Raw genomic sequence first — 57,671 nt, 5'->3', positions numbered from 1 at the left:
CTTTCCTGGTGTTCGAGGGGGACGAGGCGCGGGCGATGCGGTCGAGCATGATGCCGAGCAGCACGATGGCCGCCCCGGCCGCGAGGCCCTTGCCGTACAACTGGCTCTGGGAGAAGCCGGCGACCACGTCGTAGCCGAGCGCACCGGCTCCGACGAGACCACCGACCACCACCATCGACAGCACGTAGATGAGGCCCTGGTTGGCGGCGAGCGTCAGCGACCGCCGGGCCATCGGCAGCTGCACCTTGGTGATCAGCTGCCAGGTGCTGGACCCGGCGGCGGTGGCGGCCTCGACCGTGGTGGCCGGGATGCCGCGTACGCCGTCCGCGACGATCTTGATGGCGACCGGTGCGGCGAACACCACCGCCGCGACGATCGCGGTGAACCTGGTGGCCGCGAAGAGGGCCACGAACGGCACCAGGTAGACGAACGCCGGCATGGTCTGCCCGGCGTCCAGGACCGGGCGGATGATCCGGTCGACGTGGCGGTTACGGCCCATCCACACGCCGAGGACGATCCCGAGCGCCATCACCAGCAGCGTCGCCACGATCGTCATGGCCAGCGTGGTCATGGCGTCCTGCCACAGGCCGGTGCCGATCAGCAGCGCGAGGCAGGCGGCGGTGACGACCGCGGCGCGGACCCCGCCGATCAGCGCGGCGAGCAGTACGGCCACCGCCGCGACCAGCCACCACGGCGACTCGACCAGCAGCGCCTGGAGCGGGTTCAGCAGGGCGTAGGTGACCAGGTTCTTGACCGTGTCGGTGACGGCGAACAGGTGGTCCTGCGCCCACCCGGTCACCGTGTCGGCGCCGCGGGCGATCGGGCCGCCGATCCGGTACGTGTCCGGGAACTCGGCGGCCCACACGTACGTGTAGGACAGGTAGCAGCAGGCCGCGGCCAGGATCCCGAACAGCGCCACCAGCGGCCGCCGCAGCCGGGAGGCGGCCCCGGTCCGGCGGACCCGGTCCCCGGCGGCCGTGGTGACCCGGTCCAGCACGATGGCCAGCACCACGATCGCCAGGCCGGCGTTGAACGCGGTGCCCACGTCCAGCGTCTGCAGCGCCTTGACCACCGACTTGCCCAGGCCGGGCGCGTCGATCAGGGCCGCGATGGTCACCATCGACAGCGCCGCCATGATCGTCTGGTTGACGCCGAGCACGATGGTGCGCTTGGACAGCGGCAGCAGCACCTTGAACAGCTTCTGCCGGCCGGTGGCGCCCAGCGACTCGGTCGCCTCGACCGCCGACGGGTGCACCGAGCGGATGCCGTGCGCGGTCAGCCGGATGGCCGGCGGCATCGCGTAGATCAGCGTGGCGATCGTCGCCGACGCCGGCCCGATCAGGAACAGCAGGGTGAGCGGGGCCAGGTAGACGAAGGTCGGCATGGTCTGCATGAAGTCGAGCGCCGGCGTGATCAGCCGGTAAAACCGGTCGGACAGTCCCGCCCAGACACCCAGCGGGATGCCGGCGAGCAGCGAGATCGCCACCGCGGCCAGGGTCAGGGCCAGCGTGTCCATGCTCTCGGTCCACAGGCCCTGCAACCCGAGGAAGACGAACCCGCCGGCGGCCAGCAGCGCTACCCGCCCATTCCCGAAGACCCAGGAGACGTACGCGACGAGCGCCACCACGCCCAGCCAGCCCAGCACCGGCACCGGCCGCCCGAACGACGGTTGCGCGATCAGGTCCTGGAGCAACGTGACCAGGGCGTCGATGGCCGCCCGGATCTCGTTGAAGAAGTACAGGAACACCGGACTCGAGTTCCGGTCGGCGCCGACCGTGTCGTTGACGTCGTTGAGCCATCGGTGCAGCGGGGTCAGGTCGGCCGGGGACAGGCCGAGGGTGTGCATGCCGCGCGTCGGGATCCACAGCACCACCCAGGCCAGCAGCACCGCGGCCACCAGCACCGGCCGGCCGATCCGGCGGCCGGCGGACCGTGGCGCGGCGAGGGTCGTGGCGGCCATCAGACGCCGGCCTCCGCGCCGGTGACGACGGTCAGGATCTCCTCGCCGGTGACCACGCCGAGCAGTTCGCCGTCCCGGACCACCCGGACCGGTGCGCTCGCGGCGAGAACCGTCCGGACCGCGTCCCGGACGATCACGTCCGGGCCCAGCTCGGGGCCGTTCAGGTCGTCGTCCGGGCGCGGCTGCCGCATCACCCGGCGCAGCGTGAGCACGTGCGACTTCGGCACGTCCCGGACGAAGTCGCGGACGTAGTCGTCGGCCGGCGCGCCGACCAGCTCGTCGCCGGTGCCGCACTGCACGGCCGCGCCGTCCCGCATGATCAGGATCCGGTCGCCGAGCTTCAGCGCCTCGGACAGGTCGTGGGTGATGAACACCATCGTCTTGCCGACCTCGCGGTGCAGCCGGATGACCTCGTTCTGCATGTCCCGCCGGATCAGCGGGTCGAGCGCCGAGAACGGCTCGTCGAAATAGAGCACGTCCGGGTCGACGGCCAGCGCCCGGGCCAGGCCGACCCGCTGCTGCATGCCGCCGGACAGCTGGTCGGGGTAGCTGTGCTCGTACCCGTCCAGGCCGACCAGCTCGATCACCTCCCGGGCCCGGCGGTCGCGTTCGGCCCGGCCGGCGCCCCGGATCTCCAGCCCGTACGCCACGTTGTCGACGACCTGCCGGTAGGGGAGCAGCCCGAAGTTCTGGAAGACCATCGAGAACTTGTGCCGCCGCAGGTCGCGCAGCCGCTTGCGGCCGGCGTCCAGGATGTCCTCGCCCTCGAACACCACCTTGCCGGCGGTCGGTTCGACGAGCCGGGTCAGGCAGCGGACCAGCGTCGACTTGCCGGACCCGGACAGGCCCATGACCACGAACACCTCACCCGGCGCCACGTCGAACGACACCTCCCGGACCGCGGCCGTGCAGCCGGTCCGGTCGGCGAGCTCGCGCCGGGACAGCGCGGCCAGCTCGGCCGAGCGGGGCACCCGGTCCGCCTTGGGCCCGAACACCTTCCACAGGTCCCGGACCGAGATGACGGCCTCGGTGGTCATCACGAACTCCAATGCTCAGGGACGGAACCAGTGCTGCGGCCGGGGGTCGATGTTCTGCCACACGTGCTTGACCTCGCGGTACTCGTCCAGGCCACGCGGGCCCAGCTCGCGGCCCACACCGGACTGCTTGAACCCGCCCCACTCGGCCTGCGGCACGTACGGGTGGTAGTCGTTGATCCACACGGTGCCGTGCCGCAGCCGCCCGGCGACCCGCTGCGCCCGCCCGGCGTCCCGCGTCCACACCGCCCCGGCGAGCCCGTAGTGGGTGTCGTTGGCGATCCGAACCGCCTCGTCCTCGCCGCGGAACGTCTCCACGGTGAGCACCGGCCCGAACGACTCCTCGGTCACCACGCTCATCCCGGACCGGCAGCCGTCCAGAACCGTGGGCAGGTAGTAGAACCCGCCGGCCAGCCCCGGGTCGTCCGGGCGCCGCCCGCCGCAGCGCAGCTTCGCGCCCTCGGCGAGCCCGGCCGCCACGTACGCCTCCACCTTGGCCAGATGGGCCGCCGAGATCAGCGGCCCGGTCTCGGCGTCCGGGTCGAACGGGCCGCCCAGCCGGATCCGCGCGGCCCGCTCCACGACCGCGTCCACGAACGTGCCGTGCAGCGACTCCTCGACGATCAGCCGTGCCCCGGCCGAGCAGACCTGCCCCGAATGCAGGAAGACCGCGGTGAGCGCGAAGTCCACCGCGGTCTCGACGTCGGCGTCGGCGAACACCACGTTCGGGTTCTTGCCGCCGAGTTCCAGGGCCACCCGCTTCACCGTGGCGGCGGCCGCGGCCATCAGCGCCCGCCCGGTGGCCAGGCTGCCGGTGAACGAGATCAGATCCACCCGGGGGTCCTCGGCGAGCGGCGCGCCCACCTCGGGGCCGGCGCCGAGCACCAGGTTGGCCACCCCGTCCGGCAGCCCGGCCTCGGCCAGCAGGCCGATCAGCCGGATCGCGGTCGACGGGGTGAGTTCGCTGGGTTTGAGCACGAACGTGTTGCCGGCGGCCAGCGCCGGGGCGACCTTCCAGGAGGTCTGGAGCAGCGGATAGTTCCACGGGGTGATCAGCCCGCACACGCCGATCGGTTCGTGCGTGATCCGGCTGATCGCGTCGGTGCGGCCGGTCTCGATCACCCGGCCCGCGTCGGTCGCCGCGACGCCCGCGAAGTACCGGAAGGCCTTCGCCACGTCGGCCATGTCGTACTCGCTCTCGACCAGGCGTTTGCCGGTGTCGAGCGACTCGGCGCGGGCCAGTTCCGCGGCGTCCCGGTCGATCAGGGCGGCGAGGCGGTGGAGCAGGTCGCCCCGTTCGACCGCCGGGGTGCGCGGCCACGGGCCGTCGTCGAACGCCCGCCGGGCCACCGCGATCGCGGCGAGCGTGTCGGCGCGGGTGTGCTCGGGGACCTCCGCGACGAGGCTGCCGTCGGCCGGGTTGCGGATCTCCCGCGTGCCGGTCACCGGGCGCTGTCCTGCCGGAAGAACGGCACCGGCTCGGCGGCCAGCGGAGTGTTGCCGAGGATCAGGTCGGCCGCCTTCTCGGCGACCATCATCACCGGGGCGTAGATGTTGCCGTTCGTGACGTACGGCATGACCGAGGCGTCGACGACCCGCAGCCCGTCGACTCCGTGCACCCGCATGCTCCCCGGATCGACCACCGACATCTCGTCGACACCCATCCTGGCCGTACAGGAGGGGTGCAGCGCGGTCTCGCCCTCCCGCCTCACCCAGTCGAGGATCTCCTCGTCGGACTCGACCGCCGGCCCGGGGGAGATCTCGCCGCCGTTGAACCCGTCCAGCGCCGGCTGGCCGAGGATGGTCCGCGCCACCCGGACCGCCTCCACCCATTCGCGCCGGTCCTGATCGGTGGAGAGGTAGTTGAACCGCAGCGCCGGGTGCTCCCGCGGATCCCGGCTGACGATCTTCACGCTGCCCCGGGCGTCGGAGTACATCGGGCCGACGTGCACCTGGTAGCCGTGGCCACCGGCGGGCGCCGAACCGTCGTAGCGGACCGCGATCGGCAGGAAGTGGAACATCAGGTTCGGGTACGCGACGGTGTCGTTGGAGCGGACGAAGCCGCCCGCCTCGAAGTGGTTGGTCGCGGCCGGGCCACCGCGCAGGAACAGCCACTGCGCGCCGATCCAGGGCCGGTGCCGCCATTTCAGGTAGGGCTGCATCGACACCGGCCGGGTGCAGGCGTACTGGACGTACACCTCGAGGTGGTCCTGGAGGTTCTCGCCGACGCCGGGCAGGTGGTGGACCGGGTCGACGCCGAGGGCGGACAGTTCGGCCGCGTTGCCCACACCGGACAGTTGCAGCAGCTGGGGCGTGTTGATGGCGCCGCCGCAGAGGATCACCTCACCGGCGTACACCCGTCGCGGAGCGCCGCCGCGGCGGGTGGTGAACTCGACGCCCACCGCCCGCTTCCCGTCGAAGATCACCCTGGAGACGTGCGCGCGTGTCCGTACCGTGAGATTGGATCTTGTCTTGGCGGGATGCAGATAGGCGCGAGCCGCGCTGAGACGACGACCCCGGCGGATGTTGCGGTCGAAGAGGGCGAAGCCCTCCTGGCGCTCGCCGTTGACGTCGGCGGTGGCCGGGTATCCGGCCTGGCGGCTCGCCTCCAGCATGGCCTGGAACAGCGGATTCGTTCCGGGGCCGCGTTCCAGCACGAGCGGCCCGTCGTGGCCGCGGAACGGATCGTCCGGGTCGGCGGCCAGGCACGACTCCATCTTCTTGAAGTACGGCAGACAGTGCGCGTAGTCCCAGTCCGCCATGCCCGGGTCGGCGGCCCAGCGTTCGTAGTCCAGCGGGTTGCCGCGCTGGAAGATCATGCCGTTGATGCTGCTGGAGCCGCCGAGGACCTTGCCGCGGGCGTGGTAGATGCGGCGGCCGAACATGTGCGGCTCGGGCTCGGACCGGTATTTCCAGTCGTAGAAGCGGCTGCCGATCGGGAAGGTCAGCGCCGCCGGCATGTGGATGAAGACGTCCCACGGATAGTCCGGGCGTCCCGCCTCCAGCACCAGGACCCGGGTGCCCGGGTCCGCGGAGAGCCGGGCGGCGAGCGCGGAGCCGGCCGAGCCGCCGCCGACGATGACGAAGTCGTACCGGGTCATGGGCGGTCCTCCCCGGACAGCGCGACGAACACCATGCCGTCGGTCACCCGGACCCGGTGGGTGCGGACCGGCTTCTTGGCCGGCGGCGCGTCGACCGCGCCGGTGCGCAGGTCGAACCGGGAGGCGTGCAGCGGGCACTCCACCTCGCAGCCCTCCAGCCAGCCGTCGGCCAGAGAGGCGTCCTGGTGCGTACAGGTGTCGTCGATGGCGAAGACCTCCCCGTCGTCGGTGTGGAAGATCGCCACCGGCGGGTCGGTCTCCCACCGGTACGCCTCTCCCGGCGGGATCGTGCCGAGCGGGCACACGGGCTGGAACATCAGGCCTCCTGAGGTACCGCGCGCACCTGGCGCCGCCATCGGGTGAACGACTTCGGCCGGTTCATGCCGAGCACCGCGACCGGATGCCCGTCGCGCTCGTAGACGGCCAGGACGTCGCGCCGCTCCGGGTCGCCCTCGACGATCCGGACCGTGTCACCCGGCTCCCGGCGGCCAGCGAACTGGATGCGCACGCCGTACTGGTCGGACCAGAAATAGGGCTGCCGGGGCGGTGGCGGGGTGCCGCCGAGCAGGGTGGCCACCGCGGTCGCCGGATGGTCCATGGCGTGCGACCAGTGCTCGGAGCGGACGCCCGCGGCCACCGCGCAGTCGCCGGTCGCCACCACGGTGGGCAGGTTCGTCGCGCCGTACGCGTCGGTCACCACCCCGCCCGCGACGGCCAGCCCGGATCCGTGCAGCCACGCCACGTCGGGCACGGCGCCGATGCCGGCCACCACGACGTCGGCCGGCAGCCGGGTGCCGTCGGCCAGCTCGACCGCCTCGACCCGATCCGAACCGGTCAGCCCGCGCACCGGGACGCCGGTCAGGAGCCGTACGCCGTGGTCGCCGTGCAGGCCCGCGCAGGCCGCGCCCATCTCCGGCCCGAGCGGCCCGGCCAGCGGGGTCTCCAGGGCCTCGACGACGGTGACGTCGCAGCCGAGCGACCGGGCGCTGGAGGCGACCTCGGCGCCGATGAAGCCCGCGCCGACGATCACCACGTGCGGGCGCCGCCGGAGGTCGTCGCGGAGGGCGATGGCGTCGTCCAGCGTGCGCAGGGTCCGGGAACGGCCGAACGTCCGGGCCTGTGCTCCGGTCGCGATGACCACGCCGTCCGCCCGGACCTCCGTGCCGTCGTCGAGATGGACGCTGCGCCCGCGTGGATCCAGCCGGGTCGCCGTGACGCCCAGCCGCCAGTCGATCCCGAGGTCCTCGTGGTCGAGGGCGAGGTCGTTCTCGGTGCAGGCGCCGGTCAGGAAGTCCTTGGACAGTGGCGGGCGGTCATAGGGGTGGCGGCGCTCGGCTCCGATGAGGATGATCTCGCCGGAGAAGGACTGCCGGCGCAGCGCGCGTGCGGCGGCGAGGCCGGACAGGGAGGCCCCGACGATCGCGACTTTCTCCACGCCGGTAATCGCCCCCTGTTGTGGAACACGAAACAGTCAGTGAGATCCGCAACAGCCTGTCGGGGGATTGATCGATAGTCAAGAGTGCGATCAAGACCGGTCGAATCTCGCAACCTGCCGGAAATTCCTGCCTTAATGTTGCGTCATGAGCAACGAGCCCGAGCCGGGTCCCGCCCTCGTGCAGTCCGTGGACCGCGCCCTGAGCATCCTGGAGATCCTGGCGAGGCGGCGCAACGCCGGGGTCACCGAGATCGGCCGGGAGCTCGGCGTGCACAAGTCCACCGCGTTTCGGCTGCTCGCGGTCCTGGAGAGCCGGGGCTTCGTGGAGCAGGCCCAGGAGCGTGGCACCTACCGGCTCGGTCTCGGCGTGGTGCGTCTCGCCGGGACGGTGGCCGCGCAGCTCGACCTGAGCCGGCAGGGCCACGAGGTGTGCGACCGGCTCGCCGCCGACCTGGGCGAGACCGTCAACATCGCCATCCTGGACGGCAACCGCGCCGTCAACATCACCCAGAGCCGCGGCGCCGCCTCGGTGACCAGCTACAACTGGGTCGGCCGGCAGACGCCGCCGCACGCCACGTCCAGCGGCAAGGTGCTGCTGGCGTTCGCGCCGGAAAGCGTCCGGGCGGCCGTCCTCGCCGAGCCGCTCGAACGGTTCACCCCCGCCACCCTCACCGGCGTGCCCGAGTTGACCGCCGAACTGGACGCGGTCCGGTCGGCCGGATGGGCGTCCACGAGCGAGGAGTACGAGGTGGGCCTCAACGCCGTCGCCGCGCCGATCCGGGGCGCCGCGGGTTCGGTGATCGCCGCCCTCAGCGTCTCCGGCCCGGCGTACCGGCTGGACCGGACGGCGTTCCCGGAGATCGCGAAGCGGGTGATCGCCGCGGCCGGCGAGGTGAGCGGGCGGATGGGATTCATGGCTTGACGCGGGCCTGACTGTGCGTTGAAGCTGTTGCGTATTCCAGATCCGGTTGCGCTCCACGAAACGCAGGGATCCCCATGGCCAAGGTTCCTCGGGTAGTCGTCATCGGCGCCGGCGTCGTCGGCAGTGCCCTGGCGGACGAGCTCACCGAGCGCGGCTGGACCGACGTCACCGTGGTCGACCAGGGCCGGCTCTTCACCCCCGGCGGCTCCAGCTCGCACGCCCCGGGCCTGGTCTTCCAGACCAACCCGTCGAAGACCATGACCGAGCTGGCCACCTACACGGTGGAGAAGCTCGGCGGCCTCACCCTCGACGGGCAGTGGTGCTTCCGGCAGGTCGGCGGCCTGGAGGTGGCCACCACCGAGGCCCGCCTGCGCGACCTCGAACGCCGGTACGGACTGGCCACCTCGTGGGGCGTCGAGGCCGCGCTGCTCGACCCGGACGAGTGCGCCGCCGTGCACCCGCTGCTCGACCCGGCCCGGATCCTCGGCGGGTTCCACGTGCCCACGGACGGTCTGGCCAAGGCGGTCCGCGCGGTGGAGGCCCAGGCCCGCCGGGCGATCGAGCGGGGCGCCCGGTTCCTCGGCGAGCACACCGTCACCGGCATCGGGCAGAGCGCCGGCCGGGTCACCGGCGTCGAGACCGATCGGGGTTTCGTCCCGGCCGACATCGTGGTCTGCGCCGCCGGTTTCTGGGGCCCGGAGATCGGCCGGATGGCCGGGCTCACCGTGCCGCTGCTGCCGCTGGCCCACCAGTACGCGACGACCGGCCCGCTGCCCGCGCTGGCCGGCGTGAACGACCCGGTCCTGGAGGCGACCAGGCCCATCCTGCGCCACCAGGACCGGGATCTCTACTTCCGGGAGCACGGCGACCGCCTCGGCATCGGCTCCTACGGCCACCGCCCGATGCCGGTCCACGACTTCCTCTCCCCGGCCGAGGCGCCGGTCATGCCGAGCGTCCTGCCGTTCACCGCCGACGACTTCGCGCCGGCCTGGCGCGACAGCGTCGCCCTGCTGCCGGACCTGGCCGGCGCCCGGGTCGAGGAGGGGATGAACGGCGTCTTCTCGTTCACCGCCGACGGCTTCCCGCTGCTCGGCGAGCACCGGGAACTGGCCGGATTCTGGGTGGCCGAGGCGGTCTGGGTCACCCACTCGGCCGGTGTGGCGCGGGCCGTCGCCCGGTGGCTCGTGGACGGTGATCCCGGCATCGACCTGCACGAGTGCGACCTGCACCGGTTCGAGACGGTGCAGCTGGCGCCCCGCTACATCGAGGAGAGAGCCAAACAGAACTTCATCGAGGTGTACGACATCGTGCACCCGTTGCAGCCGATGGAGTCCCCGCGCCCGCTGCGGACCAGCCCGTTCCACCAACGGCAGCGGGAGCTGGGCGCGGTCTTCCTCGAGGGCGCCGGCTGGGAGCGGCCGCACTGGTACGCGTCGAACGCCCCGGCCGAGACACCGCCACGGGACGAGTGGTCGGCCCGCTACTGGTCACCGATCGTCGCAGGCGAGGCCGCCGCCACCCGGCAACGCGTCGCGATGTACGACATGACGCCGCTCAAGCGCTTCGAGGTGAGCGGACCCGGGGCGCTCGGCTTCCTCCAGCACCTGACGACCAACAACCTGGACAAGCCGGTCGGCTCGGTCACGTACACGTTGATGGTGAATGTCGCCGGTGGCATCCGCAGCGACCTGACCGTGGCACGGCTGGGCGACCAGACGTTCCAGGTCGGTGCGAACGGGCCGCTCGACGAGGACTGGATGCGGCGGCACCTGCCCGATTCTGTTCAGTTGCGGGACGTCACCGGCGGCACCTGCTGCATCGGACTGTGGGGTCCGCGGGCCCGCGCGGTCCTCCAGCCGCTGACCAGCGCCGACTTCTCCAACGCCGGTCTCAAGTACTTCCGGGCGCGGCATGCCTACCTCGGCGAGGTCCCGGTCACCGCGATGCGGCTCTCCTACGTTGGCGAACTCGGCTGGGAGATCTACACCTCGGCCGACCTGGGGCTCAAACTGTGGGACCTGCTCTGGGAAGCGGGGCAGGAGCACGGGATCGTCGCGGCCGGGCGCAGCGCCTTCAACAGCCTCCGCCTGGAGAAGGGCTACCGGGCCTGGGGCACCGACATGACGACCGAAAATGATCCCTACGAGGCGGGCCTCGGTTTCGCCGTCCGGATGGACAAGGGCGACTTCATCGGGCGTTCCGCCCTCGACGGGCGCTCCGCACCGGACCGGCGCCTCACCTGCCTCACCCTCGACGACCCCTCGGCCGTGGTGATGGGCAAAGAGCCGGTGTACGCCGACGGCGCGCCCGCCGGCTACGTCACCAGCGCCTCCTACGGCTACACCATCGGCCGCACCGTCGCGTACGCATGGCTGCCCGCCTCCCTCTCCGTTCCGGGCACCGCGGTGGCCGTCGAGTACTTCGGCGTGCGGCTGCCGGCGACCGTCCGGGCGGAGCCGCTGTTCGACCCGAAGATGGAACGCATCCGCTCGTGAGGAGTGGCCGTGACCGCAAGCCTGATCCCCACCCTGCCCGGCCACTACTACACCGACCCCACGATCTTCGCGCTCGAACAGTCGCGGATCTTCGAGACCATGTGGTTCTGCGCGGCGCGGGCCGCCGACCTGCCGAAACCGGGCAGCTTCCGGACGGTCGACGTCGGCCGGGAGAGCGTCGTCATCGTCCGCGGCCGCGACGGCGCGCTGCGGGCCTTCCTCAACGTCTGCCGGCACCGGGGCGCGAAACTCTGCGCCGAGGACAGCGGTGAGGTGCGGCGGGCCATCCAGTGCCCCTACCACGCCTGGACGTACGGGCTGGACGGCCGGCTCGTCGCGGCGCCCAACCTGACGAAGATGCCGGACATCGACCGTGCCGAGTACGGGCTGGTCACCGTCCACTTGCGGGAGTGGATCGGGTATGTCTGGGTGTGCCTGGCGGACGAGCCGCCGTCGTTCGACGACGACGTGACGGGCGCGGTCACCGAGCGGCTCGGCGCCCTGAGCGCGATCGACGCGTACCAGATCGACCGCCTCGACGTGGGCCGGCGCATCACCTACGACGTCCGGGCCAACTGGAAGCTGATCGTCGAGAACTTCATGGAGTGCTACCACTGCGCCACCATCCACCCGGAGCTGACCGAGGTGCTGCCGGAGTTCGCCGACGGGTACGCCGCCCAGTACTACGTCGGCCACGGGGCCGCGTTCGGCACGGACATCCGGGGCTTCACGGTCGACGGCGGCGAGGGTTTCGCGAAGCTGCCCGGGGTGGCCGACGACCAGGACCGGCGCTACTACGCGATCACCATCAAGCCGCAGGTCTTCGTCAACCTGGTGCCGGACCACATCATCCTGCACCGGATGTACCCGGTCGCCGCCGACCGCACGATCGTCGAGTGCGACTGGCTCTACTCCAGAGAGGTGGTGGCGTCCGGCCGCGACGTGTCCCGTTCGGTGGAGCTGTTCCACCGGGTGAACGTGCAGGACTTCGACGCCTGCGAGCGGTGCCAGCCGGCGATGAGCTCCCGCGCGTACGCCCGGGGTGGGGTTCTGGTCCCGTCCGAGCACCACATCGGCGCCTTCCACGAATGGGTGACCGGCCGCATCGGAGCCGTTGTGATTGACTAGCGCTCATGCTCCGGTACCAGGTGATGCGGTGACCGCCGGTCCGGCTTCGGCCACCCGACCGCACAACCGCAGACAACTCATCGTCGAGGCCGCCGGTCAGGTGTTCAGCGAACGCGGCTACCACGGCGCGTCGATGGAGGAGATCGCCGCCGGGGTGGGCATCAGCGCCGCGGCGCTGTACCGGCACTTCCCGAACAAGTACGCGCTGTTCGCCGAGTGCGCCGAGGTGATGGTGGACCGGCTGGTCGCGGCCCTCTCCCCGGTGTCGCCGGTCGACGGGTCGCTGCGGGACGTGTTCGCCGCGGTCACCCGGGTGACGGTCGCGCACCGCGCCTCCGGTGGCCTGTACCGGTGGGAGGCCCGCTACCTGGAGGCCGCCGACCGCCGTCGGCTGCGGGCCAAGTTCGAGCAGGTGGTGGGCCGGGTCACCGAGCTGGTGGCCGGCGAGTTCCCGCTTCCGGAGGCGCGGCTGCGGGCCGTGGCGGCGCTCGGCGCCATCGGGTCGATCACCATGCACCACACCTCGATCGCCCAGCGCCGGATCGAGGAGCTGCTGCTCGGTTCGGCCCTGCGGGTGGCGGCCACCGACCCGTCGGCCGCCGCCGGCAGCGCCGGGCTGGTCGAGCCGCCCGCCTCGCCGGTGCCGCGGACCAGGCGGGCCGAGATCCTGGCGGCGGCCGTCCCGCTGTTCGCCCGGGACGGGTTCGCCAACGTCACGAACGCGCAGATCGCGCAGGCGGTGGGCCTCGCCCCGTCGGCGATCTACCGGCACTACCCGGGCAAGGTCGACATCCTGGTGGCGGCGTGCCTGCAGGCGGCCGGGCTGCTCGCGCAGGCGGTGGAGCAGAGCCTGGAACACGCGGCCGGCCCGCGGGCGGCGGTGGTGGCGCTGGCCGCGGCGTACGTCGCCTACAAGTTCGAGCACGACGCGCTCAACAGCGTGGCCGAGGCCGAGATCGCCGGCCTGCCGGACCACCTGAAGCGGCCGCTCATCCTCGCCCAGCGCGAGCACATCGCGGTCTGGGAGCAGCAGTTGCGCGCCGCCCGGCCGGAGCTGGACCCGCGTCAGGCCCGCCTGCTGGTGCACGCCGGGTTCGGCGTGGTGGTGGAGGCCGGGCGCGCGCTGCGCTGGGAGAACACGCCCGGCCACCGGGACGCCGTCACCGCGCTGGTGATCGGCGCCCTCATGCTGTGACCGCTCAGGTGCCGGCCCGGTTGGCCGTCGGGATGGTGATCGGCGTGTACGTGGCCGACGTCCCGTTGTTGAGGAACAGCATCGCCACGCCGCGGATGAACTGGTCGAAGAGCGAGTAGGTGGTCGGGATGATCCCCGAGGTCCCCTCCCGGAACGCCACGTACGCCGGCCACCCGACCTCGATGATCGCGCGGGACGCGTAGTCGCGCGGCAGCCGCAGCCAGTCGCCCACCCGGTCACCGAGCAGGTAGCGGGCGAACTCGCGCTGGAAGCCCCGGGTGACGCCCAGGTCCACCTGCGAGGTCAGCCCGAGCAGGATGTCGGCCAGGTCGATGCCCTCCGGGGTGGGCGCGAGCAGCGGCGTCAGAGCGTACTGCGACTGCTGTCTCGCGGCGGCCCAGGTCGCCGGGATGAAGTCGTCGCGCACGCCCAGCAGGTGCAGCGCCACCTGCCACATGTGCAGGAACGCCTCCTCCTCGGCGGCCGACATCCGGATGCCCCACGACTTCAGCTTGCCGTGCACGAAGGTGCCCAGGCTGTGGAAGGTGATCAGGATGTCGCCGTTGCTGATCGGGATGAAGTCCTGGTCGTCGGTGACCGCGCGCCAGTGCGAGGACTGCGGCAGCAGGTGCCGGACGGCGGCGTGGGTGAGGCGGGTCTTGTTCGAGGTGACGACGAAGTGGCCGGTCGGCTTGAAGGCGTCGACGGCGCTCAGGTCGTACCCGTAGGTGAAGGTCTTGGCCGCCCGCGACTTCATCACGGCGCCGCCCTCGGACCAGTAGACGTTGCGCGCCTCCCGCGGGATGACCGTGCTCATGATGCCGCTGCCCAGGCCGTAGAGCAGGAAGAGGTACATGCTCATCCGCTTGTTGAACTGGGCGGCCCGGTCCAGTTTGGTCTGGTCGGCCCAGGACGGCAGCCGGTTGTGCGCCTGGATCCAGGTGGTGAGCGCGGCCGGGATGCCGCTCGGCAGCGGATCGCCGTTACGGACCCACTTCTCGAACGCCGTGTTGACGGCCGGAACCTGACCGTTCTCCAGGAGGTCGGCGAGCAGCGGGTCGGTGGCGTCGTCCCAGACGCCCCACGGGTCGGTGACGGTGTCCGTCGCGGCGATCGAGCCGGACGACGACCAGGCCCAGGCCTTCGAGGGGTCGGCCACGCCCACCAGACCGAGGGCGGCACCGACGGTGAGGACACGTCGTCTACTGAGATTCTGCATTAGCTTACCCCTCCGTACGCGGTGTTACGCGGGCGTTTCAACATTCATCGATGTGTGATTTTCGATTAACATAGCGGCGCGCGGCCCGCTCGGCAAGACGCTCCGTCCGCCGGAGACCTCTAGTGATCAACGTCGATAGACGAATACGGTCATCGATAGATCCCGGAAGGTTCCGACAAGGAGGTCAGAACATGGGTACGCGCAGGCCGCGGATACTCGCCGCGCTCGCCGCCGTGTCCCTCGCCGCCGCCTGTTCCCCGGGCGACGACGGCGGGGATGGCGGCGCCACCGGCTATCCCGAGCAGAACATCACCATCGTCGTGCCGTTCAGCGCCGGCGGCCCCACCGACACCGTCACCCGGATGATCGCCGACCCGATGGCCGCGGCGCTCGGCGGCAAGATCGTCGTACAGAACGTCGAGGGCGCCGGCGGCACGGTCGCCGCCGGCCAGGTCGCCCGGGCCGAGCCGGACGGCTACACCGTCCTCATGCACCACATCGGCATGTCCACCGCGCCCGCCCTCTACAAGGACCTCGGCTACCAGCCGCTCGAGGACTTCGCGACCATCGGGCTGGTCACCGAGGTGCCGATGACCGTCGTGGCCCGGCCCGGCTTCCCGCCCGCCACCCTCGCCGACCTCACCGCCTACGTGAAGGCCAACCAGGACAAGGTCACCCTCGCCAACGCCGGGCGGGGCGCCGCCTCCCACCTGTGCGGGCTGCTCTTCCAGTCGGCGGCCGGGGTCGAACTCCAGGAGGTGCCGTACCAGGGGACCGGGCCGGCGCTCACCGACCTGGTCGGCGGGCAGGTCGACGTCATGTGCGACCAGACCACCAACACCAGCGGCCAGATCACCGCGGGCAAGATCAAGGCGTACGCGGTGACCACCCCGGAACGGGTCGCGAGCCTGCCCGACGTGCCCACCACCACCGAGGCCGGGATGCCGCAACTCCAGGTGAGCGTGTGGCACGGGCTGTACGTGCCGGCCGGGACGCCGCCGGAGATCGTCCAGAAACTGTCCGGGGCGCTCCAGAAGGCACTCGCCGACCAGGCGGTCATCGACCAGATGGCGGAACTCGGCACCGCGCCGGTCACCGCCGCGGACGCCACCCCGGAAGCACACCGCGCCCAGCTCGAGGAACAGATCCAGACCTGGGGCAAGGTCATCGCCGACGCCGGCGTACAGGCCTCGTAGATGCAGCGCCGACGGTCGCTCCCGGACGTGCTCGCCGGGGGAGTCTTCGCCGTGATCGGCGGCGTGTTCGTGGTGGGGTCGCTCGGCTACGACCGGGGGACCCCGCTGCGGATGGGCCCCGGCTACTTCCCGCTGCTGGTCGGCGCGATCGTGGCCGTCCTGGGGCTGGCGATCCTGGTGAAGGGCCTCCTCGCCGGCTCGGACCTGCCGTTCGAGGCCGTCCCGTGGCGGGCCGTCGTGCTCGTCACCGTGGCGGTCGTGTTCTTCGGCGTCTTCGTCCGGGTGCTCGGCTTCGTCCCGACGTCGTTCGTCACCGCGCTGCTCACCGCCTTCGCGAGCCGGCGCGTCCGGCCGCTCACCGCCCTGGCCGTGGCCGCCGGCCTCACCATGGCCGCCACGCTCGTCTTCATCGTCGGGCTCCAGCTGCGGCTCCCGCTGTGGGGCTGGTGATGGAACTCTTCGACAACCTCGTCCTCGGGTTCTCCACCGCCCTGCTCCTCCAGAACGTCCTCTACTGCTTCGTCGGCGTGCTGCTCGGCACCGCCGTCGGCGTGCTGCCCGGCATCGGGCCGACCGCCACGGTCGCCATGCTGCTGCCCATCACCTTCGCGTTCGAGCCGGTCACCGCGCTGATCATGCTGGCCGGCATCTACTACGGCGCCCAGTACGGCGGCTCCACCACCGCCATCCTGATCAACCTGCCCGGCGAGTCGTCGGCCGCGGTCACCGCCCTCGACGGCCACGAGATGGCCCGGCAGGGCCGCGCCGGGCCGGCCCTCGCGGCCGCCGCCATCGGCTCCTTCGTGGCCGGGACGGTCGCCACCGTCGTCCTGGCCGTCGCCGCCCCGCCACTGGCCGCCGTCGCCCTCGCATTCGGCCCGGCCGACTACTTCGCGCTCGTCCTCTTCGGCCTCGTCGTCTCGATCTCCCTGGCCCGCGGCTCGCCGTTGAAAGCCCTCGCGATGGTCGCGCTCGGCATCCTGCTCGGCACGGTCGGCCAGGACATCTACACCGGTACGCCGAGATTCGTCCTCGGCCAGCGCGAACTCTACGGCGGCATCGACTTCGTGTCGGTCGCCGTCGGCATGTTCGGCATCGCCGAGATCCTGCGCAACCTGGAGAACGAACACGACCGCCCGGCCCTGCTCGGCCGGGTGACCCACCTGTGGCCCACCCGGGAGGACCGCCGCCGCATCGTCGGCCCGATCCTGCGCGGCACCGGACTCGGCGCCGCCCTCGGCGTCCTGCCCGGCGGCGGGCACGTGCTGTCGTCGTTCACCTCGTACGCCGTCGAGAAGCGGATCTCGAAACGGCGGGACGAATTCGGCCACGGCGCCATCGAGGGCGTGGCCGGCCCCGAGTCGGCCAACAACGCCGCCGCGCAGACCTCGTTCATCCCGCTGCTCACCCTGGGACTGCCCGCCCACCCGGTGATGGCGCTGATGGTCGGCGCGTTCATCGTGCACGGCATCACCCCCGGCCCCAACGTGATCAACGACGAGCCGGAGCTGGTCTGGGGCCTGATCGCGTCCATGTGGATCGGCAACGTGCTGCTCGTCCTGCTGAACCTGCCGCTGATCGGCATGTGGGTGCGGCTGCTGCGCATTCCGTACCAGGTGCTCTTCCCGATGATCGTGCTGTTCGCGGTGATCGGCACCTACTCGCTGGGCTTCAACGCGTACGACGTCTACGCGATCGCCTTCTTCGGCCTGCTCGGCTACGTCCTGATCAAGTGCGGCTGCGAACCGGCCCCCCTGCTGCTCGGCTTCGTCCTGGGCCCGCTGCTGGAGGAGAACCTGCGCCGCGCCCTGATCATCTCCCGCGGCGACCCCACCGTCTTCCTGACCCGCCCGATCTCCGCCGGGCTCCTGCTCCTGACCGCCACGGCCCTGATCGTGGTCGCCCTCCCCGCCATCCGCCGCCGCCGCGAAACCGTCTTCACCGAGGACGACTGACCGGGTCTCACCCCACGTTGATCCACCCGGCGAGGGGTGAGGAGAAGTCTTTCGATACAGTCGCCTCCCGGGTGAGGGAGAGGCTGATCGAGGACCATGGCTGAGGACGGGACGGGCTCCGAGCCTTCGGACGAGGCCGGCGCGGCCACCCCGGAGCCGGTGCCGACCGACACCACCCCGGACGACCCCTCGACCGGCGACACCGACAAGACCGAGCACGCGCCCCTCGCCCAGTGGGCGAGCCGGGCCGGTGCACGCTCCCAGCCGGCCGGGCAGCCGGAGCTCCAGGCGCCGGCCGACCCGTGGCCGGAGCCGATCCAGGGCCTGGGCGCGCCCGCCGACCAGGCGGCGGTCGATCACCTGGAGACGCTCAGCTACGTCCCGCCGCCCCTCCTGCCGGCGACCGCGGCCACCGCCCCGGAGAAGAACTTCTCGCGCGGCGTGATCGCCATCCTGGCGGTCACCGCGTTCGTCCTCCTGGTCGGCGCGGCCGGGCTGGCCGGGGCGGTGCTGGCGGATTCCGAGAAGCGCCGGGAGAACCCCACCGCGTCCGGCTCGTCCGCGGCCGGCGCCGCGGCACGCCCGTCCTCCTCGACCGGGGACGTCCGGCCCAGCCCGTCGACCGCCGTCACGGAGAGCGCGGAGCCGATCCCGTCCGGCCCGGTCGCGCAGGGCATCGCACCGGCGACCATCTTCGACATGGACGAGATGTGCCGGGGCGAGACCTACTGGCCGATGCTGCCGGCGCGGTCCGCCAAGAAGCCGCACCCGGTGCTGATCTACGGCGACACGGGCGGCGGCATCCGCCTGCCGTACACCATGTTCTACACCTGGTTCATGAAGCCGGAGTCGACCAAGACCACCTGGGCGCCGGAGGACCCGACGACGATCGCGCTGATGGCCTGCGTGGACCGGGTCTCCTCCGGCGCGAAGGTCCGCACCTGCAGCTACACCGGGCCGAACACGGGCAAGGCGGTGCTGCACCGGGCAACCTACCGAGTGCACGTCTACGAGACGGCCACCGGCAAGAAGCTCCTGGACACCAAGATCGAGGCGAAGGACACCTCCTGCCCGTACGTGGGCGACATCCCCGACGACCGCAAGATCCACATGGAGCTGGACGAGTCCACCCTGGTCTCCACCCTCCGCAAATTCGTCGAGAAGTAGCCACCGAAAACGGACCGTCGCCGGGCCTCGGGTCAGCCGGCGGCGGTCGTTCGGGTGGACCTGGTGGGTGTGCCCGAGAGCCACAGCCCGAGGAGCGCGCCGACCACGCAGACACCAGCCGTGGCCAGGAAGATCTCCCGGTACTCGGTCTGGAGGGCGGCTTTGACGGCCGCCTCGTAGACGGCGAGCCGGGCACGGTGTTCGGCCGGGTCGACGCCGAACGGCAGCGGGGTGTCGAGCGTCGCGGTCAACGTCTGGAAGCGGTGCAGCCCCCACGCGGTCAGGGTGGCGACACCGAGCAGCATGCCGACCATCCGGGCCACGACCGCGGCCGCGGAGGCCACGCCGTGCCGGTCCGGCGGGGTGACACGCAGCACGGCCGCGGCGAGCGGCGCGATCACCAGGCCGAGACCGAACCCGGCGACGACGAGGTCGGTGTCCGGGCGGGGCAGGACGCCGGCGTAGCGCACGGCGAGCACATCGGACGGCCAGTGCGCGATCAGCGCGTACCCGAAAGCCGCCGTGAGCAGCCCGGCCAGGGTGACCAGCCGCTCGCCGAGGCGAGCGAGAAGCACGCCGCCGAGCAGGGCCCCGACGGGCAGGGCGATCAGGAACCGGGTGAGCAGCAACGTGCCGCCGAAGGCGTCCTTGCCGAGCAGCGTCTGCGCGATCAACTGGACGTCGACGAGGGTCACCATCAGGGCGGCGCCGGCGCAGAAACTCGCGCCGAGCGCGGCGAGAAACGGCGCCATGCGCACGCCCGTGGGATCGAACAGCTTCGTTCGGGTCCGGCTTTCCCACCAGACGAAGATCAGGAGTACGGCCACCGCCGCGCCGAGCGCGACGGGACCCCAGGCCGGCAGCACCGAGTGCCGCGGATCCGGGTTGTAGAGGCCGCCGACGAGCAGGGCCAGCCCGGCGGCGAGCAGGATGCCGCCGACCACGTCGACGCCGGGCCGCTCCCGGCCGGCGATGGTCTCCCGGGGCAGCGCGATCAGCACCGCCACGATGGCCAGGACCGCGAGCGGGATGTTGATCCAGAAGATGCCCCGCCAGCCGATCAGCGCCGCGACCGCGCCACCGTAGATCGGGCCGAGCACACTGCCCAGCTCCTGTGCGGCGCCGACCGTGCCGAGAGCCACCGCGCGACGGCGCCGCTCCGTCCAGAGATCACCGGCGAGAGCCATCGTCACCGGCAGCAGCGCGCCACCGGCCAGCCCCTGGAGGACGCGGCCGGCCACCAGCCAGTACAGCGACTCGCCGGACCCGGCGGTGACCGCCGACCCCACCGCGAATCCGGCCAGGCACGCGACGATGACGACGCGGCGGCCGAACCGGTCGGAGACCGAGCCGAGCAGCGGCATTCCGGCCACGTACCCGAGCAGGTAGCCGGTCACGATCGGCGTGGCACGCTCCAGCCGGTTGAGCGGGATGTGCAGGTCGCCGAGGATGTCGGTGAGGACGGTCACCACGACGTACGCGTCGAGGGCCCCCAACAGCACGGCGGCGCCACCGACGCCGATCGCCATCCCGCGCCGCGCCACCGGCACGGTGGCCGTGGCGTCAGGGCGCACTGATCACCGCCGGCACGTCGTACTCCTCGAAGGTCACCGTGACCGAGCCGCCGGGCAGCGTGAAGGACGCCTTGAGCAGGCGCTTGTCGTCGGCGGCGATCCACAGTTTCGTCGGGATGGTGCCGGTGAGCCCGGGAATGAGCCCGGCCAGCCCGGTGCCGGTCGTGTTGGCGGCGACCCGCCAGGCGTCCCGTCCGTCGACCGCCTCCGCGGCCTCGGTCTCCGGGCTGGTCACGGATTCGAGCATGGTGACGACGCCGCGCTCGGGGTCGAGAATGGCCGACGGGTCGTAGACGGTGGCCGCCAGCGTGAGCGGCAGCGTCTGGTAGCCGCCGGTCGGCCCCTTCAGGTAGAGCTTGTCGCCGACGATCACGAACTCCAGCTCGACGGTCGAGCCGGACTCGTCGATCTGAGCCGTGCCCTTCGCGTTGCCCTCCCTGGTCAGCGTGCCCTCGGCCCGTCGCAGGCGGAGCCCGGCGATCTCCCCGTCGGCGACGATCAGGAACCGCGTGGTCTTGACCTCACGCATCGCCGTGGCGCACTCCTGCACGAGCGTGGCGCCGTTCGGCAGGGTCGCCGTGTCCTCGTTCTTGTCGCGTGTGCAGGCGACCAGCGAAAACAGGACGACGGCCAGGGCAAGCAGGGGACGGAGTCGCACCATGGACCGAATGCTAGACCGCCCGGCGGTCACGATGTGGTATCTCCTTTCACGCCACCGCCCGGCTTCCACATCTACCGGCGCCTTCTCGCATCCTCCTCGTTCCAGACGGAGATGATGCCTTCCCCGTACCTGTCGGCGGCCAGGGCTCGCGCCTCAGGGCCCGAACGCGCGGAGACTTTGAAACGGATCTCCGGCCGGCCTTCGATCCGCACTGTTCCCACGTATTCCCGCGGCTCATCCTCCGTCTGGTGGTTCGGAAGCGAGTACAGCAGGGAGTCGCGCCAGGCGCCGTTGGCGTAGACGTGGTTGCGGATGCGGCCGTCGGGGGTGAAACCGAGGCGGGCGAGGAGGCGCTGCGAGGTGTGGTTGTCGGGGCCGCAGGCGGCTCGGACGCGACGCAGATTGAGGGTCGTGAAGCCGAAGTCGATCATGAGGGTTGCGGCTTCGGTGGCGTAACCCTTGCCCCAATCCTCATGGCGGATGGCGTAGCCGAGTTCGCCGCTGCGGTCGCGGCCCAGCCCCATGCGGGCGAAGCCGACGAGCGTGCCGGTGCCGTCGGTGATGGCCAGGTAATAGTCGGGCCGGGGTTCGGTTCGCGCGCGGGCGATGTCCTGACCAAGCCGTAGGGCTTGGGTGTCGCGGTCGCGGACGTCGAAGCTGAGCGTGCGGACGACCTCCTCGTCCCCGACGACGGCCATCGAGGCGTCGAGGTCGTCCGCGCGGAATTCACGCAGGGTGAGCCGTGGGCCGGTGAGGGTGACGGGATACACGGCTCGACCCTAGGCGGTGGTGGCCCCGGCTGCCGCCCCGCCGGAGTGCGAACATTTCTCGTCACGTTCGCTCATGGATTGACACTGGGGATATCGAACAGGTTGGATTCTTTATCGATCCCGTGTGCTTCGGTCCTCGAGGAGTCCCCGCCGATGTCCGTACGTGCCCTCCCTCCGCTGCGGCGGCTGCTCGCCGCCGCCGCGACGCTCGTGGTGACCACCGCCGGCCTCGTCGCCGTCACCGGTCCGGCGGCGGCTGTCGACCCGCCCGAACCGCTGCCCGCGGTCGGCGCCGGCACGACGTTCCTGGACGGGAACGCCTTCGTCGGTGGTTTCGACGATCCCGCCTGGTACCGGGCGAACATCCCGTTCCTGGAGGTGCCCGACCGCCAGATCCAGGACGTCTACTACTACCGGTGGAAGACGTGGAAGGAACACCTGGTCTACACCGGGCCGCAGTTCGGCTGGATCTCCAGCGAGTTCCTCGATCCGGTGTCCTACGGCGCCCCGTACGGGGGGATCTCCGCCGCCGCCGGGCATCACATCAACGAGGGCCGCTGGGTTCGTAGCGACCGGTACCTCGACGACTACATCAACTATTGGCTGACCGGCCCCGGCGCGGGCCCCAAACCGGCCGTCGAGGCGGTCAACCCGAACACCACCGACTGGGGCCACGAGTACAGCTTCTGGGCCGCCAGCGCGGTGTGGAACCGGTACCTGATCAACGGCGACCGGGCGTTCGTCACCGCCCAGCAGGCGGCCCTGCAACGGTTCTACGACCGGTGGAACGTGCAGTACAACGCCGCCCTCGGGCTGTACTGGCAGGTCCCGGTCTGGGACGCCAGCGAACTGTCCGCGGCGTCCTACCAGTCACCCGACCCCTACCACGGCGGCGCCGGCTACCGGCCCAGCATCAACGCCTACCAGTACGGTGACGCGCGCGCCATCGCCGCCATCGCCGCCCTCAACGGCGACACCGCGACCGCCGGCACCTACCAGGCGCGAGCCGCCGCGCTGAAGACGGCGATGGACAACCGGCTGTGGGATCCGCAGCGCGACTTCTACTACCACGTGATGCGCGACCAGAACCCCGGCCTCAGCAGACTGGACACCCGCGAGCACATCGGCTTCGTACCCTGGATGTTCGGCATGCCGGACGCCAACCGCTCGGTGGCCTGGGCGCAGGTGACCGACCCGCAGGGCTTCTACTCCGCCTACGGCCCGACCACAGCGGAACGGCGCAGCCCGCAGTTCATGCGTGACGCGCTCAGCGGCTGCTGCCGCTGGAACGGCCCGTCCTGGCCGTACGCCACCGCGCAGGTCCTGTCCGGCCTGGCCAACCTGCTCCAGGACTATCCGGCCCAGCCCTACGCCGACAGCGCCGACTACGTCGACCTGCTGCACAGGTACGCCCTCACCCAGTACCGCGACGGTGTGCCCTACGTGGCCGAGGCCCACCACCCGGACGAGAACCGGTGGATCTACGACGGGCGGGGGCACAGCGAGGACTACAACCATTCGACGTACGTCGACAACGTCATCTCCGGACTGATCGGCGTGGACGGGCGCGCCGACAACGCGGTCACCATCAAGCCGCTGGCCCCGGCGAGCTGGGACTACTTCCTGCTGGAGAACGCGCCGTACCACGGTCACAACCTCACCGTGCTGTGGGACCGCACCGGGACCCGGTACGGCCGCGGCGCCGGGCTGCGGGTCTTCGTCGACGGCGCCCAGGTCGCCGCCCAGGCGGGCCTGAACCCGCTGACCGTCACCGTCGGCGACCCGGTCACCCCGCCCGCCGCCGAGGGCCGGGTCAACATCGCCGCCAACGGCCAGCGGCACGGCAACGGCGCGCCACAACCGTTCGCCTCGTACACCTTCCAGGTCGACAACGCCTGGCGGATCATCGACGGCAACATCTTCGAACACACCGTGCCGCAGAACACCCGCTGGACCTCGTACAGCTCGCCGAACGCCACCGACCACGCCGGGGTGGACTTCGGCCGGCCGGTCACCGTCGACGACGTACGGCTGTACTTCTACGACGACGGCGGAGGGGTGCGGGTGCCGGCGAGCTATGACCTGCAGTACTTCACCGGCGCCGAGTGGCGCACCGTACCGGGACAGAACCGCAGCCCCGGCGGGGCGTTGCCGGCGGCGAACGGGCTCACCCGGATCACCTTCCCGGCCGTCGCCGCGACCCGGCTGCGGGTCGTCGCGCCCAATCGCGGGGGCGGTGTCGGCTGGGGCATCAGCGAGTTCCAGGTGTGGAGCCGGCCCACCTTCAAGATCTTCAATCGGCACAGCGGCAAACTCCTCGCCGTCCACAACGCCTCGACGGCCAACAGCGCACCGGTCCAGCAGTACAGCGACACCGGCACCATGGACCACCGCTGGGAACTCGTCGACAACGGCGACGGCTACTTCCGGATCAGGAACCTGAACAGCGGCAAGGTGCTCGGCGTCGCCGGCATGTCCACGGCCGACAGCGCCCAGGTCGTGCAGTACGACGACAACGGCACCGCCGACCACCTGTGGCTGCCGGTGGACGCCGGCGACGGGAACTACAGACTGGTCAACCGGCACAGCGGCAAACTGCTGGCGGTCGACCGGATGTCCACCGCCGACAGTGCCGATGTCCAGCAGTTCCGCGACAACGGCACCCACGATCAGCAGTGGCAGCTACGCCCGAGCGTCGGACGGTGACCTCAGTGGGGCAGGGTCACCGTGAAGGTGGTGCCGCCGGTGGGCGCCGGCTGGGCGGTGATCGTGCCGTCGTGCGCGTCGACGATGGCCTTGGTGACGGCGAGGCCGAGGCCGGTGCCCTTGATCTTGCGATCGGTCGCGGTGGTGGCGCGGAAGAAGCGGGTGAAGAGCTTCGGATACTGCTCGGCGGGGATGCCGATGCCGGTGTCGGTGATGTCGATGGTGACGGTGGTGTCGTCGGCGTGCGCGGTCACCGTGGCGGTGCCGCCGCCGGGCGTGTACTTGATGGCGTTGGAGAGCAGGTTGTCGACGACCTGCCGGAGCCGGGGACCGTCGCCGGGCACCAGCGGTAGAGGACCGATGTCGGCGGTGAGGGTGACCGACCGGGTTTCGGCGTTCGGCTGGTGATCGTGTACGGCCTGGCGCAGCAGCTGGTCCAGGCGCAGTGGCTTGCGGTCGATGGTGGTTCGCCCGCTGTCGAAGCGGGCCAGGTCCAGCAGGTCCTCGACGAGGTGGTTGAGGTGGTCGCTGGTCCGTGCGATGACGGCGAGCTCGGGTTGGTCGGCCAGGCCGGGTTCCTCGCGCAGCGCTTCGGTGTGGGCGACGATGATGGCGATGGGGTTGCGCAGCTCGTGGCTGACGACGGCGACCAGTTCGTCCTTCATCCGGTCGAGTTCCTGGAGGCGGCGTACCTGCTGCTGTTCCTGGGTGAGCAGCCGTTCCCGCTGGTCGGCGAGTTCCCGGCGTTCGGTGACGTTCGTGCTGGTGCCGTCGACGTAGAGGCGGCCGTTCTCGCGGCGCGGGACGGCGCGGAACCACACCCAGCGGGTGACGCCGTCGAAACCGGCTATCCGGCATTCGCATTCGGCCGGCTCGCCCGTCGACCCCTGCTCGTAGAACAGCTCGAAGATCTCACGGTCGTCCGGATGCACGAGCGCCCGGATGGTGGTCGCCATGTCCGCGTCGGTGGGCAGGGTGCCGCCGTAGACGCCCTTGCCGCCGACGCTGGAGTATCGTGAGCGGACCTCGCCGGACGAGGTGATCTCGACGGTCCAGAAGGAGTCGTTGACCTGCTCGACGACCCGGTTGAAGTCGCTGCGGGCGGCGGCCAGCGCGAGGGTGAGGTCCTCGGCGCGGCGCCGTTCCACGAAACGGCCGATCTGTCCGGCGACGTCGTGCAGCATGGCGAGGATCTCGTCGTCGCGGTCGACCTCGGCGTCGATGAAGAACACGAGCGCACCGGCCACCCCGTGACCACAGTGCACCGGCACACCGATTCCCGTCCGCAGCCCGGCCCGGTGCCCGGCCCGCACCCGGCCCCGGTGTGGGAAGGCGAGGTCGCGGATCAGGTCGGTGCTCCAGATCTCGATGCCGCGTTCCCAGACCGAACCACCCAAGGCATGGCCGCAGGTGAGGGCCTCGGTGCCTTCGTTGCGGAATTCCGTCAGGTCGGTGCCGGGCCGGCTCCAGCAACTGCGCCGGACGAGCAGGTTCCGACTCTCGTCGATCTCCCAGTACTCGGCGCAGGCCCACCGCAGTTCCGCGGCGACGGCCTCGGCGGCCGCGGACGCCGCCTCCTGCGCCGAGGTGGCCTCGGAAAGCGCGCTCGCGACGGCGTACCGGCAACGGCGCAGCAGGTCGGCGCGACGCGTCTCGGTGATCTCGTGCAACGCCACCACGGCGCCGAGGCACCGCCCGTCCGCGGTCTCGACCGGCCGGGAGTTGCTGAGGAAGTGGCGCGGCGGCCGGCCCGGGACGACGATCGCCACCTCCTGGCGCCGCACGATCTCACCCCGGAAGGCGCGGGCCAGACCGGCATCCTCCGGCCGCATCGGGGTGTGCCCGTCCGGTTCGAACAGATGGTAGGTCCGCGACCACGACTCCGGCCTGATCGGCCGCATGTCCTGACCGTGGATCTCCCGCATGGCCGAGTTGAACTGGGTCAGGACGCCTTCGCTGTCGCAGGCCGCCACCCCGACGTCCAGGCTGTTCAGCATCGCCTGCAGGAAAGCCCGTTCGTTCTCCAGTTCGGCCCGCGCCACGGTCCGTTCGGTGATGTCGTGCATGAACATGCTGAACACCGGCGGGCCGTGCTCGTCGTCCATGTACAGGGATGTCTCGACCGGGATCTCCCGGCCCTGCCGGTCCAGCAACGCCAGTTCCAGCCAATGCCCGGCAAGATCGGAGGTTCCGGTACGCCGGGCCTCGGCCAGCCTCCGCTCGTGCTTGACCCGGAATCTCGGCGGCACGAGCAGATCGGTGGTGCGCTTGCCCAGGGCTTCGGCGGCGGACCAGCCGAACAGGTGCTCGGAGGACCTGTTCCACCCGACGATCCGCCCGGCGGCATCCATCGACAGGTAGGCCTCGATCGCGCCGTCCAGCATCCTCCGCAGCCGTGCCTCGGACTGCCGTGCGGCGTCGTACGAGCTGCGCAGCGCGATCTCCGACTCGGCGGTCTCAGCCAGATCGAGCAGGTTCTGCAGCTCGTCGTCGGTCCACTGCCTCGGCACGATGTCGGCCACGAAGAACACGCCGGGTGACGCCCCGTCCGGCCCCCGGAGCGGATATCCGGCGTAGGCGACGGTCTCGTGCTCCCGGACCGCCGGGTCACGGCTCAGCCGCGGGTCGGCGTCGCAGCGGGCGACGATCAGCGGGTTGCCCTCGCTGACCACGTACCGGTTGCACGGATGCGACTCGTGCGGATCCGTGCCGGGCCGGGACATCCCCGCGACCGGAGCACGCAACTGCCGCGTGGCCATCCGGACCAGCCGGTCCAACGCCGGTGCCGGTTCCACCTCCTGGGCGCGCACCCTCACCTATAGGGGATCGGCGGGATCGCGCTCTTGCTGAGGGCATGCGACGCCATCCGAAACATCGGACGATTCTCCGGGTGAACGAAAGCGGATCGCGGTGGGACAGACAGGAGGACAGCCCTACGAAAAGGAGTGAACGCCGTCATGCGCATCTCGTCATCTCGCCACCGGTTCGGTACGGCCGTGTTGCTCGCACTCACCCTACTGGCGGCCGGTCTCTCGGGCGCCGCACCGGCGGCCGCCGGGCCGCCGTCCACCGCGACCCGCGCCGCCACCTGCCAGGGCGCGGTGGTCCACTCCGTCGACGCCGCACAGCCCGGCACGCTGCCGTCCCTGTGCATCGCGGTCGGCGGGGTCGTACGCGTCGTCAACACCGGACCCGGGTCGCTGCTCGCGGAGCCCGCCACCATGACCGACTGCTTCTACGCGGCGGGCACCTACCAGTGCCGCCTCATCCGCACCGGCACCGTACGCCTCTCGCTGGCCCCGGGCGCCCGGGAGCTGCTCGTCCGGGTGCCCGCGGCGGTACCCGGACAGCCGTCGACGGCCTGCTCGCCGGCGGGCAGCGTGGTCGATCTCGACACCAACGACGAGCTGCGCTGGTGGTCGCCGTGCCTGCGGGCCGGCGCGACGCTGCGGGTGGTCAACCTCGGGCCCGGCCTGCTGTCGGCCACCCCCGCCGGCGCCGTGAACTGCCACTACGAGGCCGGCATCCACGCCTGCCAGTTCCGCCGGCCGGCCAGCGTCGTCCTCACCGCCACCGTGGACGCGACGACACGCTCCGTGACGGCGGTCGCGGTCCGGTAGCCGTATACCGATCGGCGTCTATGGTCGAGCCGTGACGGGTGAGATTGTGCCATCATGACCGGCCTGCGGCAGATCGGCGGCTACCGCATCGAACGGTTGCTCGGCGCCGGGTCGTTCGCCACCGTGTGGCTCGGCCACGACCCGGCGCTGGACGCCCACGTGGCGATCAAGGTGCTGGCCGACAACTGGGCCCATGACCTGCGGGTCCGGGAACGCTTCCAGCAGGAGGCCCGGCTGCTGTGGCGGCTCGCCGACGACCGGGTGGTACGGGTGTACGCCGTCGGCGAACTCCCGGACGGGCGCCCGTACTCGGTCATGGAATTCGCCGAGGGCGGCAGCCTGCGTGACCGGCTCGACCAGGGTGACCTGCCGCCCACCGTGGCCCTGCGGATCCTGCGGGAGATCGCCGCGGGCGTCGCGGTGCTGCACCGGCACCGGATCGTGCACCGCGATCTCACACCCGGCAACATCCTGTTCCAGACCGCGCCACCCGGGCCGGATCGGGTCCTGATCGCCGACCTCGGCCTGGCGAAGGCGCTCGCCGCCGCGTCGGGACTGACCGCGCGCGCCGGCACCCCCGGCTACATGGCGCCGGAACAGGACGACCCCCTGGCCGCGGTCGGCACCAGTGCCGACGTCTACGGGCTGGGACGACTCGGCGCCCGGCTGCTGAGCGCACCGCGGAGCGGCGGGCGGCCACGGCTGCGCCCGGGCGTACCCGCCGGGGTCGCCACGCTCCTGCACCGGGCGACGGCGCGTGACCCGCGGGACCGGCCTCCGGACGCCGCCGCGTTCGCCGCGGCGCTCGACCGGGCCGTCGGCAACGGCTCCGGTGGCGCGTTCACACGGTTCGGGCGCGCGACGGCCGTCATCGGGGCCGTCGTCGTCCTGGCCGGCGTCCCGTCCGACGCCGCCCTCCCCGAGGGCGCACACACGGCCCGTGACGGTACGGGGCGGCTGACGGTCGTGCTGCCCGCCGGATGGCGCGCCGCCGGATCCGGCTGGGCCGGCCGCCCCGACGGGGACGGCCGGCTGGAACCCGCGCTGGTGATCTCCCCGGATCCGGGCCGCTGGCGTACCGACCCGGGCGTGCCCGGCGCGTTCGTCGGGCTGTCCCGCAGCGCCGGGAAACGCACGACGGCGGCCGGTTTCGTCGCGGAGCACCCCCACGCACGCTGCGCCGCGGCGCCGGTCCGGCACACCCGCCGGCCCGGTGCCGAGTGGGTGGTGGCGCGCTTCACGTGCGGCGGCCCCAAGCCGGTGATCATCGAGGCGGCCCGGCCGGACGCCCGCACGGCGGCCCTGCTGTACGTGCAGCTCGCCCCGGTACCGGAAACGAGCGACCAGGAGGTCGACGCGCTGCTCGCCGGCGTCGGCACCGGCTAGCGCACCACCACCGTGATGTCGTAGGTCCGGCCGCCCTGGGGGATCCTCACGACGACGGTGCCCGGACGCACGAAACGCACCTCGACGACGCCGGCCTCGTAATGCTGCGCGACCAGCTCCGGCGCGTCGGTGGTGACCTCGCCCGGCCCGATGTTCTCGATACGCAGCACCGCACCGGCCGCCAGGCACATCGCGGGAACCAGAGCCAGCTCGTCCGCGGCCACGTCGATGGTGCGGACGACCGCGCCGGCACAGGCCGGCGACGCGGGCGGCCGGGTGGACGTCCGGCTCGGGCTCGGGCTCGGCGTGACGACCGGCGGGCGGCGCGACGTCGGCGACGTGGCCGCCGGCGACGGCCGGGACGGCGGCACGCTCGGGGCACTGCTCGCCGGCTCGGCGGCCGCCGATCGTACCGGCGCCGTTGCGGTGGCGGCCTCCGTCGGAAGTGGCGAGACCGGCGACTCGGCTCCGCATCCCGCCACGGCCAGCGACGCGGCGAGCACACCGGCCGTCAGCCGGCCGCGCATCCGGGCTCCCCGGGCGGCGCCAGCCGCACCCGCAGCTGTGCACGCCCATGGTGGATGCGGGATCGCACGGTGCCCTCCGGCACCGCGACCAGCGCGGCGATGTCGGCGTAGCTGAGGTCGAGCAGATCCCGCAGGACGACCGCCTCGGCGAGATCGGGCCGTAGCCGCTCCAGCGCGTCGAGCAGATCCAGGCGGGTCCCCGCCACCACGCTGGTCCGGCGAGGGTCGGGACGCTCGGGCAGCGGCACCCCGCCCGATTCGGCCAGGAAACGGCCACGCAGCCTCTGGTACGTCGACCGGGCCCGGTTGGCGGTCAGACGATAGAGCCAGGTACGGAACGACGAGCGGCCCTCGAAGCCGCCGATCGACCTGGTGAGCGCGAACAGCGCGTCCTGGCAGGCGTCCTCGGCGTCTTCACGGTTCGGCAGGAACCGCGCACATATCCGGAGCATGTCCGGTCGTACCACGCTCAGCAGGGCATGCAGAGCGGTGGCGTCACCGGCGGCGGCCGCCTGTGCCAGCTCTTCGACCTCGGCGACTCGGCTGTCCACCACCTCAGCCTAGACACGCCCCACCACCACGAGATCCACTGCGGACACCGCCGCCGGATGCACGCCGCCGTCCCGCCTCGGTGAACAGGACGTCACCGTCGCACGGTGCAGGAGGCCACGGCGGTCGCGCTCGGGTCGCTCTCCGACCTGGCCTCGACCGCCACCGCCGGCACACCCTTGACGTAGACCTCGACCGAGGCGGACTGACGGCCCGCCACCCCGACGACTGCCCGGGGCAGCACCGCCCCCGGCGCCGAGATGCGGAAGACGTCGGCGTCCCGGCTGGTGTTGCGGATCGGAATCGTGCACCGGGCCCAGCCGGACGGCCCGGGGCGAGCGGTGGCCGAGGAGGCCCGCACCCCGCGGGTGGACGGTCCGGCGCCGTCGAGTGAGCGCACCGCGACCTCGTACGAGAGCACGCCGTGCCGGTCCCGCTGCCGGTCGAGCACGTAGAAGTGCAGCCGGTTGGCCGTGTCCGTGTACTCGAACAGGCTGCCCGAGCCGGTGCCGGCGTGGAACAGCGCGTCGGAGAGCTGCCGGTAGTCGCCGATGGTCATCTTCTGCGGCGTGCCGTCCGGCAGCACGAAGTCGACCTTGTCGATGTCCTGCGGGTTGGCGTCGATGGTCCAGATGAACGGCGCGGCGTCGGCGTTCTTCGTCTTGGCCAGCAGCACGCCGGAGTCCGGGGTGAACGAGTCGAAGCCCATCCGGTCGACCACTTCGAGCGTGTAGTTGTGGTACCCGCCGCCGTCGCAGTACGGATCCGTCGCGGCGTTGCAGGAGGGGCTGCGATCGCCGCCGTCCAGGGTCACGTTGATGCCGGCCAGCCGGCGCCCGCCGGGGTCGACCGCGCGCGCCGTCACCCGCGTCACCACGAGGCCGGACTGGGCGAGCGCGTCGCGGGACAGCTTCAGCACCGCGGCGTCGTCGACGATGCCGAGCTTCATCTTGTTGCGCAGCATGTGCTGTGCGCCCATCGAGGAGCCCGCGGTTCCCGGGATCAGCCACCGGCTGTGCGGTCCGCCGGGGCCGTTGAACGTGCCGCGGCTGAGCATCTCCCACGGCCCGCTGTAATCGCGGCGCGCCGGTACGGAGTAGGGGTTGTTGTAGTTGTCGCCGATGCCGAGGATGTGGCTGAACTCGTGCGCGTACGTCGACATGCCCGAGCTCTCCGCCTGCAGGGAGCTGCCCTGGGTGGCGTTCGGCCAGATGTTCGCGGAGGCCTGCCAGGACGTCCACTCGACGTAGCGGGTCGCGTTCCAGTTCGGCAGTGACTCGTCCGGCGGGCCGAACTCCTCGCTGACGTCCTCCTTGGTGGTGAACTTCATCGGGCCGAACTCCTGCCAGGTGGCCGACTCGTCCTGGCCCGCCGAGAGGAAGAACACGAAATCGTACGAGGCCGCCTCCTGCTCGCCGACCGCGGCGATCCAGGCGGCGCGCGCGTCGGCCCGCAGGTCACGCCCGCACACGTCGTCGCCCGGACAGCCCAGGCCACGCTGCATGGAGTTCTCGATGCCGTACTCGTGACTGGCGTGCGGCATCTGGTAGACCCCGAACGCGCTCAGGTCGATGCCGAAGCGCCCGTTCGAGTCCTCCATCCAGTACTCGTGGATGGTGTGCCCGCGGTTGAGCGCCCCCGGTTTGTTCAGGAAGTCCCGATAGAACGCCGGCACCGCGGAACGGTCCAGATTCTGTACGCCGGACGGGTTCCCGTAGATCGTCGAGTTCGCCGGCTGAGTGACCACGAACGGCTGGTTCGGGTAGTCGAGGAGCACCAGGGCCCCGTTGAAGGTGCGTTCCGAGCCGCGCACCGCCGGATTCGCCCAGTCGGTGCCCGGCACGGCCCGGTAGTCGTCCCAGGTCATCGTGTCCGGCAGCTCGTACCGCTGGGGGTCGATCGGCTGGGGCGCGCCGGCCGGGCCGCCCAGAGTGACCGCCTCGTCGACCTGCCACGGCTGTGTCTGCGGCCAGTGGCGCATGCGCCACGGCGTGTCCGGATCCACGGGCGGGGGCGTGGCCACGGCCGGTGCGGCGTTGACGGCGCCGGCCACCACCAGCGCCGCCACGGACATCGCCGAGAACAACCGTCGCCCCGTCGTCATGGCGTCATCCTGGCAAATTTATAGACACCACTCAATGGGTTGATTCGGCACTCCGACGCGCTAGCGTCAGGACCGGCACAGATGATGTTCGATGTTTGGAGGTCGGATGAGTTTACGCGGACGGGCAATGGCCGCCGCCGGCGCGCTGATCACGGTAGCCACTCTCGCGATAGCCGGCCCGGCGACCGCCGCCGCTGCCTCGCCACCGGGCGTCACCCACCAGGAGAACCCCCGCGTGCCGGAGGGTGCGGTGTGGACCGAAGCCTACTTCCCATCAGCCGACAGCAGCGGCGTCGAGCTCCACGCCGACGTACTGCGCCCGGCGAACCTGCCGCCGCACGCCAGGACACCGGTGATTCTCGCCGTCAGCTCGTACTTCAGTCACGCCGGCCAGACCGGGCCGGAGGGGTGGACCCAGACCGGCCCGTCCAACCGGTTCGCCGACTTCACCAGCGGCACCGGCCTCTTCGCCCGCGGCTACACCTACGTCATGGTCGACCTGCGTGGCTTCGGCGGGAGCACCGGCTGCCTCGACTGGGCCGGCCCGGGTGAGCAGGCCGACGTGAAGGCGGCGATCCGGTGGGCGGCGACTCAACCGTGGTCGACCGGCAAAGTGGGGATGTACGGCAAGTCGTACGACGCCGTCACCGGGCTCATCGGCAACAATCTGCGCCTCCCGGCACTGAAAGCCGTCGTGGCCCAGGAACCGGTGTGGAACATGTACAACTACCTGTTCAGCAACGGGGTTCCCCGGCCCAACGTGACCGGCACCCCGAACGCCTACAACGGCATCGCCACGATGGCGCCGCTCCCCGACGACACCGACCGCTACCGGGCCAACGCTCAGTACGAGCAGAGCCACCCCGAGTGCCTCGCCGACAACCTCACGAACAACAACAATCCCGACCTGGACTCGTCCTACTGGCGCGCCCGCAACCTCGCCGCCCAGGCCAGGGGCACGAACACCCCGCTCTTCGTCACGCAGGGCTTCATCGAGAACAACACCAAGCCCGAGGACATGCAGGAATTCCTCGACAACCACCACGGCGTCGAGCGGGGCTGGGTGGGACAGTGGGAGCACGTCCGCGGCAACGAGACGAACAATCAGGGCCAGCTGCTCATGGGCCGCGCCGGATTCTTCGACGAGGTCATGCGCTTCTACGACCGCTACCTGAAGGGCATCCACCCGGCGGTGAACGACCCGGCCTACGCCGTCGAGGACAACACCGGCGCGTGGCGCGCCCAGCCGACCTGGCCGGCGCCGTCGTCATCGACCACGGCGCCGCTGTCCAACGGAACGTACGTCGACGACGGCATCGCCTCCACACTGGCCGCGCCCGGCGGTCAGGGGTGGGACATGGAGCACTACACGGATCCTGCTCCGCCCGCCGCCAAGGGCCTCGCGCCGGCGGCCGACACACACAGCTATTTCACCTGGTCCACGCCGGTCGAGTCCCGGCTGCGGATCACCGCGACCCCACAGATCACCCTGCATGCGAGCGCTTCGGGAAACGTCATGGTACGGCTGTGGGACGTCGCCCCGGACGGGACCGCGGTGATGTTCGACGAGAACGTGGCGCTGATCGAACGAGCGGGCCGGGTGGCGTTCGACCTGAAGTCCACCGACTGGACTCTCGAGACGGGCCACCAGCTGGGTGTGCAGATCGGGACGATCGGTAGCGGAAACTGGCGCGACACCCCGAGCGGCAACACGATCGAGATCACCCGCGCACGGCTGCATCTCGCGTTGCAGAACCCGCGCTTCGACGTGCCGACCCAGGGCGACCGGTCACCGTTCCTCGACACCTACCTGCGGCAATACACCCGTACGCTCACCGACGTCGGCGAGGGAACCTTCCCGCTCGCCCCGCGCCACCGGTCCTGACGAGCCGCCCCGGGGGGGGGGGGGGCCCCCCCCCCCCCCCCCCCCCCCCCCGGGCCGCCCCCCCCCCCCCCCGGGGGGGGGGCCCGGCCCCCCGGGCCCCCCCACACCAGCCGGCAAAAGCTCCCGACCTGGTAGTCGACCCCTGCTCAGCCTGGTCGACGAAGGGCGACCCGACGGGCATCACCGGCCTGGCCTACCGCGACGCCACCGGCAACCTGATCAGGACCGGCAAGGCGAAGCAGTGCGATCTCAACAACTTCCCGGGCTTCGCCCTCAGGTGGGACAGGTTCAACGCCCTGGAGATCACCCGGGGCTGCATCTATGCGTGTCGGAACAAGCACTGACTACTACCTGGTTGAGGACCAATCTGGCGCTCTCTATCGCAATGGCTCACGACGTTGGTCGAGGTGCGGTCGGGGGTGCCGGAACGGGCGCCCCCGACCATCAGCCTCAGCTCGCGGTGCACGTGACCGTGGCGCCGCCGCCGGTTCCGGTGCCCTGGAAACCGAAGGTGGTGCTCTGGCCGGGTGACAGCCGGCCGTTGTAGCTGGCGTTCGTGACGGTGCCGGTGCCGGTGGCGACGGCGTTCCACAGCGAACTGATCGACGCCCCGCCCGGCAGGCCCAGGGCGACCCGCCAGCCGTTCACCGCGGCGGTCCCGGCGGTCACGGTCACCGAGGCGACGAAGCCGCCGTTCCACTGGTCCTGCACCGAGTACGTCGCGGAGCAGGCCGACGGCGGCGGGGTCGTCGGTGTGCCGCCGTCGAGGGTCAGGTTCTTCTGCCGAACCTGCCATTGTGTGCCGCACAGGCCACAGTTCGAGCCGACGAAACTGCCGCCCGCGGTGGTGTCGCCCTTGAGCCGCCATTTGAGGTAGAGGACCGCCACCCGGGCGAACTCGCCGCCGTTGACCTGGTCGTAGGTCCCGCCGTGGCCGACGTTCAGGTTGCCCATGAAGGCGGGTAACCCGGCCGGGAGTTTGGTCCAATCGTCCATCGCATTCGGGTACGCGATGTCGCCGGGCCCGCCGATGAAGTACGCGATCGGCTTGGTCAGCCTCCGGAGCTGGTAGTCGTCGGCGTCGTTGAGCAGGCCGCTGCTGAAGATGGTGGTCGTGGTGACTCGCGGGTCGCCGGAGACGGCGTACGCCTCCAGCCCGCCGCAGGAGAAGCCGCCGGCGGCGATCCGGGTCGTGTCGAGCCTGTCGTAGTACTTGCCGTCCGGCCGGGAGTTCTCCGCGACGGCCCAGTCGACGGACTGGGTGAGCTGCTGGGCCGTCGTGGAGCCAGAGCCGTTCGGGGCGCCGTTGGCGATTGCCAGGAAGCCGTGCGAGGCGATCTCGCGTAGGAAGTTCTGCTGCGACAGGCCGTTGCCCGAGCAGCCGCCGTTGCCCCAGACGAAGACGGGCAGCCGCTCAGCCGGCAGGTTCTGCGGGCGGTAGATGGTGTGGTTGGGCAGGCCGGCCGAGGTCTCGTAGTCGGCCGGGTACGGGCCCGATCCACCGACGGCGGCCTGGGCCGGGGCACCCCCGAATGCCAGGACGGCGGCGGTGACCGCGACGACGGCCGTGATCAGGGAATTGCGGACGCGGCGAGCCATCAGCGTTGCCTGGTCAGCAGGGCCGGCCGCCAGGGCAGCTGGTCGTAGGGGACGTTCACGCTGGGGTTCTTGCCCTGGTAGAGCAGCTGCAGGTTGCACGGGTCGACGGTCTTGGTCTGGTCCGGATTGCTGCGGACCAGGTCGCCGTGGCTGATGTCGTTGGTCCAAGTGGCGCCGGCGTTGGCCTTGCCCGCGAACGGGTTGCTCTCGGTGGCGGCGTTCGAGGTCCACGTTCCGCCGAGGCTGGTGGCGGTGAACGAGCGGAAGTAGCGTCCCTGGCTGCCGATCGCCTCGACCAGCATCAGGTACTGGTTCTGGCCGGCGACCTTGTAGACCTCGACCCCCTCGAACAGGTTCTCCCGGGTGTCGCTCATGATCTGGGTGTACGAGGAGCCGAAGCTGCCCGGGAAGTTGCCGATCGGCATGCTCTGCCGGTAGATCCTGCCGTTGTCACCGGCGAAGAACAGGTACATGTTCTGGCCGTCACCGATCACCGTCTGATCGATCACGCCGTACGGGGCGTCGGCGATGGAGGCGGTCGAAAGGGTCTGCGGCGCGGACCAGCCGTTGGCGTTGGTGGGGTCGCTCGAGGTCTTGTAGCTGAACGAGGTCGGACCCCACTGGTACGCCAGGATCCAGACGTTCTTCGGCGCGAAGTAGAACAGGGTGGGCGCCACGGTGCCCTGGCTCATCGCGTTTTGCCCGGTCGATGCCATGTCGGACCAGTTCGTGAACGGGCTGAAGTTCATGGAGCCGTACCCGGAACTGGAGACGTTCTAGGCGTAGACCAGGTGCTTGCCGTTGTGGACGACGTTGGTGAAGTCCTTCAGCGACAGCCACCCCGACCTGGGTTCGGCCAGCGGGCCCGTCGACGACCAGCGGTAGGACGAGGGCAGCGTGCACGAGGTCGGCGGCGGGGGTGAGGACGACGGCGGGGTGGACGGTGGTGTCGAGGGCGTGGTGCCGCCGGTGCAGGGGACGCCGTTGAGGGCGAAGCTCGCCGGTGCGGGGTTGCTGCCGTTCCACGATCCGTTGAAGCCGAACGAGACGGTGCCGTTGGTCGCGACGGCGCCGTTGTAGCTCACGTTCTTCGCCGTCACGGCCGATCCGCTCTGCGTCAGGGTGGTGTTCCACGCCTGCGTGACCGTTTGCCCGGCACCGTATAACCAGGTCAGAGTCCAGCTGGACAGCGGATCACCCAGGTTGGTGACGGTCACGTCGGCATTGAACCCGCCCTGCCACTGCGACGACACGGTGTATTCCACCGCGCAGCCGGTCGCCGCGGCATCGGCCGGCATGGCCACGACGACCGCCGACGAGGTCAGCAGGGCGGCACCGGCCGACACCAGGCCGGCCCGGGCTCTTCTCGACATCATCATGGTTCTCTCCTGGCGGGGATGGCGGAGGATGCGTGCACATCGGGCAATGCGTTTTAACGTGAACAGTTGTTTTCGGCAGGTTACGGGAGCGCTCCCACGGCTTCAATGGGTTAGCGTGGAAGAAAAAGGGCGCCGAAAAGTGTTACGCGGCGGACTTCATCGAAGTCGGGAGTCGTCGGTCAGTTTGTCGGCGCTCCGCCGGGAGTGCCCCTGGGTCATGATCCAGAGCGCCGCATCCCTGTTCCGTGACCGGCGATGAACGGCGTAACAGATTCCTGGGATTTGATATCGGCGCTTGATAAATGTTATGCAGGCGGATTCCGTCCAGTCGGCGGCGTTGATTCCTTGAAACTGATGGGAGCGCTCCCGTAACCTGCGGTCAGCGGCTGCTCAATCCCCAAACGATAACCACCTGTTCGAAGCCGTCCAGGTGTACAAGGCGTCCGGCCAGAACCAGTACCTCATGATCGTCGAGGCCATCGGCGCCGACGGCCGCTACCTCCGGTCGTTCACCTCCGACAGCCTCGGCGGCGACGGGACACCGCAGGCCGACACCGAGAGCAACCCGTTCGCGGGCAAGGCCAACAGCGGCGCCACCTGGACCAACGACATCAGCCACGGCGAACTCATCCGCACCAGCGCCGACCAGACCATGACCATTGACCCCTGCAACCTGCAGCTGCCCTACCGTCCCGGCCTGCTCACCCTCCGCCGATAGACCCGGAAAGGTTCCGTCCGCCATGCGCATCCCCAGGAACGGGCGCTTCGCCCTGCTCTCCGGCGCCCTTGCCGCCGTCCTCGTCGCCGCCGGCATCGCCATCACCGGCTCCGCCGAGGCGGCCACCACCCTCGGCGCCTCCGCCGCACAGACCGGCCGCTACTTCGGCGTCGCCACCAGCGCGTTCCGGCTCTCCGACACGAACTACATGACGATCCTCAACCGCGAGTTCAACTCGATCGTCGCCGAGAACGACATGAAGTGGGACGCCACCGAACCGCAGCAGGGCCGCTTCAACTACACCAACGGCGATCGGCTGGTCAGCCACGCCCAGAGCCGGGGCATGACCGTACGCGGCCACACCCTGCTCTGGCACGCCCAGCAGCCCTCCTGGGCGCAGGGGCTGTCCGGCAGCGCCCTGCGCAACGCCGCGATCAACCACGTCACCCAGGTCGCCACCCACTTCCGCGGGAAGATTCACTCCTGGGACGTGGTGAACGAGGCGTTCGCCGACGGTGGCAGCGGCGGCCGCCGTGACTCCAACCTGCAGCGCACCGGCAACGACTGGATCGAGGCCGCCTTCCGCGCCGCACGGACCGCCGACCCGGGCGCCAAGCTCTGTTACAACGACTACAACACCGACGGCATCAACGCGAAGTCCACCGGCATCTACAACATGGTCCGTGACTTCAAGTCCCGCGGTGTGCCGATCGACTGCGTCGGACTGCAGTCCCACCTGGGCACCACGCTGGACTCCACCTACCAGCAGAACATCCAGCGGTTCGCCGACCTCGGCGTCGACGTCCAGATCACCGAACTCGACGTCCAGCAGGGCGGCAACCAGGCCAACATCTACGCCTCGGTCACTCGAGCCTGCATGGCCGTGGCCCGATGCACCGGCATCACCGTCTGGGGCCTGCGCGACCCTGAATCCTGGCGTACCGGCGCGAACCCGTTGCTGTTCGACGGCAACGGCAACAAGAAGGCCGCGTACACCGCCGTCCTCAACGCCCTGAACGCGGGCGGCCCGACGACACCCGGCTCACCCTCGCCCTCCGCCTCCTCGCAGCCGCCGGCTCCCGGTGGTTGCAGCGCCGGCGTGACGCTCAACTCGTGGAACGGCGGCTACACCGCCACCATCCGGGTGACCGCCGGATCCGGGGCGCTCAACGGCTGGACCGTCGGCGTCATCATCCCGTCTGGCGGTGCGGTGACCAGCGCCTGGAACGCCAAGAACACCGGCACCACCGGCCAGGTGACCTTCCGCAACGTCAGCTACAACGGCCAGGTCCCGGCCGGCGGCTACACCGAGTTCGGCTTCCAGGGAACCGGCACCGGGCCCACCGCCACCCCCTCCTGTACCGCCTGAGGAATCGAGACCGGCCGCCGCGCTTGCGGCGGCCGGTACCTCGTCGCCACCCTGATCCTTACCGCTCTGCCGACGAGCGCCTCGACAGCGCGGTTCGCTGTCGTCAATAGCTGGAGCGGCGGCTACGAGGGCCGGCACACCGTCATCAACGACAGCTGAAACGGCACGCTCGCCGCCGGTGCGCTGGCGACCTTCCGCGGTTCGGCTCGGATTCACAAGTCCGATCCGGCTGCGCAGTGGCTCCGCCCCGTTCAGGGCCATGACAAGGGTCTCGGCCTCGGCCAGGTCTTCGGCGGCGAGTTCACCGTTGCGAGCAGCGGTCCAGGAGTCGTCCATCTCGGCGGTGATGTCCGGGGCGAACGTCAGCTCAAGCTCGACCTGCACGGTGTCCGCGAGGTCCAGATCGAGGTCGTCGAGCTCGAGAGCCCGGGCTCGGGGCGGAACGGTTCTTCGGGGCCTGGCAAAATCGCGGCACAGGTGGTCCTGAGCTGGTCCTGGTGCTGCGTTACCGCGAGGTGACGTACGGGCTTTCACGCGCTCCTGGGTGCGCTCGGCCATCATGAGACCGCCGCCCGCTACGAGGTGCGTTTCGGGGAGGACGCCGAGAGCACGGCGAACCACATCCGGGAGGCCGTCGCCACCGGGGCGCGGGTCTACGTCCTGTGGCCGTGCTCCTCCCCGGACGCCGCCGCGGTCGCGGAGGAGTCGAAGCGGATCCGGGCGCTTGCCGACGCTCCGAGCGTCACTCATCTGGCCGGGGGAGTGCACGCCACGGCGGAGCCGGTGCAGACGCTTGACGCGGGCTGGGACATGGCGGCGATCGGCGAGGGCGAGTCGACCCTGCTGAACCTGGTGGGTCCCGGAACGGGATGTCGTGCCGCCCGGTGCTCGATCGGACGACACGAAGCTCGACCTGGTGAGGACCTCGAAACCACCGTTAAGGTCGCGCTTTGCGGTCTGAGCCTGGTCGGCTCACCGATCGACGCGATCGGGTCAGCGTCCCGGGCGTCCGACCGTCTGCCTGGCCGACGGTCAGACAGATGCTCGAGACACGCCGGCCCACGACGTCATCAACGAGTGACCGGGTCGGCCCAGGTCGCCCGTAGGAGGCCGACCAGACCGATGCTCGCGGATCGCTGCGCCGCCGACAGGCGCGACTCGGCGGCCCGCATGTCATCGGCGAGAGCAGCGGCGGTGGCGGCCGTCTGCCGAGCCTCTTCCTCGGCCCGTGCCGCGGCGGCCGCGGCCTGCTCGTAGCGTCGCTGGGACTCGAGCACCCGCGATTCCCACCCGAGCGGCACCGCGGCGGGGGTCTGCGTGGATTCCACCGTGGTGTGAGCGTGCCGCCAGATCAGGTTGAGTTCGCCAACGGACAGCTGTCCACGCTGGTATGCGTTCAGAGCCGCGCGCTGCACGAGCTGACGAGGTCGGCCGGCCGTTTCGGCCTGCCTGAGCACCTGCCGGTGGCGCAGCTCCGCGATGTCGCGTGTCGTGGCTGCCCACAGGGCCCGGTCATGTGCCTGGTCGGCCTCGTCCAGCGCCCGCTGCGCTGCCGCGGTGGCCAACTCGACGTCGGCAGCCACCACGTCCACCTCATCGGTGATGAACACCGACCCGCCGTGTTCCGCCTGGCTGTCGATGAGTTCGCGTTGACGGCGGGCAGCGATCCCCAGCAGTACCACAGCCAGCAGCAAGGCGGCCTGAACCGAGCTGAAGATGAACATGGCAATCGTCGGCACCGCTGTCCCTTTCCGCCGTCTCGCGAATGGTTTCATGCTCCGCTCTACCGCGTTGCTGCCCTCGAACGGCGTATGGCGAAACATGCCCCATGGGACAGCGGGAAACACCTCGGATGGCCGTCTCGATGCGCACCGCGTCCGCCGAGTGTCGCCGCCTGGCTGCTGATCGCCGGCCACTGCACCCGGCGGCGAGGCCGAGTGGCGGTTCGGGGAGAGCGTCGAGGAGACGGCCCGTCACATCCGTGAGGCGGGCGACGTCCGTACCCTCGTGCTCTGGTCGTTCTATTCGCCAGATGCCGCCGCTCTCGCGGAGGAGCTGAGCCAGATCCGGGCGTTGGCGGATGGCCCGAACGTGACGCATCTGGCCGGGGAGTGCACGCCACCGCGGAGCCGGTGCAGACGCTGGACGCGGGCTGGGACATGGCGGTGATCGGCGAGGGCGAGTCGACCCTGGTCAGCCTGGTCGACGCGAAGGGTGACCCGACTGGGATCACCGGTTTGGCCTACCGCGACGCGACCGGCAATGTGAAGAGGACTGGCAAAGCCAAGCAGCGCGACCTCAACGACTTCCCGGGCTTCGCCCTCAAGTGGGACAAGTTCAACGCCCTCGAAATCACGAGCGGCTGCATCTATGCGTGCCGATTTTGCCAAACGCCCTTTATGTTCTCGGCGAAGTTCCGCCACCGGAGCGTGGAGAACGTTCGGTGGCATGTCGACCAGATGCGGGCTCGTGGGCTGCGGGACGTCCGGTTCATCACGCCGACCGCGCTGAGTTACGGCAGTCAGACGGACGAGCCGAATCTCGACGCGGTGGAGGAGTTGCTGGCGTCGTGCCGGGAGGGGATCGGGCCGAACGGGCGGGTCTTCTTCGGGTCGTTCCCGAGTGAGATCCGGCCGGAGCACGTCAGCCGGGAGGCCCTGCGGCTGGTGAAGAAGTACTGCGACAACAACAACATCATCGTGGGCGCCCAGTCCGGGTCCGACCGGGTTCTCGACGCGGCCAAGCGGGGGCACGGCGTCGAGGAGGTGAAGCGGGCCGCCCGGCTCGGGATCGAGGAGGGCTTCCGGATCAACGTCGACATGATCTTCGGGATGCCGGGGGAGAGCCGGGACGACGTCGACGACTCGCTGGCCCTGGCACGCGAGCTGGCCGACCTCGGCGCCCGGATTCACGCGCACACCTTCATGCCGCTGCCCGGCACCCCGTGGCGGGACGCCCCGCCCGGCGACGTCGACCCGGAGACGATCCGTGAGGTGGACCGGCTGTCGCGGCGCGGTGCCCTCTACGGCCACTGGCAGAAGCAGCGCGACCACGCGGCCCGGCTGGCGGCCGCCGCGGAGGCGTATCCCCGTCCGGGCCGCAGCCGCACGATCCTCCCCACCGTGAGCACCGCGCCGGCCCCGGCGAAACCCACCGACGGCTGCGCGACCTGCTGAAACCCGCCGCTCAGAAGAGCGGGATCAGCGGAAGCGAGGAAGAGGGGGCGATAAAGAGGGAGCGAGGAAGAGCGGGCTCAGAGGGAGCGAGCCAGCTCGGCGACGCCGGCCAGGTGGGCGGCCTTCATCGACGCCCACCCGGCGGGGTCGCTTCCGGCCAGGACCGACCCGCCCAGCACGACGAAGTCGGACGACGACGCCCGCGCGCCGATCCGGTCGTCGACCATGGTGGTCCGCATGGCCTGGTGGACGCCGGATTTCTCCAGCTCGGCGACGGTGTGGCCGGCGGTGCAGAGCACGACGGCCCGCCGGGCCACCCGCCCCCACCCGGGCTTGTAGGCCCACCCGACCGTCCACACCCGGTCGAACCAGCCTTTCAGCATGGCCGGGCAGTCCGCCCACCACACCGGGTAGACGAACGCCCACACCTCGGCCGCGTCGAGCAGCTTGTGCTCCGCGGCCACGTCGGAGGGCACGGGAGCGGAGGCCGGCCGCGCGTACTCGGTGGCGCTCAGGACCGGCTGGAAACCGGACCCATAGAGATCCGAGACGGTGTACGACGAAAGCCCGCCGACGAACGCGTCCAGCACCTCCCGGGTGAAGCTTCCCGGGTCGGGATGGGCGTAGACGACATGAACCGGGCTCACGCCGTGGATTCTGACAGGACGGCCGGCTCCGGCCGGGGTTCGGGGGTGCCGCCGTCGGCCCGGCTGGACCAGACGGCCGCGTTGACGGCGGCCCAGGCGACGCCGAGGATCACCGCGGCCACGGTCACGCTGGTGTCGCTCCAGTTCAGGTAGACCCACGAGCCGGCGCAGACCAGGGTGTACCCGGTCGCCAGCGTCCAGACGGCGACCCGCCATTTCCACGGCAGCCCGCGCACGACCAGCCAGGCGAGCAGCCCGGCCGCGGCCGCCACCTGCGCGGTCTGCCCGGCCGGCATGCTGTGGACCGCGATCAGCTGGGCGTCCAGGGGCAGTGATCCGTCGAGTTCGCCGGCCGGCGGGAACGGGATGTCGCCGGTGGTCCGCCGGCCCGGGTCGGCGGTGGCCGCGAGCACGACGGCGAGGACGACGGCCGGCAGGATCGGGCCGAGCACCTCCGGGAAGAAGGCTCGCAGGTCGAATCCGCGCCAGCACCACCGGACCAGGGCGATGACCAGGGCCAGGATCACCAGGATCTCGGGGACCAGGGAGGTGGCGATCTGGAGGGCGGCGAAGTAGCCGTCGGAGGTCCACTGGGTCCGGGCCCAGGCGGCCACCGTCTCGTCGACCGCGGCCAGCCCGCTGAACCGGACCACCGGCGGGATCACCGCGATCAGCAGGAACGCGAGTGCGACGAGCAGGACGAGGCTCACCACCGTGGCGGTGCCGGCCGGCAGTGGTTTCGGACGGAAACGGCGCGCGATCGCGCGTACCGGATCGGGGTGTCGTCCGAACCAGCGGCCCGCCAGCGTCAGACCGAGAACGAGCACCGTCAGGGCGGCCAGCGCGCCCGCGGCGCGCCCGGCGCGCGCCGCGAGCACATCGTAGGAGGCTCCGGCCGCGTAGCTCGCGCCGACCATCCACAGGGCCCAGAGAATCGCCGCCGGCGTGTGCCAGGCCATGAAGACCTTGCGGGGTACGCCGTTGCGCGCGGCCAGGCGCGGCATCAGGGTGCGTGCCCCCACCACCCATTGGCCGAGGAAGACGGCCCGCCCGCCGTGCCGGTGGAAGAGTTTCTCGGCGCGGTCCCAGGCGCGCTGTTTCCCACCCGCCGGTGCGGTTCCGGCCCGCCAGTAGGCGATGTTGCCGCCGATCACCGCGGCCGCGACCGCGGTGGCTAGGGCCGGGACGACCGGTACGACGCCGGCGTTGGCGAGCAGGCCCATCGCGACGAGGGCGGTGGCGGCCGGCAGCACCAGCCCGGCGAGCAGTGCCGTCTCGGCGGTGACCAGTACGCCGACGACGAGACAGACGAGTGCCCACGGCAAGCCGCCGAGCAGGTCGTTGAGCCACCGCATCGATCGAATCCCCCAGGTTTGGCCGGCAATGTGGACGCTATGGCAAAGACCGTAGCGGGGGATCGGTGATGGTCCTTAGGGCTTCACCGATATCTCTTGCGGGGTGGGATGCGGCGAACTAATCCGTTCAGCTGATTCCCACCGATCTATCAAGCGAGAACCGTCGATGTCATGACACAGGTTGTGCCCAAGTGGCGTGCAGTTTTACTCGATTTTCTGGAGCGGGCCGGCTGGTCCGCCGGACAGGTGTTCATCGCGACGTTGCTGGCCGGCGGCATCAGCTCGGTCACCGAGCTGCCATGGAAGTACTCGGTGACCATCGCGATCGGCGCGTTCGTCTCCTCGGTGATCCTCACCGGGGTGCAGTACCTGTCGAAGATGACCAATCTGGCCTTCTGGCCCGACCTGCTGGTCCGGCTCGCGAAGACGTTCCTGTCGTCGCTGGCCGGCTCGATGACGGCGGGCGTCTTCGACGTCACCGCCTTCGACTGGGAGGCCGCGCTGAACGTGGCGTTCCTGGCCACCGTGGCGTCGCTGGCGAAGGGCCTGCTGGCCCGGGAGCCGGCCGCGCCGAACGGGCAGGTCCCGCCCGGCGCCAGCCCGTCCACGCTGCCGACCGGCACCTACCGGGAGGCCGTCGACCACGCTCCGGCGCCGCCGACCATCGCGGCCACCGACCCGCCCGAGGGTGCCGCGTCAGTACCCGATGGGAAGTCCGGCGTAGTTCTCGGCGAGGCCGGTGGCTCCGGCCCGGCTGCCGGCGACCCAGCGTAGCTGCGAGAGCTGCAACTCGGCGTCGAAGGGGTCGCCCGAGGTGTGCAGCATCGTCGTCATCCACCAGGAGAAGTGGGTGCACCGCCAGACCCGGCGCTGCGCGTCGTCCGAGTAGCGGTCGGCAAGCGCCGGGTTCTTCTCCCGCAGCGACGCGATGAGCGCCCGGCTGAGCAGCGCCACGTCGGCGATCGCCAGGTTGAGGCCCTTGGCGCCGGTCGGCGGGACGATGTGCGCGGCGTCGCCGGCCAGGAACAGGTTGCCGTGCCGCATCGGCGTCTGCACGTAGCTGCGCATCGGCAGGACGCCCTTGTCGGTGATCGGGCCGGGGTTGAGCTTCCAGCCGTTCTGCCCGTGCCCGAGCCGGGTGGACAGTTCCGCCCAGATCCGGTCGTCGGACCAGGACCGCGGGTCGGTGCCGTTGGGGACCTGGAGGTAGAGGCGGCTCACCGTGGCCGACCGCATCGAGTGCAGGGCGAAACCGTTCGGGTGCCAGGCGTAGATCAGCTCGTCGGTGGAGGGGGCCACGTCGGCGAGGATGCCGAACCAGGAGTAGGGGTAGACGCGCTCGAAGACCCGGGGTGAGGGGACCGCCTGCCGGCTGGGCCCGAACGAGCCGTCGCAGCCGGCGATGACAGCGCAGTCCAGGCGCTGGGGCGAACCGGACTCATCGGTGAATGTCACGTATGGCCGGTCCGAGGTGACGTCATGCGGCTCCACGGAGGAGACCTCGTAGTGGATCTCCTGGTCATCGGCCCGGCGGGCGGCGATCAGGTCCTTCTGCACCTCGGTCTGCCCGTAGACCCACACGCTGCGGCCGGTCAGGTCGACGAAGTCCAGGTGGTGCCGCTCGCCCGGCCACTGGAGGTAGATGCCCCGGTGCTGGTCGCCCTCGGCCCGCAGCCGGGCCCCGAGCCCCACCGACTCCAGCAGCTCCACGCTGGAGTGCTCCAGGATGCCGGCCCGGATCCGGGCCGCCACGTACTCCTCGGAGCGGGTCTCGAGGACGACCGATTCGACCCCGCCCTGGGCGAGGAGGTGGGAGAGCAGAAGTCCGGCCGGGCCGGCGCCGATGATGGCGACCTGGGTACGCATGCCCCCAGCGTTCAGTCCCGAACCGCCGGGACACAAGACCCTATTTCCACTGGATGGAAGGATCGCCGGTGAGGGTCCGGCCGATGCCGTGCGCCGCCACCTGGAGGGCGGAGACCAGGCGGGGCAGCTGCCGGCGCAGGTCGGGCACCACCATGCCGAGGGCCGCCACCACGGTGTCGCCGCTGCGCACCGGCACCGCCACCGAACAGGCGCCCAGGCTCATCTCCTCGCCGGTGGTGGAGTAGCCCTCGGCACGGACCCGGCGCAGCTGTTCCAGCAGGCGGGCGGGCTGGGTGACGGTGTACGCGGTGATCCGGGTGAGGTTCTGGAGCACCTCCATGCGGACCTCTTCCGGGGCGTAGGCGAGCAGCACCTTCCCGACCCCGGTGGCGTGCATCGGCAGGCGGGAGCCGACCCGGCTCACCACCGGCACCGAGACGTGCCCGGCCAGGCGTTCCACGTACAGGACCTGGAGACCGTCGCGGACGGCCAGGTGCACGGTGGCGAGGGTGGTTCCGTACAGATCATGCAAAAACGGGGACGCGGCCTGGCGCAGGCCGCTCTGCACCGGCGCGAGCAGCCCGAGCTGCCAGATCCGGCGGCCGATCACGTAGTCGCCGTTCGGCTCGCGGGCCAGCGCACCCCACCGCTGCAACTCGCCGACCAGGCGATGCGCGGTGGCCAGCGGTAGCCCGGCACGGCGCGCCAGCTCGGTCAGGGAGAGGCTGCGGTGCTCGCCGTCGAAGGCCCCGAGGATGGCCAGAGCGCGGGACGTGACAGTGGCCCCCACGGATGCTCCTTCCGCTCAGTGGAAGAAGAGTATCGCCGCGGGCCGGGTTTCCGCCTAGCGTCCGGAGCGTGAACATGGAGTCGTCACAAGCTGACATCAACAGGGAGATCGAGGCGGCGGCCCAGCAGCCGGGCGGACCCCAGCCGAAGATCGACTACGCTCCGTACCGGAGCAGCATCCTCCGGCACCCCCGGCAGCCGGCGCACCTGATCGACCCGGAGGCGGTCGAGCTGTGGGCGCCGGTCTTCGGCCACCGCGACGTCGCCGACGACGAGGCCGACCTGACCATCCAGCACGCCGGCACCCCACTGGGCGAGCGGATCGTGGTCACCGGCCGGGTCCTCGACGGCGACGGCCGCCCGGTCGCCGGTCAGCTCGTCGAGGTGTGGCAGGCCAACGCCGCGGGTCGCTACCGGCACCAGCGCGACCAGCACCCGGCGCCGCACGACCCGAACTTCACCGGGGTGGGCCGGATGCTGACCGGGCCGGACGGGACCTACCGGTTCCAGACCATCAAGCCGGGACCGTACCCGTGGCGCAACCACGTCAACGCGTGGCGGCCCGCCCACATCCACTTCTCGATCTTCGGCACCGACTTCACCCAGCGCCTGGTCACCCAGATGTACTTCCCCGGCGACCCGCTGTTCCCGCTCGACCCGATCTACCAGTCGATCACCGACCCCAAGGCGCGGGAGCTGCTGATCGCCCAGTACGACCACGACGTGACCACCCCGGAGTGGAGCACCGGATACCGCTGGGACATCGTGCTCACCGGCACCCACCGCACTCCGCTGGAGTCCGACACCGAGGAAGAAGTCAAATGAGCGCCGTTCCCGGCCAGACCGTCGGCCCCTTCTTCCACCTGGGGCTGGAGTTCGACGGCATGAACGAACTGGTCCCCCCGTCCCATCCGCGGGCGCTGCGGCTGCACGGCCACGTCTACGACGGCGCCGGCGACCTGGTCCCGGACGCGGTCATCGAGATCTGGCAGGCCGACCCGCAGGGCCACATCCCGCGCCAGCCCGGCTCGCTGCGCCGCGACGGCTGGACCTTCACCGGCTGGGGCCGCGCCGCCACCGGGCCGGACGGGCACTACCAGTTCGCCACCCTGGAACCGGGCGCCACCGAGCCCGGCAAGGCGCCGTTCTTCGCCGTCACGGTCTTCGCTCGCGGCCTGCTCGACCGCCTGTTCACCCGGGCCTACCTGCCGGACGACCCGGACGTGCTGGCCAACGACACCCTCCTCGAATCGGTCGCGCCGGACCGCCGCGCCACGCTCATCGCGCGCCGCGACCCGGACGGCGCCGTCTTCGACATCCGCCTGCAGGGCGAGGGCGAGACGGTCTTCCTCACCTACCCGCGCCTTCGCGACGCATGGGCCTGACGCACGGTTCGTGCCGCGCGTTCCGGGCACTCGGTGGCGAGGAGCAAACCTTGAGGGGTACGCGGTGAGCGATCTGTTGTGGCCCGGAGACGAGCGGGCCGGCGACATCTTCACGGACACGGCCGTGTGTGCGGCCATGGTCCGTGTCGAGGCCGCCTGGCTGGCCGCGCTCGTGCTGCACGGCGTCGCCTCCCCGGACGCCCACGACGACCTGGACGGGCTGATCGGCCCGGACGACACGGCGGCGGTGGCGGCCGGCGCCGAGTCCGGCGGCAATCCGCTCATCCCGCTGCTCGAACTGCTCCGCGAACGGCTCGGAGCCCGCAACCCGGCCGCCGCGTCCTGGCTGCACCGGGGCCTCACCAGCCAGGACGTGGTGGACACCGGGCTGGTGCTGTGCCTGCGCGACGCCGCCGACCGGATCGGCGACGACCTGGCCGCCCAGGCCGCGGTCCTGTCCCGGCTGGCCGGCGAGCACCGGGACACCCCGATGGCCGGCCGGACGCTGACGCAGCATGCCGTACCGATCACCTTCGGTCTCAAAGCCGCCGGCTGGCTGACCGGCGTGCTCGACGCCCGGGACCGCCTGACCGCCGCCTCGGACCTGCCGTTGCAGGTCGGTGGCGCGGTCGGCAGCCTGGCCGCGCCGGTCGCCCTGGCCGGTTCCCCGCTGGTGGTCGCCGACCTGATCGAGACCACCGCGGAAACCCTCGGCCTGCCGGTCCGCGACCCCTGGCACACCGCCCGGGCCCCGCTCACCGGCCTCGCCGACGCGCTGGTGACCTGCACCGACGCGTGGGGGCGGATCGCCAACGACGTGCTCGCCGGTGCCCGGCCGGAGATCCACGAACTGTCCGAGGGCACGGTCGCCGGGCGCGGTGGCTCGTCGGCCATGCCGAACAAGCAGAATCCGGTGCTGTCCGTCCTGGTCAAACGGGCCGCGCTGGCCGCGCCGCCGCTGGCCGCGACGGTGCACGCGGGCGCGGCCGCCGCCGTCGACGAGCGGCCGGACGGCGGCTGGCACGTCGAATGGGCCACCCTGCGCACGCTGGCCCGCCGCACCGTGACGGCCGGCTCGCAGACCGCCGAGCTGCTGGCCGGGCTCCAGGTGGAGACCGCCTGGATGACCGCGAACCTGGCCGCCGCCCGGCCCGGCATCGACGCCGAACAGCGGTCGATCAACCCGGGCGCGGCCTCCGGCGAGCCCTACCCGGGCGCCACCGGCCGGATCATCGACGCCGCGGTCGCGCGCGCGTCCGCCGTACCCCTGAACAAGCGCGGAGAGGGACCAGATTGCTGACCGCGACCATTTTCACCGACGCGCCCGGCAGGCCGTTGCTGCTGCTCGGGCCGTCGGTGGGAACCACCGCCGAGACGCTGTGGGCCCGCTGCGCCGGGCGGCTCTACGGCCACTACCACGTGGTCGGCTGGGACCTGCCCGGCCATGGCCGCAGCGCCCCGGCGACCGGGCCCTACACGATCGCCGACCTGGCCCGGGAGGTGCTGGCGCTGGCCGAGCGGATCCGGCCGGGGGAGGCGTTCGGCTACGCCGGCGACTCGATCGGCGGCGCGGTCGGGCTGCAACTGCTGCTCGACGCGCCCGAGCGGGTGACCGCGGCCGCGCTGCTCTGCACCGGCGCCAAGATCGGCGACGCGCCGCTGTGGCACGACCGGGCGAAACTGGTCCGGGCCGAGGGCATCGAGTCGGTGGTCGCCGGCTCGCGGGAGCGCTGGTTCGCGCCCGGGTTCGCCGACGGCGAACCGCTCATCGAGGCGCTGCGGGCCACCCACGCCGACAGTTACGCGCGGGCGTGCGAGGCGCTGGCCGAGTTCGACGTCCGTGACCGGCTCGCCGAGATCGCGGCCCCGGTGCTGGCGGTGGCCGGCGGGCACGACAAGCCGACCCCGGTCGACAGCCTGGCCGCCATCGCCGGCGGCGTCCTGCACGGCCGCCTGGTGGTCCTCGACGACGTCGCCCACCTGGCCCCCGCCGAGGCGCCCGAGGTCGTCGCCACCCTGCTCGACCAGCACTTCGACGAACTGCGCGCCGCCGGCGTCACGGTCCGGCGGGAGGTGCTCGGGCCGGCGCACGTGGACCGGGCCACCGCCGGGACCACCGCGTTCACCCGCGACTTCCAGGACATGATCACCCGGTACGCGTGGGCCGAGATCTGGACCCGCCCCGGCCTGCACCGGCGGGACCGTTCGCTGATCACCCTGACCGCCCTGATCGCTCTCGGACACCATGAGGAGCTGGCCATGCACGTACGGGCGGCCCGCACCAACGGCCTGTCCGACGACGAGATCAAGGAACTGATCCTGCAGACCGCGATCTACTGTGGCGTTCCCGCCGCCAACACCGCCTTCCGGATCGCCCAGCGCGTCCTGACCGAGCTCGACGAGGAGCAGCACCAGTGACCGATTCGTTCGTCTACGCCGCCACCCGTACCCCGTTCGGCCGCTACTCCGGCGCCCTCGCCGACGTGCGCCCCGACGACCTGGCCGCCACCGCCCTGACCGGCCTGCTCGCCAAGGCGCCCGGCCTGGACCCCGGCCGCATCGACGACGTGTACTGGGGCAACGCCAACGGCGCCGGCGAGGACAACCGCAACGTCGGCCGGATGGCGGTGCTGCTGGCCGGCCTGCCCACCAGCGTCCCGGCGTCGACGGTGAACCGGCTCTGCGGCTCCAGCCTGGACGCCGCGATCATCGGCTCCCGGGCGATCGCCTCCGGGGACGCCGAGATCGTGGTGATCGGCGGCGTCGAGTCGATGACCCGGGCCCCGTGGGTGCTGCCGAAGCCGTCCCGCGCCTTCCCGGCCGGCCACCTGGAGGCGGTCTCCACCACGCTCGGCTGGCGCCTGGTCAACCCGAGGATGCCGGCCGAGTGGACGATCTCGCTGGGCGAGTGCAACGAGCAGCTGGGGGAGAAGTACGGCATCTCCCGCGAGCGGCAGGACGCGTTCGCGGCCCGCTCCCACGTCCTGGCGGCCAAGGCCTGGGCGGAGGGCTTCTACCAGGACCTGACGGTGCCGGTCGGCGACCTCGTGAAGGACGAGGGCATCCGGGCCGACAGCAGCCCCGAGAAGCTCGCGAGCCTCAAGCCGTCGTTCCGGACCGACGGGACCATCACCGCCGGGAACGCGTCACCGCTCAACGACGGCGCCGGGGCCGTGCTGCTCGGCACCGCGGCCGCCGCCTTCCACATCGGCTTCGACCCGATCGCCCGGATCGCCGGCCGCGGCGCGTACGCCCTCGACCCGCAGGACTTCGGGTTCGCCCCGGTCCAGGCCGCCGAGAAGGCACTGCGGCAGGCCGGCATCGGCTGGTCCGACGTCGGTGCGGTCGAGCTCAACGAGGCGTTCGCCGTCCAGTCGCTGGCCTGCGTCGACGCTTGGGGTATCGACCCGGAGATCGTCAACACCCGCGGCGGCGCCATCGCCATCGGCCACCCGCTCGGCGCGTCCGGCGCCCGTATCCTCGGCACCCTCGCCCACGTGCTGCGTGAACGCGACCAGCGCTGGGGCGTCGCGGCCATCTGCATCGGCGTGGGCCAGGCCCTCGCCGTCGTCCTGGAGAACTGCAACCGGTGAAGACTCAGGTGACCGACGCGCTCACCGCGGTCCAGGAGATCAACGACTCCGACACGGTCCTCGTCGGCGGGTTCGGCATGGCCGGGATGCCGGTCGAGCTGATCGACGCGCTGATCGAGCACGGCGCCGGCGACCTCACCATCGTCAGCAACAACGCCGGGAACGGCGACACCGGCCTCGCCGCGCTGATCGCCGCGGGACGCGTACGGAAAATGGTCTGCTCCTTCCCGCGGCAAGCGGACTCCTGGCACTTCGACAGCATGTACCGGGCCGGGAAGATCGAGCTGGAGCTGGTTCCGCAGGGCAACCTGGCCGAGCGGATGCGCGCGGCCGGCGCCGGGATCGGCGCCTTCTACTGCCCGACCGGCGTCGGCACCCCGATCGCCGAGGGCCGGGAGACCCGGGTCATCGACGGCCGCGAGTACGTGCTGGAGTACCCGATCCACGGCGACGTCGCCCTGATCCGCGCGCACGTCGCCGACCGGCTCGGCAACCTGGTCTACCGCAAGACGGCCCGCAACTTCGGCCCGGTGATGGCGACCGCCGCGAAACTGACCATCGCCCAGGTGTCGCGGATCGTCGAGATCGGCGAACTCGACCCGGAGCACATCGTGACCCCCTCCATCTACGTGAACCGTCTCGTGGAGGTGGCCCCTTGAAGATCGATGAGCTCGCCCAGGTCATCGCGGCGGACATCCCCGAGGGCGCCTACGTCAACCTCGGCATCGGCCAGCCCACGTCGATCGCCCGCTATTTGAAACCGGACAGCGGCGTCGTCCTGCACACCGAGAACGGCATGCTCGGCATGGGCGAGGTGGTGCCCGCCGAGGAGGCCGACGTGGACCTCACCAACGCGGGCAAGCAGCCGGTCGCCGAACTGCCCGGCGCCGCCTACTTCCACCACGCCGACAGCTTCGCCATGATGCGCGGCGGCCACCTCGACGTCTGCGTGATGGGCGCCTTCCAGGTGTCCGCCGACGGCGACCTGGCCAACTGGCACACCGGCGCGCCGGACGCCATCCCGGCGGTCGGCGGCGCCATGGACCTCGCGGTCGGCGCCAAGGAGGTCTGGGTGATGATGACCCTCTTCACCAGGACCGGAGCGCCGAAACTGGTCCCGGCCTGCACGTATCCGCTCACCGGCAAGGCCTGCGTCACCCGCGTCTACACCGACGTCGCCACCTTCCTGATCACCCCCGGCGGCGTCCGTGTCCGCGAAACCCACGGTCTCACCGTCGAGGAGCTGGCCACCCGCCTCGACGTGCCCCTGCTGGCGCCCTGAGCCCCACCGGCGGGCGGCGGCTCACCGTCGCGCCCCGCCCGCCGGTAGGTCGACGAGGACGCCGGGACCCCGCCGAAGATCCCGCCGGGCTGCTCCGCTCACGCTCTTCAAAATCATGATCTCGTACGACAGAGCCGCGATCCGCTGCCCACTCCCGCCTGTGCCGCGCCCGCCGGGCTGAGATCGGTGGTCACTCACAGCAGCGAGAACATGGTCTCGACACGAGCCTTGAGGAGCGGATCGATCCGGCCCGACACCCGGATGTCGACGACGCTGCCGCCCGGCTCCCGGGACAGCTCCACCTCCAGTGGTGGGCTGCCCGTCAACGGGTACCGCAGCGGGGAGCCGGCGGCCAGCGCCGCCTCGTCGAGGTGGTCGAAGTCGTACCCGATGAGGCGGCTCAGCTCCGCCAGGAACCGCACCAGGTTCTCCTCGGAGACCCAGTCCTCGACCGTGTCGTCCCGGTGCCGCCGCAGCGCGTGCTCGACGGCGGCCTCCGGAGTGCCGGTGTGGTGGATGCCCGGCACGGGTGTGCCGTCCGCCCCGTGGATCCGCCAGCCGCCGAGCGCGATCACCGGCAGGTCGCCGCGGCGCATGCCGAGGGCGATCTCGCTCAGCGTGCCCCACGAGCCGCCGACGCTGATCAGGGCGTCCGCGCTCCGGACGAGGATCGCGTTGCGGGCCTGCCCCATCCCGGTGACCACGGTCGCCGACAGGTCCGGCGAGGCCCCGGCCCGGCTGTCTCCGGACCACACCCCGACGACCAGCCCGCCCCGGGACCGCGCCCCGGCCGCGACGGCGGCCATCACCCCGGCCCCGCCCCCGCAGAGGACCACCGCCCCCGCCTCGGCGAGCAGCTCCCCGACCCGCCGTGCCTGATCCGCCTCGCCGGGCGTGCACTCCGCCGGCCCGCACACCGCCACCTGAGGTGTCATCGCGCCTCCCGAACACTATCGGGCGCGATGGTATCGCTGGGGCCGTACGGGCGGCCGTTCCACCAGCGTGGCCGCGAGATGGTGCTCGGGCCGCTGAGCCCTGGCCGAGGTCGGTGACATGCTCGGCCTCGCGCCCGCCGAGGCGTTCGACGCCGCCCTGGTGACCGGTGGCCTGCCGCTGATCGGTGCCGCGTGACGCCCGGACGCCGATCTCGGGGACTTCCTCGCCGCCGAGCTCCCGGTCTCCACCCGGCCCACGAAGGAGCGGCGTTACCGGGTCACCGACCCGTACCTGCGGTTCTGGCCGACCTTCGTGCGGCCGTACCTGCCGGAGATCGAGCGGCTCCGCGGGGACATCACCCTCGAACGGGTTCGGACCGGCTGGGCGAGCTGGCGAGGGCGGGCGGTCGAGCCGCTGCTGCGGGAGTCGCTGGCCCGGCTGCTGCCGGCCGGACTCCTGCCCTCGGTGCCCGTGGTCGGGGCCTACGGGACCAGGTCGAACAGCGTGGGAATCGACGTCGTCGGCGCCGACCGGGAGCCGCTCGCCCGGGAACCGCACTTCCTCGGGTCGGTCAAGTGGCTGGAACGGTCCGCCTTCGACGAGGACGATCTGCTCGCGTTGCAGCGGCACCGGGCCGCCGTCACCGACGAACCGGTGCCGCTGCTGGCGATCAGCCGCGGTGGGGTGACCGCGGCGGGGTTGCATGCCGCCTTCGGGCCGGAGGAACTGCTGACGGCCTGGCGGCGGTGACGGGAGCGGGTGGGGCGCCCGCGCTTCCCGTCGTGGAGTCACAGCACGTACGTGGACGGAGCCGAACCACGCGGGTGTTGCCTGCCTCCGTTTCTGGGGGACGGGGGGACGGTCAGATCATTGGGAGCGCTCCCATTGACGGCACTGTAACAAAGATGAATGCCGATGCATAGGGTCAGGTGGTGGCCGCGCAGGTGAGCGTCGGCGTGACCGCCGTGCCCGAGCCGAGGAAGCCGAACGTCGTGCTTCCGCCGGCGGCCAGGTTGCCGTTGTACGACGCGTTCGTCGCCACGGCCGTGCTGCCGTTGGTGGTCAGGCTCGCGCTCCAGACCTGCTGGATCGGTGACGTGCCCGGGTAGGTCAGCGTCACGGTCCAGCCCTTCACCGCGGAGCCGCCCGCGGTCACCTTGACCTCACCCTGGTAGCCGCCCGACCACTGCGACGTCACCGTGTGGGTGGCGGCGCACGAGCCGGTCACCGGCGGGTTCGAGGTGCTCGGCGACACCGACGGCGAGACCGACGGGGACACCGAGGCCGACGGCGACGTCGACGGCGAGCTGGACGGCGACGTCGACGGCGAACTGGTGGCGCCGCCGAAGTTCACGTCACTGCAGAAGTAGTACGACTGGTCCGAGTGGCTGGCCTGCCAGATGGTGTAGAGCATGGCCCGCCCGGACCGCCCGGACACGCTGGCCGGGATGTCGATCTGGACGCCGTTGGTCAGCTGGTGCGTCCACTGTGCCGCCGGTGTGTTCGGCACCGTGGTGAGCAGTTGCAGATCGGACCACTTGAGGGCGGTGGTCACCGGATTGAAGCCGGCTCTGGTCACGTAGACCCGGATGTAGTCGGCGCCGTGCCGCGCCCCGTCGAACAGCTTGACCGTGAACGAGTTGCCGATCGACGTGGCCTTCCAGTCGCCGATCGCGTCCATGGCGTTGTACCGGCCGCTCTCGGTGTGCCCGGCGCTGCACAGCTGGCCGTCCGGGATGGCGGTCTCGTGCTGGCCGGCGACACCCTCCCGGTAGAGGCCGTTCCAGTTCCACATGGCGTTCGGGTTGGCCTGCCAGGCCTGCCAGCACATCGGATCCTGGGTGGCCATGGCCGGGTTCTGGAAGTCCGAACCCCATCGCTCGAAACAGCCGTAGTTGCGCGACGCCGGGCCGGTGACGTTGCCGTGCGCGGCGGCGGGGCCGGTCTGCACGGCGAGGGCCGCGAGCGAGGCGGCCAGGGCCGCCACCACGGCACTGATCAAAAACCTTATGCGTACGGATGTAAGCATGTGAACTCAGCACTCCTGAGCTCGGGACTGTCACGCGTCGGCGCGACAGGTCTGCCTGCGGGGGAATCGCGGAAGCTGCCCATGCGTCCGCGCCGCGTGGCTCCGGCGGCGTGCTGTGGCCACAGCCTCGCCCAGTGATCGAGATAAGTCAATGAGAAATTCGGGTGCCGGCGGTTCCGGCCGTGCCTACGGTGAGGGGATGTCCGTACCCGCCGCGCACGCCTCCGGGCTTCTCCTGCTGCTGTCCCACCCGGCCCGGTTGCGGGCCTTCGCCGAACTGGTCCGGCACGGCCGGGACGGCTGCACCATCGCCGAGATGTCCATCCACCTGGATCTGCCGAAACCGGAGGTGGGCGAGCTGCTCGGCCGGCTGGTCGGCGCGGGCGTCGCCACCGGCACCGGCGACGGCATCTACCGCGCCGTGGCCGACGTGTTGCGCGAGGCCGCCCAGGCGCTCGACCGGGCCCAGCCGATCGCCCCGCTCCTGCGGGAGTACCCACAGCTCAAACCGTTCTTCTCGCACGGCCGGCTGACCAGCCTGCCGCCCACCCTGAGCGACCGCTACCAGCAGGCGGCCGAGTTGTTCGCCCGCTTCCTCGCCGTCGACGGCGTCCTGACCGAGTCCGAGGTGAACCACCGCATCGCGGCGGCCGCCGACGACGTTGCCGCGGTCCGCCGCATGCTGGTCGAGTCGGGCTGGCTGGAACGCGACCGGGCCGGCACCTCCTACGGTTCCGGCCGCATCCTCCCCGCCCTCAACAACGCCTGACCCGTCCCCACCACAGTCCCCCCGAAGCAGCTCCCCAAGATCCAGCTGGCTCCCAGTGCTGTCTCAGAGGGTGTTCCGTGAGCTTTTGACTGTTTTGCTGCTGGGGCGGGGTTAGGTGCCCTGATGGGTAGGGCTGGCGGTTGAGACTGGCGCAAGGCTGAAGGTGCCGGGTGGGCCTTCGGTCAGCACG

At 71.2% G+C, this 57,671-nt stretch carries 46 protein-coding genes and 2 pseudogenes (1 of these 48 running past the window's edge); 25 read left to right on the top strand and 23 right to left on the bottom strand.

Going from position 1 to position 57,671, the window contains the following annotated elements; genetic code table 11:
• The 6 genes in view from J5X75_RS26945 to J5X75_RS26920 are tightly spaced (at most 15 nt apart) and all read right to left on the bottom strand, a layout consistent with a single transcriptional unit that may run on beyond the window.
• Positions 1–1,960: the 5' portion of an ABC transporter permease gene (locus J5X75_RS26945; RefSeq protein ID WP_208470301.1), read on the bottom strand. 8 nt of this gene lie to the left of the window's left edge; the window shows 1,960 of its 1,968 coding nt (coding positions 1–1,960); its start codon is at positions 1,958–1,960; its stop codon lies off the left edge, out of view.
• Entirely contained in the window at positions 1,960–2,997 is a 1,038-nt protein-coding gene (locus tag J5X75_RS26940) for a quaternary amine ABC transporter ATP-binding protein (RefSeq protein ID WP_208470300.1), read from the bottom strand. Before J5X75_RS26940 ends, J5X75_RS26945 begins: the two co-directional genes overlap by 1 nt.
• A gap of 15 nt (positions 2,998–3,012) precedes the next feature.
• On the bottom strand, positions 3,013–4,440 hold the full coding sequence (locus J5X75_RS26935; RefSeq protein WP_208470299.1) for an aldehyde dehydrogenase family protein: 1,428 nt from the start codon (positions 4,438–4,440) through the stop codon (positions 3,013–3,015).
• Entirely contained in the window at positions 4,437–6,095 is a 1,659-nt protein-coding gene (gene betA / locus J5X75_RS26930) for a choline dehydrogenase (protein ID WP_208470298.1), read from the bottom strand. Before betA ends, J5X75_RS26935 begins: the two co-directional genes overlap by 4 nt.
• The gene (locus tag J5X75_RS26925; protein ID WP_208470297.1) at positions 6,092–6,412 is read right to left on the bottom strand and encodes a bifunctional 3-phenylpropionate/cinnamic acid dioxygenase ferredoxin subunit; all 321 of its coding nucleotides are present in this window, start codon (positions 6,410–6,412) and stop codon (positions 6,092–6,094) included. Before J5X75_RS26925 ends, betA begins: the two co-directional genes overlap by 4 nt.
• Positions 6,412–7,530, bottom strand: coding sequence for an NAD(P)/FAD-dependent oxidoreductase (locus tag J5X75_RS26920; protein ID WP_208470296.1), 1,119 nt, complete (start codon positions 7,528–7,530; stop codon positions 6,412–6,414). Before J5X75_RS26920 ends, J5X75_RS26925 begins: the two co-directional genes overlap by 1 nt.
• Positions 7,531–7,675: 145 nt before the next feature.
• Between J5X75_RS26920 and J5X75_RS26915 the strand changes: the two genes are divergently transcribed.
• From J5X75_RS26915 to J5X75_RS26900, 4 genes are all read left to right on the top strand, one after another.
• On the top strand, positions 7,676–8,452 hold the full coding sequence (locus J5X75_RS26915) for an IclR family transcriptional regulator (protein WP_208470295.1): 777 nt from the start codon (positions 7,676–7,678) through the stop codon (positions 8,450–8,452).
• 74 nt (positions 8,453–8,526) lie between these two features.
• Complete coding sequence (locus J5X75_RS26910; RefSeq protein WP_208470294.1) at positions 8,527–10,947, top strand: GcvT family protein; 2,421 nt, start codon at positions 8,527–8,529, stop codon at positions 10,945–10,947.
• Positions 10,948–10,956: 9 nt separating this feature from the next.
• Entirely contained in the window at positions 10,957–12,075 is a 1,119-nt protein-coding gene (locus tag J5X75_RS26905) for an aromatic ring-hydroxylating oxygenase subunit alpha (protein WP_307798276.1), read from the top strand.
• A gap of 28 nt (positions 12,076–12,103) precedes the next feature.
• A complete protein-coding gene (locus J5X75_RS26900; RefSeq protein WP_208470292.1) occupies positions 12,104–13,270 on the top strand; it encodes a TetR/AcrR family transcriptional regulator in 1,167 nt (388 codons plus the stop codon).
• 4 nt (positions 13,271–13,274) lie between these two features.
• Here J5X75_RS26900 and J5X75_RS26895 read toward each other — a convergent pair whose 3' ends face one another.
• Entirely contained in the window at positions 13,275–14,489 is a 1,215-nt protein-coding gene (locus tag J5X75_RS26895) for an oxygenase MpaB family protein (RefSeq protein WP_208470291.1), read from the bottom strand.
• 191 nt (positions 14,490–14,680) lie between these two features.
• On the opposite strand from J5X75_RS26895, the gene J5X75_RS26890 reads away from it, so the two are divergent.
• From J5X75_RS26890 to J5X75_RS26875, 4 genes are all read left to right on the top strand, one after another.
• Positions 14,681–15,685: a tripartite tricarboxylate transporter substrate-binding protein gene (locus J5X75_RS26890; RefSeq protein ID WP_208470290.1), complete on the top strand. Its 1,005-nt coding sequence runs from the start codon at positions 14,681–14,683 to the stop codon at positions 15,683–15,685.
• Entirely contained in the window at positions 15,686–16,135 is a 450-nt protein-coding gene (locus J5X75_RS26885; RefSeq protein WP_208470289.1) for a tripartite tricarboxylate transporter TctB family protein, read from the top strand.
• Entirely contained in the window at positions 16,135–17,640 is a 1,506-nt protein-coding gene (locus tag J5X75_RS26880; RefSeq protein WP_208470288.1) for a tripartite tricarboxylate transporter permease, read from the top strand. The genes J5X75_RS26885 and J5X75_RS26880 overlap by 1 nt, the downstream gene beginning before the upstream one ends.
• A 96-nt stretch (positions 17,641–17,736) precedes the next feature.
• Positions 17,737–18,807 carry a hypothetical protein gene (locus tag J5X75_RS26875; protein ID WP_208470287.1) on the top strand — a complete coding sequence of 357 codons (1,071 nt, stop codon included), beginning with the start codon at positions 17,737–17,739 and terminating at the stop codon, positions 18,805–18,807.
• Between the two features lie 32 nt (positions 18,808–18,839).
• Here J5X75_RS26875 and J5X75_RS26870 read toward each other — a convergent pair whose 3' ends face one another.
• The 3 genes from J5X75_RS26870 to J5X75_RS26860 all read right to left on the bottom strand — a co-directional run bounded on the left by J5X75_RS26870 (position 18,840) and on the right by J5X75_RS26860 (position 21,812).
• Complete coding sequence (locus J5X75_RS26870) at positions 18,840–20,381, bottom strand: MFS transporter (protein ID WP_307798275.1); 1,542 nt, start codon at positions 20,379–20,381, stop codon at positions 18,840–18,842.
• Positions 20,371–21,042 carry an LppX_LprAFG lipoprotein gene (locus J5X75_RS26865; RefSeq protein ID WP_208470286.1) on the bottom strand — a complete coding sequence of 224 codons (672 nt, stop codon included), beginning with the start codon at positions 21,040–21,042 and terminating at the stop codon, positions 20,371–20,373. The genes J5X75_RS26870 and J5X75_RS26865 overlap by 11 nt, the downstream gene beginning before the upstream one ends.
• A gap of 71 nt (positions 21,043–21,113) precedes the next feature.
• On the bottom strand, positions 21,114–21,812 hold the full coding sequence (locus J5X75_RS26860) for a GNAT family N-acetyltransferase (protein ID WP_208470285.1): 699 nt from the start codon (positions 21,810–21,812) through the stop codon (positions 21,114–21,116).
• Positions 21,813–21,965: 153 nt separating this feature from the next.
• On the opposite strand from J5X75_RS26860, the gene J5X75_RS26855 reads away from it, so the two are divergent.
• Positions 21,966–24,518, top strand: coding sequence for an MGH1-like glycoside hydrolase domain-containing protein (locus J5X75_RS26855; protein ID WP_208470284.1), 2,553 nt, complete (start codon positions 21,966–21,968; stop codon positions 24,516–24,518).
• A gap of 2 nt (positions 24,519–24,520) precedes the next feature.
• Here the strand turns inward: J5X75_RS26855 and J5X75_RS26850 are convergent, their stop codons facing one another.
• Positions 24,521–27,313, bottom strand: coding sequence for an ATP-binding protein (locus tag J5X75_RS26850; RefSeq protein WP_208470283.1), 2,793 nt, complete (start codon positions 27,311–27,313; stop codon positions 24,521–24,523).
• A gap of 201 nt (positions 27,314–27,514) precedes the next feature.
• Between J5X75_RS26850 and J5X75_RS26845 the strand changes: the two genes are divergently transcribed.
• Together J5X75_RS26845 and J5X75_RS26840 are read left to right on the top strand one after the other, a co-directional pair.
• Positions 27,515–28,138, top strand: a complete 624-nt coding sequence (locus J5X75_RS26845; protein ID WP_208470282.1) for a hypothetical protein — start codon at positions 27,515–27,517, stop codon at positions 28,136–28,138.
• 54 nt (positions 28,139–28,192) lie between these two features.
• Entirely contained in the window at positions 28,193–29,524 is a 1,332-nt protein-coding gene (locus J5X75_RS26840; RefSeq protein WP_208470281.1) for a serine/threonine-protein kinase, read from the top strand.
• Here J5X75_RS26840 and J5X75_RS26835 read toward each other — a convergent pair.
• The 3 genes from J5X75_RS26835 to J5X75_RS26825 form a co-directional block, all read right to left on the bottom strand.
• Entirely contained in the window at positions 29,521–30,051 is a 531-nt protein-coding gene (locus J5X75_RS26835) for a hypothetical protein (protein ID WP_208470280.1), read from the bottom strand. The two genes, J5X75_RS26840 and J5X75_RS26835, sit on opposite strands and share 4 nt — an antisense overlap.
• Positions 30,036–30,602 (bottom strand): RNA polymerase sigma factor, encoded by a 567-nt coding sequence (locus tag J5X75_RS26830; protein WP_307798274.1) that lies wholly within the window; start codon positions 30,600–30,602, stop codon positions 30,036–30,038. The genes J5X75_RS26835 and J5X75_RS26830 overlap by 16 nt, the downstream gene beginning before the upstream one ends.
• Before the next feature lie 92 nt (positions 30,603–30,694).
• Positions 30,695–32,704 carry a M6 family metalloprotease domain-containing protein gene (locus J5X75_RS26825; protein ID WP_208470279.1) on the bottom strand — a complete coding sequence of 670 codons (2,010 nt, stop codon included), beginning with the start codon at positions 32,702–32,704 and terminating at the stop codon, positions 30,695–30,697.
• A gap of 106 nt (positions 32,705–32,810) precedes the next feature.
• Between J5X75_RS26825 and J5X75_RS26820 the strand changes: the two genes are divergently transcribed.
• A complete protein-coding gene (locus J5X75_RS26820) occupies positions 32,811–34,589 on the top strand; it encodes a CocE/NonD family hydrolase (protein ID WP_208470278.1) in 1,779 nt (592 codons plus the stop codon).
• A gap of 450 nt (positions 34,590–35,039) precedes the next feature.
• Here J5X75_RS26820 and J5X75_RS26815 read toward each other — a convergent pair whose 3' ends face one another.
• Both J5X75_RS26815 and J5X75_RS26810 read right to left on the bottom strand, forming a co-directional pair.
• Entirely contained in the window at positions 35,040–36,188 is a 1,149-nt protein-coding gene (locus J5X75_RS26815; RefSeq protein ID WP_208470277.1) for a cellulose binding domain-containing protein, read from the bottom strand.
• Positions 36,188–37,567 (bottom strand): annotated as a pseudogene (locus J5X75_RS26810) (non-reducing end alpha-L-arabinofuranosidase family hydrolase). Before J5X75_RS26810 ends, J5X75_RS26815 begins: the two are co-directional and overlap by 1 nt.
• A gap of 394 nt (positions 37,568–37,961) precedes the next feature.
• Here J5X75_RS26810 and J5X75_RS26805 point away from each other — a divergent pair.
• Both J5X75_RS26805 and J5X75_RS26800 read left to right on the top strand, forming a co-directional pair.
• Positions 37,962–38,285, top strand: a pseudogene (locus J5X75_RS26805) (non-reducing end alpha-L-arabinofuranosidase family hydrolase); the annotation flags it as partial.
• 22 nt (positions 38,286–38,307) lie between these two features.
• Complete coding sequence (locus J5X75_RS26800; protein ID WP_208470276.1) at positions 38,308–39,654, top strand: glycoside hydrolase family 10 protein; 1,347 nt, start codon at positions 38,308–38,310, stop codon at positions 39,652–39,654.
• Between the two features lie 1,070 nt (positions 39,655–40,724).
• On the opposite strand, the gene J5X75_RS26795 is transcribed toward J5X75_RS26800, so the two are convergent.
• Entirely contained in the window at positions 40,725–41,393 is a 669-nt protein-coding gene (locus tag J5X75_RS26795; protein WP_208470275.1) for a hypothetical protein, read from the bottom strand.
• Positions 41,394–41,765: 372 nt separating this feature from the next.
• Between J5X75_RS26795 and J5X75_RS26790 the strand changes: the two genes are divergently transcribed.
• A complete protein-coding gene (locus J5X75_RS26790) occupies positions 41,766–42,830 on the top strand; it encodes a TIGR04013 family B12-binding domain/radical SAM domain-containing protein (RefSeq protein ID WP_307798273.1) in 1,065 nt (354 codons plus the stop codon).
• A gap of 77 nt (positions 42,831–42,907) precedes the next feature.
• Here J5X75_RS26790 and J5X75_RS26785 read toward each other — a convergent pair whose 3' ends face one another.
• Together J5X75_RS26785 and J5X75_RS26780 are read right to left on the bottom strand one after the other, a co-directional pair.
• Complete coding sequence (locus J5X75_RS26785; RefSeq protein ID WP_208470274.1) at positions 42,908–43,477, bottom strand: NAD(P)H-dependent oxidoreductase; 570 nt, start codon at positions 43,475–43,477, stop codon at positions 42,908–42,910.
• Entirely contained in the window at positions 43,474–44,832 is a 1,359-nt protein-coding gene (locus J5X75_RS26780) for a DedA family protein (protein WP_208470273.1), read from the bottom strand. Before J5X75_RS26780 ends, J5X75_RS26785 begins: the two co-directional genes overlap by 4 nt.
• Positions 44,833–45,003: 171 nt before the next feature.
• On the opposite strand from J5X75_RS26780, the gene J5X75_RS26775 reads away from it, so the two are divergent.
• Positions 45,004–45,606 carry a holin gene (locus J5X75_RS26775; protein ID WP_208470272.1) on the top strand — a complete coding sequence of 201 codons (603 nt, stop codon included), beginning with the start codon at positions 45,004–45,006 and terminating at the stop codon, positions 45,604–45,606.
• On the opposite strand, the gene J5X75_RS26770 is transcribed toward J5X75_RS26775, so the two are convergent.
• Both J5X75_RS26770 and J5X75_RS26765 read right to left on the bottom strand, forming a co-directional pair.
• Complete coding sequence (locus J5X75_RS26770) at positions 45,529–46,698, bottom strand: 4-hydroxybenzoate 3-monooxygenase (RefSeq protein ID WP_208470271.1); 1,170 nt, start codon at positions 46,696–46,698, stop codon at positions 45,529–45,531. The genes J5X75_RS26775 and J5X75_RS26770 overlap by 78 nt on opposite strands.
• A gap of 40 nt (positions 46,699–46,738) precedes the next feature.
• Positions 46,739–47,488, bottom strand: a complete 750-nt coding sequence (locus J5X75_RS26765) for an IclR family transcriptional regulator (protein ID WP_208470270.1) — start codon at positions 47,486–47,488, stop codon at positions 46,739–46,741.
• A 74-nt stretch (positions 47,489–47,562) separates the two neighbouring features.
• On the opposite strand from J5X75_RS26765, the gene pcaH reads away from it, so the two are divergent.
• From pcaH to J5X75_RS26730, 7 genes are all read left to right on the top strand, one after another.
• Entirely contained in the window at positions 47,563–48,312 is a 750-nt protein-coding gene (gene pcaH, locus J5X75_RS26760; RefSeq protein WP_208470415.1) for a protocatechuate 3,4-dioxygenase subunit beta, read from the top strand.
• Positions 48,309–48,872: a protocatechuate 3,4-dioxygenase subunit alpha gene (gene pcaG / locus J5X75_RS26755; RefSeq protein WP_208470269.1), complete on the top strand. Its 564-nt coding sequence runs from the start codon at positions 48,309–48,311 to the stop codon at positions 48,870–48,872. Before pcaH ends, pcaG begins: the two co-directional genes overlap by 4 nt.
• Positions 48,873–48,936: 64 nt before the next feature.
• Positions 48,937–50,172, top strand: coding sequence for a lyase family protein (locus tag J5X75_RS26750; protein ID WP_208470268.1), 1,236 nt, complete (start codon positions 48,937–48,939; stop codon positions 50,170–50,172).
• A complete protein-coding gene (pcaDC, locus tag J5X75_RS46565) occupies positions 50,166–51,290 on the top strand; it encodes a bifunctional 3-oxoadipate enol-lactonase/4-carboxymuconolactone decarboxylase PcaDC (protein WP_208470267.1) in 1,125 nt (374 codons plus the stop codon). The genes J5X75_RS26750 and pcaDC overlap by 7 nt, the downstream gene beginning before the upstream one ends.
• Positions 51,287–52,465: a thiolase family protein gene (locus J5X75_RS26740; protein WP_208470266.1), complete on the top strand. Its 1,179-nt coding sequence runs from the start codon at positions 51,287–51,289 to the stop codon at positions 52,463–52,465. Before pcaDC ends, J5X75_RS26740 begins: the two co-directional genes overlap by 4 nt.
• Positions 52,462–53,124 (top strand): 3-oxoacid CoA-transferase subunit A, encoded by a 663-nt coding sequence (locus J5X75_RS26735; protein WP_208470265.1) that lies wholly within the window; start codon positions 52,462–52,464, stop codon positions 53,122–53,124. The genes J5X75_RS26740 and J5X75_RS26735 overlap by 4 nt, the downstream gene beginning before the upstream one ends.
• A complete protein-coding gene (locus tag J5X75_RS26730) occupies positions 53,121–53,747 on the top strand; it encodes a 3-oxoacid CoA-transferase subunit B (protein WP_208470264.1) in 627 nt (208 codons plus the stop codon). Before J5X75_RS26735 ends, J5X75_RS26730 begins: the two co-directional genes overlap by 4 nt.
• A gap of 194 nt (positions 53,748–53,941) precedes the next feature.
• Here the strand turns inward: J5X75_RS26730 and J5X75_RS26725 are convergent, their stop codons facing one another.
• The gene (locus J5X75_RS26725; RefSeq protein WP_208470263.1) at positions 53,942–54,682 is read right to left on the bottom strand and encodes an SLOG cluster 4 domain-containing protein; all 741 of its coding nucleotides are present in this window, start codon (positions 54,680–54,682) and stop codon (positions 53,942–53,944) included.
• A gap of 313 nt (positions 54,683–54,995) precedes the next feature.
• Here J5X75_RS26725 and J5X75_RS26720 point away from each other — a divergent pair, with 313 nt between their 5' ends.
• Positions 54,996–55,433, top strand: coding sequence for a hypothetical protein (locus J5X75_RS26720; RefSeq protein ID WP_208470262.1), 438 nt, complete (start codon positions 54,996–54,998; stop codon positions 55,431–55,433).
• A gap of 175 nt (positions 55,434–55,608) precedes the next feature.
• Here the strand turns inward: J5X75_RS26720 and J5X75_RS26715 are convergent, their stop codons facing one another.
• Entirely contained in the window at positions 55,609–56,685 is a 1,077-nt protein-coding gene (locus J5X75_RS26715) for a lytic polysaccharide monooxygenase (RefSeq protein WP_307798272.1), read from the bottom strand.
• 226 nt (positions 56,686–56,911) lie between these two features.
• Here J5X75_RS26715 and J5X75_RS26710 point away from each other — a divergent pair, with 226 nt between their 5' ends.
• Positions 56,912–57,481: a DUF2087 domain-containing protein gene (locus J5X75_RS26710; RefSeq protein WP_208470260.1), complete on the top strand. Its 570-nt coding sequence runs from the start codon at positions 56,912–56,914 to the stop codon at positions 57,479–57,481.
• The last annotated feature ends 190 nt before the right edge of the window (positions 57,482–57,671 follow it).

This window comes from Actinoplanes flavus, assembly GCF_017592555.1.
GTDB lineage: Bacteria > Actinomycetota > Actinomycetes > Mycobacteriales > Micromonosporaceae > Actinoplanes > Actinoplanes flavus.
Note: the sequence above shows the minus strand (reverse complement) of the source record. Positions and strands in the feature narration are given on the sequence as shown.

Bases quoted from the DNA above. Each gene is read 5' to 3' on its own strand.
- J5X75_RS26940 (WP_208470300.1), bottom strand. From the start codon at position 2,997: ATGACCACCGAGGCCGTCATCTCGGTCCGGGACCTGTGGAAGGTGTTC.
- betA (WP_208470298.1), bottom strand. From the start codon at position 6,095: ATGACCCGGTACGACTTCGTCATCGTCGGCGGCGGCTCGGCCGGCTCC.
- J5X75_RS26925 (WP_208470297.1), bottom strand. From the start codon at position 6,412: ATGTTCCAGCCCGTGTGCCCGCTCGGCACGATCCCGCCGGGAGAGGCG.
- J5X75_RS26915 (WP_208470295.1), top strand. From the start codon at position 7,676: ATGAGCAACGAGCCCGAGCCGGGTCCCGCCCTCGTGCAGTCCGTGGAC.
- J5X75_RS26910 (WP_208470294.1), top strand. From the start codon at position 8,527: ATGGCCAAGGTTCCTCGGGTAGTCGTCATCGGCGCCGGCGTCGTCGGC.
- J5X75_RS26895 (WP_208470291.1), bottom strand. From the start codon at position 14,489: ATGCAGAATCTCAGTAGACGACGTGTCCTCACCGTCGGTGCCGCCCTC.
- J5X75_RS26890 (WP_208470290.1), top strand. From the start codon at position 14,681: ATGGGTACGCGCAGGCCGCGGATACTCGCCGCGCTCGCCGCCGTGTCC.
- J5X75_RS26885 (WP_208470289.1), top strand. From the start codon at position 15,686: ATGCAGCGCCGACGGTCGCTCCCGGACGTGCTCGCCGGGGGAGTCTTC.
- J5X75_RS26880 (WP_208470288.1), top strand. From the start codon at position 16,135: ATGGAACTCTTCGACAACCTCGTCCTCGGGTTCTCCACCGCCCTGCTC.
- J5X75_RS26875 (WP_208470287.1), top strand. From the start codon at position 17,737: ATGGCTGAGGACGGGACGGGCTCCGAGCCTTCGGACGAGGCCGGCGCG.
- J5X75_RS26865 (WP_208470286.1), bottom strand. From the start codon at position 21,042: ATGGTGCGACTCCGTCCCCTGCTTGCCCTGGCCGTCGTCCTGTTTTCG.
- J5X75_RS26855 (WP_208470284.1), top strand. From the start codon at position 21,966: ATGTCCGTACGTGCCCTCCCTCCGCTGCGGCGGCTGCTCGCCGCCGCC.
- J5X75_RS26840 (WP_208470281.1), top strand. From the start codon at position 28,193: ATGACCGGCCTGCGGCAGATCGGCGGCTACCGCATCGAACGGTTGCTC.
- J5X75_RS26835 (WP_208470280.1), bottom strand. From the start codon at position 30,051: ATGCGCGGCCGGCTGACGGCCGGTGTGCTCGCCGCGTCGCTGGCCGTG.
- J5X75_RS26825 (WP_208470279.1), bottom strand. From the start codon at position 32,704: ATGACGACGGGGCGACGGTTGTTCTCGGCGATGTCCGTGGCGGCGCTG.
- J5X75_RS26820 (WP_208470278.1), top strand. From the start codon at position 32,811: ATGAGTTTACGCGGACGGGCAATGGCCGCCGCCGGCGCGCTGATCACG.
- J5X75_RS26815 (WP_208470277.1), bottom strand. From the start codon at position 36,188: ATGGCTCGCCGCGTCCGCAATTCCCTGATCACGGCCGTCGTCGCGGTC.
- J5X75_RS26800 (WP_208470276.1), top strand. From the start codon at position 38,308: ATGCGCATCCCCAGGAACGGGCGCTTCGCCCTGCTCTCCGGCGCCCTT.
- J5X75_RS26780 (WP_208470273.1), bottom strand. From the start codon at position 44,832: ATGCGGTGGCTCAACGACCTGCTCGGCGGCTTGCCGTGGGCACTCGTC.
- J5X75_RS26775 (WP_208470272.1), top strand. From the start codon at position 45,004: ATGACACAGGTTGTGCCCAAGTGGCGTGCAGTTTTACTCGATTTTCTG.
- J5X75_RS26770 (WP_208470271.1), bottom strand. From the start codon at position 46,698: ATGCGTACCCAGGTCGCCATCATCGGCGCCGGCCCGGCCGGACTTCTG.
- pcaH (WP_208470415.1), top strand. From the start codon at position 47,563: ATGGAGTCGTCACAAGCTGACATCAACAGGGAGATCGAGGCGGCGGCC.
- pcaG (WP_208470269.1), top strand. From the start codon at position 48,309: ATGAGCGCCGTTCCCGGCCAGACCGTCGGCCCCTTCTTCCACCTGGGG.
- J5X75_RS26725 (WP_208470263.1), bottom strand. From the start codon at position 54,682: ATGACACCTCAGGTGGCGGTGTGCGGGCCGGCGGAGTGCACGCCCGGC.
- J5X75_RS26710 (WP_208470260.1), top strand. From the start codon at position 56,912: ATGTCCGTACCCGCCGCGCACGCCTCCGGGCTTCTCCTGCTGCTGTCC.